The sequence below is a fragment of the Brevibacillus sp. NPDC003359 genome (assembly GCF_042878995.1).
Classification (GTDB): domain Bacteria; phylum Bacillota; class Bacilli; order Brevibacillales; family Brevibacillaceae; genus Brevibacillus.
On sequence record NZ_JBIAOR010000002.1, the window covers coordinates 230,687 to 288,357 of the forward strand.

Here is a 57,671-nt window from a genome sequence, read left to right on the forward strand (position 1 = left end):
CGAGGACGGTGGATTAGGCTTCGGAACCCCACCAGTAAGTACACCTGGATTCAATTCATTGTAAGCTTCGAGCAATCGACGTGAGATTGGACCTGTAGCATCAGAACTGGATGTACCGTCTCTCAAACTGTTCGGCGCAATGACGACGAAAACCAGTTGAGGATTTTCATAAGGCGCAAAGCCGACAACCAGTGCATTTTCCGCAGGCTGCGATGTTTGTGCCGTACCAGACTTGGCTGCAACCGTGAAGGGCAACCCATTGAATCGTTGAACGGTACCACCTGGCTGAGTAACCATCCGCATTCCTTCTCTTACCACCTGTATGTGCTTCGGATCGATATCAACCCGGTTGAGCACTTGTGGTTCAATTACCGAGAGTGTTTGTCCCGGCTTTTTCGGATCGGTGGTTCCCGTGCGAATTTCTTTTACAAGGTGCGGGCGTACCCGGTATCCCCCATTGGCAATGGTCGAAACGTATTGGCCCAGCTGCATCGGCGTGAACAGATCATATTGACCAATCATCACGTCCGCCAAGTTCCCGTAGTAAAGGTTCTGGTTTTCCCAACCAGTATGTTCATTTGGTAAGTCCACACCTGTTTTCACACCAAGACCAAACTGAGCATTGTAGTAATCATAGACAGAAAACTGCTTTTCCCAGCCGTCTTTCCCTTTTCTTGCCAAGCGAACCGCCATTTCGTACATGTACGTATTATTCGACACCTGCAAGGCACGTCGAGCGTTAACAGGTCCATGACCACTTGCCTTCCAGTTACGTTTATACGTATTACCGACATTCAAGCCGCCTCGGTCATAGATGACTTCGTTCGGTGTCGTCAACCCTTCCTGAAGCGCAATCATGACAGACAAAGGCTTATACGTAGAGGCAGGTGGATACGGCGTATAAATGAACCGGTTTGATTCGTTCGGCAAGATCAGAGAGGTGTAATTCTCGTTGAATTTCTTGCGGTCGTAATACAGATTCAAATTGTAATCTGGATAACTCGCCATCGCCAATATTTCACCCGTATTCGGATTCATCACCAATACGTGTGCGTCTTTAAATTCTTTTGGGGTAGTTGGTCGCTTCTTGAAAGATTCTACCTCTTCTTTCAAGATGGCCTCTACCTTGCTTTGATAACGCCAGTCCATCGCCAATACAAGATCGTTTCCTGGCTTAGGGGCTTGGCGCATCTTTTTCTCTACCGTCTCCGAATTTTTGTTCACGTGCACTTCCATAATCCCGTTTTTGCCGCGCAAATAACGTTCATAGGAACTCTCCAAACCCGTTACACCGACACGGTCGATAGCGTTGTAGCCTTGTGCTTGGTACTCTTTCAAGCTCTCAGGACGAATCGCATTGATGTACCCGAGAAAGTGAGTACCAAATGCCGAACCATCTGGGTCTTCGAAAATCTGGCGAACAGGCTCGAGCTCCACACTAATCCCCGGCAGTTCGGTGCGTCGTTCTTCGATTTGGAACATTTCCTGCTCCGTGATGTTGACCTTAACACGTCTAGGAATGTAACTGGCCATCTGCCGTGAACGCATCTCCTGCAATAACGAGAGCTTGTGCCACTGAAATTGGCGTTGCGGCTCTGTCAACGGCAGTTTGATATCCATATCGAACAACGAGGCATAGCGCAGCAAATCCATATCAGACTTATCTGCTAAGCCTTCGGGTTTTGGCAAAACTTTGATCTGATCCTTCACTTTTTTGGCGAGGTCGCTACGATCTTCCTTGTCCAATTTCAGTGTGAGGGTCATATTGGCGTTTATCGCCATCTTTAGCAGCTCGAAATCCGTAGTGTTCGCTTCTGTAATAGCAGGTGTACCCGGCTTGGCAGCATTCAGTTTCTTAATAAGGTCTGCTCTCTCCTTGTCATCAAAGGGAGAACGAACGCGCATCCCGATATACACGGCAGTTTTAACCATCTCAAAGTCTGACATCTGATCGACGGTCTCCACTTTCGGAACGGCTTTCAGCTTCGCCGCAATCTTTGCCTTGAGATCGTTCGTTTCCTGAGCATTAAAAGCAACGGGCAACGTTGATTTCAGTTCGATCGTCTTTTTCAACAGTTCCTTATCCGTACCAATTTTGCCGCCATCGGGCATGAGGATTTTTGCCAGACGATCCGCTACTTTCTCTTCATCAATGTCCTGCCCTTGTTCTTCCACGTATTGAACAGTGTACACAGGCTTATTCGAAACGAGTACCTCGCCATTTTTATCCAAGATACGGCCACGAGGAGCGGAAATCGGCAGTTCGCGAATACTGAACTTTTCCAATTCATGCATGTACTGTTCGCCTTCCACCAGCTGCACAAAGGCTAGCCGCAAAATAATGGCGGCGAAGAACAAAAATACAATCACAAACAATATATTGAGCCGAATAGGTATTTCTGATTTCGGTTCTTTGACTTCTTCCACGAACTCTCCTCTCCTTTGCCCTTACTGCATGTGCATTTCCTTTTTCGCCAGAATCTTGTTGCATACATTCTTGATCGGAAAGTATACCAGTAAGCCAAAAGCGAGATTAAACAGCACACTAGGCAAAATTTGATGTGTCAAAATCCATTGAACATCGAAGGGGGCAGCGGAAAACAAGCGGAACAAGGAATACAAAAGCCACTCATGTCCGAACAAAATCAGGAAGCTGGTAATGAAAACCATCCCGAACCCTCTCTGGAACAAAAGAACGATCATCCCTGCAAAGTAGCTGGCCACCATCATGGACATGGTATAGATTCCAATTAGTTGCCCAAACAGGACATCTTGTAAAAATCCGAAGGCGATCCCGTAATACAAACCTTCGCGCCTACCGAGATACATCGAAATAAAGACACAGCAGACAAGCGCAAACCGGGGTACCGTCATCCAAGACAGACCCCATGTACCAGGCGCAAATACTTGCATCACAGTTCCTTCTAAAACAAACATGATCACAACGCCCAACGTCAATAAAAACCGAGCCATTACTGACCACCCCCGCTAGCAGGTGGAGTCGGAGGCACAGATGTCTGAGTCTGTGTTTGGCCAGCTGGCTGTTGCGGGATCAAATCACCATTGGGAGCAATTGTAAAGTCTCGTTCCACTACCATGACTTCATTCAATTGTGAAAAATCAGCGCTTGGTTGGATGTAAGCGGTTTGAGTCAAGCCATAATCATCTGGTTCTACGCGAACGATATAGCCGATCGGCAAATTGCGAGGTACAACTCCTCCCAAACCTGATGAAATGACTTGCTGATCTTTTTTAATTGCCTGTCCCCAAGGGATTTTGCGCATGACTAGCAATCTCTTTTGCGGGTCGTATTCCTCGATGACACCACTAATTGGACGGAACACTGTCTTTCCTTCGACCACTTGCTCTGTCAATATATCCGCAGAGATGTGGTCACGTCGTTCGTAGCTCGTCAACAATTCAACGGTAGCCGAAAAATTGGCTACACTCTGTACGCGGCCGATCATCCCTTTGGCTGTAATGACCGCCATATCCTTCTTGATGCCATGTTTCAGCCCTTTGTCGATCGTGATGACGTTGTTCCATGTATCAGGGTTTCTCGCCACAACTTCCGCATAGCGGAGGCGGTAAGACTTGAGTGAATCTTTTGCCTGCAGCATGTCTCGAAGGCGATCATTCTCAGCCTTGAGCGTGTGCAGCTCAGCACTTAGACGGGCGTATTGATCCAGCCCTGCCTTGAGTGCCTTGTTTTCTTCATATACGCCGTACGCATCTTCAATTTCCTGAAAAAAGCCAGAAACAGCCTGGGCAGGACGATAGAAAAAGCCCTGCACCACGCTGAAGGTATCTTTGAAGAACATTTCTGGCCAGGTCAGGCTAACCCGTTCACGAGAAGTGAAGCCCACGACGGAGATAAGCAGGACCAAGCCTACAAGTACAATGATAAGCCGCTTATTCCCGAAAAACGACATGCCCTACCCTCCGTTTATTTACCCCGTTTTAGTCGGGAAGAGGTGATGCCTTGCTTGGATTTGAACAGGTGAATGTTCTCCAATGCACGACCTGTTCCAATCGCTACGCAATCCAGTGCGTTTTCCGCGACATGTACGGGCATACCCGTTTCCTTACTTAACAGGCGATCCATGTTACGCAAGAGCGCACCACCGCCTGTGAGTACAATTCCACGATCCATGATGTCCGCTGCGAGCTCAGGCGGGCTTTTTTCGAGTGTTACCTTCACCGATTCCACGATAGCAGAAATGGTTTCTGCCAATGCTTCGGCAATCTCTGTGCTGCTTACCGAGAGCGTTTTTGGCAATCCGGTTACAAGGTCACGACCACGAATGTCAACGTTTTCGACCTCATCAGGAGCAATCGCAGAGCCGATCTCGAGCTTCAAGGTTTCTGATGTCCGTTCCCCGATCATCAAGTTGTAACGGCGCTTGATGTACTGGATGATCGCCTCGTCCATCTCATCTCCGGCTACACGAATGGAACGGGATGTAACAATCCCCCCGAGCGAAATGATTGCAACTTCTGTTGTACCGCCGCCAATGTCAACGACCATACTTCCAGTCGGTTCCCAAACAGGCAGGTCTGCACCGATTGCTGCTGCAAACGGCTCTTCAATCGTATGTGCTTCCTTCGCCCCGGCCTGCTTCGTAGCGTCTTCGACAGCGCGCTTTTCCACCGCAGTAATGCCGGAAGGTACACAAACCATTACGTTAGGACGACGTGTAAACAGGCCTTGATTTTTTTGTGCTTGATTGATGAAATAGCGCATCATCGTCGCAGTCGTATCAAAGTCAGCGATAACCCCGTCTTTCATTGGACGAACCGCTACGATATTACCTGGCGTACGACCAATCATACTTTTCGCTGCATTCCCTACTGCTTCAATGGAATTGTTATTGGTACGAATCGCTACTACAGAAGGCTCACGCACCACAATTCCTTTGCCCTTCACAAAAACAAGTGTATTGGCAGTGCCGAGGTCAATCCCCAAGTCACGTGTAAATCCACCAAACATAAAAAAACTCCTTCCAAATATTAATCCATTTGACAAGCATAAGAAAACCTCTATCGAGGTCTCTCCAAGGTAGAGCGACCGCGTTTTTGTGGAAGGTTTTCATGCGTACAAGAATTCTAGACGTATCGATTATGCATTCTTGTGCGCAAAAACATGTTACAAGTATCCTTGCTCTTTGAGACTAATGTACTTGCCTTCCCCGATAATAACATGATCCAACAATGAAATCCCCACCAGTTCACCGGCGTCACGCAATGTATGCGTAATCGCGATGTCTTCCCTGCTAGGTGTCGGATCGCCGCTCGGATGGTTATGTAGGCATATCACCGATGCGCTGCTACGACGGATCGCTTCTTTAAAGACTTCTCTCGGGTGTACGATGGAAGCGTCCAGACTGCCTACGAAAATCGTCTGCTTGCCAATCACGTGGTTCTTGGTATTCAGAAAGAGACAGACAAAATGTTCCTGTGTCAAATGAGCAAGCTCTGGCGACATCAAATCAGCTACGTCCCGTGGTAAACGGATAGAAGCCCTATATTCTCGAGGCGCTCCCATCAATCTACGCCCAAGCTCAAACGCAGCATGCAATTCAATCGCTTTGACTGGACCAATTCCTTTTAGCTCTGTTAACTCAGCATGAGAGGCTTGGGCTAAACCACGCAGGTCTCCAAACCTGGCTAACAAGCGCTGAGCCAGCTGATGAGCCGTCTCTTGTTCCCTGCCTGTCCGCAGTAAAATGGCAAGAAGTTCAGTATCAGACAGATGGACCGCTCCTTCGCGAAGCAGTCGTTCACGTGGACGGTCATAGTAAGGGACGTTTTTCAACAGCGTTTTGTTACAGGTATTTGTTGCCATTTTATAACCGCCTCCAGCCATATTCACATTATCGAAAACGGCTGACATGAAGATGTTCATGAGGCGTATGGCCGTCGCCGCTTGCTTCAAGCATGACAACTTTACAATATTGGCATCCCAAAACGTGTCAAAAGGGTAGATGTCAGACCTAACGGAAGACCAACAACAGTGAAGTAGTCACCGGTTATCCCTTCCACAATCGTGGCTCCAATACCCTGAATGGCGTATGAGCCCGCTTTGTCCATCGGCTCACCCGTCGCAATGTACGACTTGATTTCTTGCTCCGTTAAAGCTCGAATTCTTACGTGTGTTAGACTATGAGAGACTTCCGTACGGCCTGTCTCCACATCTATCAAGGCGACTCCACTATAAACGGTATGCTCTTGCCCCTGGAGCATGGACAACATGCGATATGCGTCCATTTCGTCAACAGGCTTGCCCAATATTTGGCCATCAAGAACGACTACCGTATCAGATCCTAAAACGACGCCTTCCGTCAAGCGAGAAGCCACTTCCTTGGCCTTGCGCAAAGACAATTCTTCTACTACTTCCTTCGCAGATAAATGCTCTGCTGTCGTCTCATCTACATCACTGGTGATGATGGTAAATGATAAGCCTAACGTTTGCAGAAGCTCCCTTCGACGCGGCGAAGATGAAGCCAGAATGAGAGGAACATTTTTTTTCGTCATTTTTCAACCTACTTTATTCGTCGATGTATCCAAAATGCGAGGGCTAAGCCTCCAATACTGGCTAGATTTAGTTTTACCTGAAAGTTCAGTTCGTACTTCAAAATTTCTAAATCTGCCGCAGGCGACCAAGTAATCTCTTTGCTCTTGGTCAAAAAAGGTAGCCAGGGACTTAAAATCTCCCCGATAATGCTGCCAAACAAAAGTCCACTCACCAACAGAAACACGAGAATAAGCGTTTCTTTCCCCATTTTCCCAACTCCCTTTTTATAAGGGATTCTCTTTTTGCCAAACATAAGTTTAGCAAATGGGGAGAAGCGAAACAATCCCTGATTGCTCTTGGTAGTTACTGTATAGAAAGAAAAGGCCTCCTGCAAGAAAACCTTGCGGAAGACCATATAAACATGCATTTATGTGGATGAATGTGCATTTTGAATCCAGCTCGCGTAGCTCTCGAAAAAGGCAAGGATACCTGCCTGCACTTGCCACGCATAGGATTCAGCGCTTTCCACTTTTTTACCAGCGCTTGCTTCTGCCATTTTGTCCCTGGCTGCCAGCGCCTGATTCACCCCATTTACCATCCCATCTAGCAATGGCTTCCAGGCTTCCTTTGCTTCAATACGGCGGCTTTCCTCCAAAAATTGGCGGTGAATTTCTTTTAATTCTGCCGTTTCTTTTGCCGTTGGAGAAAGTTGACCTGTCGTTATTATCAGCCCTGATTGTGCTGAAAGTGTTTGGACGAGTTTGACTCCGTGGGTGAAAAAGGCACTGACGTTAGGGTCAGCGGATGCGTTGGCGGCTTTTCCGACAGGGACAGACCCTTCAAAAGCAGGAAAGGAAAATTCTTTGACGTATATATCCATGCCTCTGTTTTTCAGACTGGCGGCAAAGCCTAGCACAGCATCTCTTGTTGGAGCAACCGCGGCGAACATGTACTGCTTGCTTGCGTCCTTATAAAGCAGATGAGGAATACCAGCTTTCTCCAATGGCTCCACAGCTGTTTGCGGGGATGCATCCGGCTGGAATACACCTGCTTGTGCGACATACATGTTTACGGCTGGCAGTTGTAACGCTACCTCTTTTTGACCCACTGCGTTACCATTCGCCTGCGCACCTTGTGTTTGTTGACCTTCCTCAGGCAGAGTGGGACCTGCCACGCCATTTTTCACGTTCGCTTGTTCAGTGCCTGCACCGGGCGAAGTTAACGTCTGGACTGTATCACTCAGAACATTTCCGTAAGACTCGGAAAACTCCTTTTGGGAGAAGACCGTCAAAACGAGAAATCCGAACAAGAGGCCAATTGCTATAGCCCCACCTGTTGTTAAAGTCGTGCGCCAAAAGGGCCCCTTTGGCCATAATGCCGCGAGTCGACTACCAGGGCTACTCCGGTATCCCTTCTCTTCGGTATCGTCTAAGGAGCACTCGGACTCAGTGGAGTCGTTATTCGTCTGATCGAATTCAATGTTTGGCTTCGTTTCTCTCGCGGCAGTTCCACGTAGCTGCATCATCCGCTCCCATGCTTCGTTGCCCTTCTCCTTAAACGGGTCAGTAAACGGCAAGGGAGGAGCCTGAAAACGAATGCGTGGCGTGTCATCCTTTGGGGTGCGCTTTTTACTTGCTTCCTTTGAGATGTCCTCCCGCTTTTCATCCCAGGACCTTCCGTTCATTTTGACAGTCACACGATTTTTATTTTGTCCGCTCATACGCTTGCCCTCCTAGTCACAGGCTCTTTGTACTAGCATACGTTTTGGTCGGACGGGTTATGACTTCTATCTAGTGATTCTATCGAATTTGTTTCTACTACGATTCCCCTTGCCATTTCAGTAGGTTTCGTTCATATACAAAATGAGAGCTAACCCAATCGTCACAAAAGGCGCAAACGGCACTTCGCATTTTATACTTACTTTTCGAAGCAGCAATAAAACGAGAGAGACGAGCAAAGCTGCCAAGCTCGCAATCGTAAGAACGACTACAAAATCGCGGACTCCAAGGCCATAGCAGACTAGGGCGAACAGCTTCACATCGCCCATACCAAGTGCAAGCGGCCTGTGCCAGCTGATCCATCCAAATACCAGTAAACAGAGAATCGCAAAGAGTCCAGCTATCAGCCATTCCATCGGCGAAGAGAGAACGAACTCAAGAAGCGAGATTAGTACAAACCCTGCACCTAATGCGCGATTGGGTATGCGTCTATGGCGAAAATCTACCCACGAGAGGTAAATGCAGAGCCCGAATAATATCACAGCGTTTGCCATTTCTTCTTCCCCCAGTCGAAAACTGTCTTTAAGAATACGTTTCTTTCCTGGGACAAAAAAACTGCCCAGAACGGTTCTGGACAGCCTCTCGATTTACGAGCATCTTTTACGGATTCCAAGTAAACAAAAGACCAGCGTGGACGAGACCGCCGCCAAACCCATACAACAGGATCGTATCCCCTGCTTTTACTTTGCCTTCCTTGATCCCCAAGTCGAGCGACAATGGTATGGTAGCCGCTGATGTGTTGCCGTAGTGTGTCAGACTGTACAATGTCTGCTCGAGAGGGAACTGACTCTTCTCGCATATGGATTCAATCATGCGTAAATTGGCACTGTGCGGGATGAACCAGTCGACATCTTCTAGCTTTTTGCCCGCCCGGCTCACTACCTCCTGCATCCCCTTTGGAACAGTTGTGACTGCCCACTTGTACACTTCTCTCCCGTTTTGGACCATGCATCCATTCCCGCTCAATTCTCGTCCGTCCATATGCATTGACAAGCCCGATCGGTATACATGAATCCCTCCGTCTCCCTTTGAACCTACATAGGCGGACAAAAAACCGGGAGCTGTAGAATCCTGCTCAACCAGCACCGCACCCGCCCCATCCCCAAACAGGATACACGTCGTACGATCCGTATAGTCGGTTACTTTTGTTAACGTTTCTGCACCTACCACCAACACTTTGCGATGCAAACCAGAGCTGATGAGAGCATTTGCCGTATGAAGTGCATACGTAAATCCTGCACAGGTAGCGGAGAGGTCCATCGCTCCGGCCTGCTCAACTTGAAAATGCGCCTGGATTTGGCTTGCAACACTTGGAAATGGATAGTCTGGCGTACTGGTCGCGACCAAAATCATATCGACATCGCGGACATCCTTCTCATAAGTTGCGATCATATCGTGGATAGCGGCGATGGCCAGATCACTGGTGAATTCATCTTCCCTTGCCATACGGCGCTCATGAATACCCGTGCGTTGTAAAATCCACTCATTCGATGTCTCCACTAGCTTTTCCATATCTTCATTGGTAAGAACGCGACTCGGCACATACGTACCGATAGCGGTAATCCGCGACTTGAAGGGGCTAGCATTTGTCATGATCCGATCATCACCTTCCGTTTTTATGATCTGATTATAACACTAGATATTAGTATCTAGTACTAATTTTTCGTAATTAAAAACTTAGGAAGGGGCGCTGATTGGAGTCAACATAGTGGAGGAGAAGAAAAAGCACAGTTCTCTTCGACTCTGACACGCCTGCATGGGGATTCACTGGCCGTCTCCACTTCCAAAAGGGGACCGTCGATCCAAAGCCACCCTACGGGCGGAAGTTTCTCAGGGAAGAAGTGTTCGACAACCGTGGTCCCCTTTTGGAAGTTCCGACTGGGTAGGCGCTGTCAAGGTCTACGAGCCCTGTGCTTTTTCTTCTCACCAGCATTGTTGGTTCATCGATACTTTTTAAAACATAGGTAGATCATCCTTAGCGGTATTACATCAAAACTTTCCGATAGTAAAAAAGACTTGAAACCCGTAGGCTTCAAGTCTTCAAATGTCGCTATCCGTTATTTTTCAAGCTTTTCAGCCAGCCAGTAAGCGGATTTCCAAATATCTCCTGCACCCATTGTCAACACGAGATCGCCCTCTTGCAATCCTTGGAAGACATGCTCCTGCATTTGTTCCTTTGTCGGAATGTACTGTGCACGCGGGTGACTGTTCGTGCGGATTTTTTGCACCAACACCTCGGAAGTAACTCCTTCGATTTTTTCTTCTCCCGCTGGAGAGTAGATATCCGTGATGATCACTTCGTCCGCTTCTGCAAAGGCACGGCTGAATTCATCCATGAGGAAATACGTGCGTGTGTAGCGTTGTGGCTGAAACACAGCGATCACGCGTCGGCCTGATGCCCTTGCACCACTTAGTGTAGCGATAATTTCCGTCGGATGATGAGCGTAGTCGTCAACGACGAGAACGCCTCGTGCATCCCCGATAATTTGAAATCTGCGCTTGGCGCCGCTAAACGTAGACAGTGCTTTTGCAATTTTTTCAAAGGAAAGGCCAGTATCCAGGCAAACGATGATCGCAGCCAGTGCATTTGCAATATTATGCTTGCCTGGGACTGCGAGCAACAATTCACCCAAAAGCTCATCCTTGTGATAAATCTGGCACTTACTGCAACGATCCCCACACTCAATCGAAGTGGCAGAAAACTGTGCTTGTGCCACAAAGTTCGGATCGACTGCATACGTCACGACCGTTTTTTCGACGGACGGTATGACTTCCCGCACATGTGGATCATCGATGCACAAGATCGCTTTTCCATCCGGTTTGAGATGGCTCAAGAACTGAACATACGCCTGTTTCAAATTGTTGAAGTCGCCATCGAAATGCTCCAGATGATCTGCTTCGATACTCGTCACAATTTCATACATCGGTCTGTATTCCAAAAAGGAACCGTCGCTCTCGTCTGCCTCGGCAATGACATAGTCACTGGTACCTGCTTTTGCATTGGTACCAGCACTCATCAATTCACCGCCGATGATGAAAGTCGGGTCTACACCGCACTCTTCCAGTACGTGAGAGATCATCGATGTCGTGGTCGTCTTGCCGTGTGCTCCGGCTACTGCTACTCCTGTGCGTTCATTCAATATGCGAGCAAGCATTTGGGAACGGTGCATGACCGGAATTCCTAATGCTTGGCCTGCGATCACCTCAGGATTGTCTTTGGAAATACTGGTGGAGTATACGATGCTGTCTGCTCCCTCCACGTGGGCAGCATTATGGCCAATATGAATGACCGCCCCTCTTGCTTCCAGCTTTTTCGCCAAATCATTCATGGCGACATCGGAGCCGGTTACCTTGTATCCAAGGTCGATCAAGACGCGGGCAATGGCACTCATGCCATAACCGCCGATGCCCACAAAGTGGACGTGTTGGGCCTGATCCACCCTATTCACCTGCCTCTTCTACTATAGTGGGAAAGAATGCGCGTACTTGGGCGATGAAGTAGAGCGATCCGCAGACGACCAACCAGTCATCCGCCTTCGCTGATTGCTTCTCCCGCATCCAAGAAAGGAGAAACGCCCGCCAGTCTGGGACTGCATCGAGAAACTCCTGCTCCCAGCCACCGGCTAAAAACGACTCTTGTAAGTTATTGGCTTCGGCTGCACGCGGGAAATCAAAAGTTGTCACATGCAGCTTTTTGATCTTTGACTTTAATGGTGCGAGCGACTCTGCCATTTTGGCAAGCGGCTTATCTGCCAATCCAGAAAAGAGCAAATGCAACCGTACTCCGTCCGGCAACAACCGATCCAGACTGCTTACAAGCGCCTCCATTCCTTCCTGATTGTGTGCCCCATCCAAGATAACCATTGGTCTTGGAGAGATGACTTCTAGACGACCAGGCCAACGCGTTTGTTGCAAACCGCGAGATATTTCTTCTTCCTCCAACAAGAAAGAAAAGTAATTTCGCAGGACATCGATGGTCATTAAGGCAACTGCCGCATTGGTTGTTTGGTGAATTCCATTCATGGTAAGACGGTAGGAGGCTTCCGCTCGACGGTGAATGCTTTTGTAACGAAGCTGTTGTTCACCCAGTCGCTCCTCTACCTGCTCTGCCTGGAAATGCTCACCTATATGGTATAGCGTACTCTTCGTTTGTCTGGCGCGCTCCTCAAAAACCGCGAGAAGTTCCGGCCTGACCTCACCTGTGACTACAGGAACACCCGGCTTGATAATGCCCGCTTTTTCCCGAGCAATTTCTTCCAAGCTTTCTCCCAACACTTGTGTATGGTCCATGCCGATATTCGTGATGACTGAAACAAGCGGAAGGACGACGTTCGTCGAATCCAATCGCCCGCCTAGTCCTGTTTCCCATACGACTACCGCTGGTCTCGCCACTCTTGAGAAATAAAGAATGGCGATCAGCGTAATCACTTCAAATTCGGTAGGAGAACCGAACTCTGTTTCTTGTTCGCATCGGTGTACCCATACCTTGACTTCATTCACCAACTGCAATAGATCTTCTTCCGCGATCATGCTGCCGTTGTAACGGATGCGTTCACGGAAATCAAGCAAATAAGGAGAGGTAAATGTACCTACACTATATCCTGCTTCCATCAGCATTTGCGTCAGGAATGCGCAGGTTGAACCTTTTCCATTGGTGCCAGCCACATGAATAAATGGGATTCTCCGCTCAGGATGTCCTAGTTGCTCCAAAACCCACTGCATTCTCTCAAGCCCCGGCCGTTGACCGAACCTGAGCAGCCCATGCAGCCAGTCGAGCGCTTGCGGGTATTCTACAAACCCTTCTTCTGCATGCATACCACAATGCTCCATTCTCAAAAATATGCGATGGTATGGCGGATCATTCGCCCTTCAATTCGGCAAGTCGTGCAATCACTTTATCCCGCTTATCCATGTAGTCTGCCATCTTCGCTTTTTCCTCTGCGACTACTTTTTCAGGTGCCTTGGCCATAAATCCGGCGTTGTTGAGCTTTTTCTCAATACGCTCCACTTCTCCGCTGAGTGTCGCCACTTCTTTTTCCAGGCGTTTCAGCTCTTGCTCGATATCGATCAAGCCTGCCAGTGGAAGGAACAATTCTGCTCCCGTGATCACAGCAGACATCGCTTTATCAGGCGTAGCCAGATCCAGGCTGATTTCCAGACGCTCAGGGTTGCAGAAACGAGCGAGGTAGTGTTCACCGCGTATCAGGCGCTCAGCGGACAATGCATCGCTTGGCTTGATCAAGAGCTCAATTTTCTTGGACATCGGTACGTTTACTTCTGCACGGATGTTGCGTACGCTGCGGATGATATCCATCAATTGGTTCATTTCGCTTTCTGCTTCAGCAAACATCCATTGTTCATTAACGGTTGGCCAAGGTGCTACTGTGATGCTCTCGCCTTGGTGCGGCAATGCTTGCCAAATTTCCTCCGTGATGAACGGCATGAACGGATGCAACAGCTTGAGCGTTTGATCCAGAACGGTCACCAGAACGGATTGGGTTGTTTTCTTCGCCGCTTCATCTGTACCGTACAATGGCAGCTTCGCCATTTCGATATACCAGTCACACAGGTCATCCCAAATGAAGTTGTAAAGCACACGGCCTGCTTCACCGAATTCAAATGCGTCAGACAGACGGGTTACATCTGCGATTGTCGCTTGTAGACGGGAGAGAATCCATTTGTCTGGTGTAGACAGCTCACCGCTCAAATCGATTTCTTCGTATTTGAAATCAGCCAGGTTCATCAAGGCAAAACGAGACGCATTCCAAATCTTGTTCGCGAAGTTGCGGTTTGCCTCCACCTTTTCCCAATAGAAGCGCTGGTCATTTCCTGGGGAATTCCCAGTCGCCAGCGTGTATCGCAGCGCATCAGCTCCGTACTTCTCAATCACTTCCATCGGATCGACACCGTTGCCAAGTGATTTGGACATTTTGCGGCCCTCAGAGTCGCGAATAATGCCGTGGATCAAGACGGATTCAAACGGACTTTTCCCGGTAAATTCAAGACCTGAAAACATCATGCGAGCAACCCAGAAGAAGATGATATCGTAGCCTGTTACCAGGACATTCGTTGGATAGAAGTATTTCATATCCTCGGATTCTTCCGGCCAGCCCAGTGTCGAGAACGGCCATAGACCAGAGGAGAACCATGTATCGAGAACGTCGTTGTCCTGCTCCAGCTTGCGACTGTGGCAGCTTGGGCACTCCGTCACATCTGTACGGGATACAATCGTTTCATTACAATCTCCGCAATACCATGCAGGAATTCTGTGACCCCACCATAGCTGACGGGAGATGCACCAGTCGCGGATGTTTTCGATCCAACGCAGGTAATTTGTCTTGAAGCGCTCTGGGACGAATTTCACGCTCTCAGGGCTATTTGCATTCTCCAATGCTTCGTCAGCCAGAGGCTGCATTTTTACGAACCATTGGGTAGAAAGGTATGGTTCAACAACGGCATCGCTGCGCTCACTGTGTCCAACCTGATGAATATGCTCCTCGACCTTGAACATCACGCCTTGCTCAGTCAAATCTTTGATGATTTGCTTGCGACATGCAAAGCGATCCAAGCCCTTGTAAATACCTGCCAGCTCGTTCATCGCGCCAGTCTCATCCATGACAACGATTTGTGGCAACTGATGACGAAGACCCAATTCAAAGTCATTCGGATCATGTGCTGGCGTAATTTTTACAGCGCCAGAACCAAACTCAGGATCAACGTAGTCATCTGCTACGATTGGAATTTCGCGTCCTACGATTGGCAAAATCACGGTTTTGCCGATCATGTCCTTGTAACGCTCATCTTCCGGATGTACCGCTACAGCCGTATCACCGAGCATCGTTTCAGGACGGGTTGTAGCTACCTCGATATAACCGGTGCCATCTGCCAATGGGTAACGCATGTGATGCAGCGCACCTTTTACTTCCTTGTAGATTACTTCAATATCGGACAGAGCCGTGCGGGCAGCAGGGTCCCAGTTAATGATGCGGTTGCCGCGATAGATCAAGCCTTTATCGTACAGGCGAACAAATACTTCGCGTACAGCTTGGGACAAGCCTTCATCCATCGTAAAACGCTCGCGGGAGTAATCCAGGGCAAGACCGAGCTTTTCCCACTGCTCACGAATGTGCGAAGCGTAAATGTGCTTCCACTCCCATATCTTTTCCACGAATTTTTCGCGGCCCAGATCATGACGAGAGATGCCTTCTTCACGCAAAGTAGCTTCCACGCGAGCTTGAGTTGCGATTCCAGCGTGGTCCATACCAGGCAAGAACAAAGTGCTGTAGCCTTGCATACGCTTGGTACGCGTAATGATATCTTGCAAAGTCGTATCCAGCGCATGGCCCAAGTGCAATTTACCAGTTACGTTCGGCGGTGGAATGACAATCGTAAACGGACGTTTATTCGGGTCACGTTCTGCCTTGAAAAATTGTTTTTCGATCCAATACGGATACCATTTGTTCTCTGCTGCCTTTGGATCATAGTTCTTCGGCAGCAATTGGTCGATGTCGGTTGTTGGCTGTGTAGACATATACGACTCCTCCTATTAGCATAACTTGCTTTGCAAAAAATAAAAAAACCCTTCATCGCAAAGGACGAAAGGATTATTTTCGCGGTACCACCTTTGTTAACACACGATAAACGTCATGCTTATGGTGTGTTCACTCTGACAAGATAACGGTTGCGAACCGGTTTCGGCTAGGCACATGCTTTCACCGAAAAAACTCCTGGGCGACCTTCAGCCATACGTTACCCTAGAGAATCTCGCAGCAACTGATTCTCCTCTCTGCTAGGGCGTCCTGGCTTACTCTTCCCACTCATCGTTCATATCCTATGTAGTTGTCGTATTGTTAGCTTTCACTATTATATACAATCACGCTGTTTGGCGTCAAACCCGGGTTTCGCCCACTTTTCCAACCGCAATGCCCAGTGCTTCGGTAAAACCGAGCACGCCCAAAATATCGAGAATCTCTTCTCGGACATTGACGATTTCTACCTGTTTACCCATGGCCAACAGTTCTTTCGTAGTAAAAAACAGGCTTCCAATACCGGAAGAATCTACAAAGGAGACACCTTGAAAATCGACGGTAACGGATTGATTTCGCCCTCCATACTGCTGGAGCAATTCACCTACTCGATCTCCTACAGCCATGTCCAACTCTCCGACGAAAAACAAAGTAGCCTGTCCGTTCGCCTCTGTTGCGCGGTAGTCCATGCTCAAACTCCTCTCAATAGGTATCGGTACACCCAATCTGCTCGTCCTTTTACTATATTACCCATTTTCATTCACGTGCAAACATTTGGCGTTTTGGAAATCGTAGCTTAACGAGGAAGGATGCATTCTAAAATAAGCTTCGTACCTGCCAGCGAGCTGCTCAAATAAACACGATCACAGTATTGCAGGATCACGTGAAAACCAGCCCCCAGCGAGTGGCGCGTAGAAAATCCTTGCTGTAGGGTAGCACGCGGGATATCCTCGAGCAAAATTCCTTGCCCTTCATCATGGATCACAGCCCGGCACATCTGCTTGTCATTCGATAGGTATAGCGTAACCACACCACCATTTCCGTGCTTCAACGTATTGGAAGCAGCTTCGTTGACAGCAACGAGAAACTGCAGCAATCGTTTGTCAGAAATGCCTTGTGGTTCCAAAGCTTGCTTGAACAATTTACGCAGTTCTGCAAGCTGCTCCGGTAAACGGATATCGATTGCCAAGAGCTTATGACCTTCCCGAAGCAAGGAAAATAATTCTTCATCACTAAGCAACAATAACTTACTCTCTGTGACCACACCAAGAATATCTCTATAGATCTCCCATTCCCGTCTTTTGCGTTTGCGTTCTTCTGCAATGACGGCGGTGACATCAATCAAGGCGATTCCACAGGTCCGATCTGGCAGTACAGATGTGTATAGTTCAAACACCTTTGTGCCATCAGCAGTGACAATCTGCTCCCTCACAGGTCCACCCGATCCAGCCGCTTCTTCGACCAGTCGTTGCATTTCTCGCTCTACTTCCGAATTTGCGCGAACGTCACCCAACGGACGTACTTTCCCTTCATCGTAAAGATAGAGGAAAATGGTCTCGATCTGACGCAATATCGACAGCTTCTGAATCTCTTGTTTTATTAATCGCCCCCGCTCGTCGTCTCGATCCCTCCAATGTAACAAGACGTCTGCCGGGTCCAATTCGCCACTCATGTGCCACGTATGAAATTCTTCCAGGAGCAATCGCTCCAAAACATCTTCCCGTCGCAAAACTTTTTCGATATCGATAATGTAGTAAGGATCACCTGCGATACCACGCAATCCGCTACCGATAATTCGGAAATCATAGGCGAGCTCTATTTCTATGCGTCCGTGCAAAACATGATCAGAACTGCTTAACCCAATGGTCGTCCGACTCACTGCTACCAGCTTCGCTTGGAACGATTCCATCGTTGCCAGGTTCGTCACCTTTACAGTGCGGGGCGGAACTACTTTGCTCGCTGCACCGCCAGAACGTAGTGCGACAAGGCAATTATCACAAGTGGGATTGTCCGGACAACGCTCACACAAAATCACAGTTCATCCTCCTATTCACTGGCGCAACTACACGAGGGCTATACTCTCTTCAGGCTCAAATTGAAGAATCAACACAGAAATATCATCCGTTTGTTGTCCCTGCTGTGTTATCCCCATTAAGTAGGCCTCAACTCGATTCATCGACTCCTGCTTACTATCACCAGGCATATTCAATAAGGAGGACAGTTCTTCTAGCCAATGCCTACTGCCTCGAAACACTTCTTTTCTCCCTGTATCCAGCAAACCATCTGTGTAGAGCAATAGCATGCCCTCTTCTTCTAAGGGTACCTCCTCCATTTGATACGTGCTATCGGGCAAAAGCCCTAGGCCGACGCCACCCTTGCTAGCTAAAACGGTTTGATTCGACTTGGACAAATAAAAAGGCTGTGGATGTCCTGCCCTCCCAAATCGAATTTTGTGTTCCACCTCGTCATAGACAGCAACCAGCATCGTAATGTAAGAACGGGTTTTCACCAAATCTGCATAAAGCAACTGATTGAGTCTTTCTAAAATCTCATCCGGCGAATAGCTGGACTGCAAAACCTGTCGTGCGGCAATCCTAATTCCCGTTGCCCAAATACTGGCCAAAAAACCATGCCCGGACACATCCGCAATCATGAAACAGGTGTAGCGATCATTGATTTGTCGATAATCGATGTAATCTCCGCCTACATAATCGACTGGCACGTAAACCGTTCTTGTTCGCAACCTGGTTAACTGCAATTCTTCTGTGGGAATGAGCATCGACTGCATGCGTCTAGCCAGCTTCATCTCCATCTCGATTTCATGCTGCCCTGATGACTGGTCCTGTTGACACCTGAGGATCAACGCCCGAATGTTCACGAGGAGTAGCCCATAAAAAGATTTCTCCAGTTCCTTTAGTTCACGGTCATTGACGTTACTCTGGGCGAACAAGTGGACATAGCGTGGTGTTTGAGCTGTGTCACACTGTTCCGAGACAACAATGCGTTCTTCTATTTCGCGCTTCACTTTTGCGCTCTCTTTACTGCCACGCTCGATCTGAAAATAGACAGCACCTTGAGCCGATTCAAACGTGATCGAAAGGAAGCAAGGCTTGTCCATTTTCACGAACCACGTATCGACCAACTCTTCTATAAATGGCATGAGACTCTCATAATTGACTTGGCGGTTGCTTTGCTCATTGCTGGTCATTACCAGATACTCGTAATTCTGTTTCAATTCCATAAGTTTGACCAATTGATGATTCATCCCCGAGCCACTCCCATACACACTTTAGCATAATTCTTTCTTTCGGGAATTGCGAAAAGGGTTATGGCAATTTTCAAAAACATTATGATCACCTTTATTCGTTCGTCCTAGCCTTCCTGCCCTACACCTTCCCTTTTCAGGCAGGATTCAAACCACTATCTACCTTAATGAAAATGTTTTAGGCATTTGCTCAAGGTTGTAGACACTGTCCAAAGTTGCTGCGCATATGCTGGAATGAGGTGATTGTGATGAATTTTCGTTGGAAGTATAACCCCACGTATTTACGGATCAAATACGGATGCAAACAGGTGCTCTTTCCGTTATTGGTTTTTCAGTTTATCCGAACGATTGTGTTTCCTACCTCTTTTGATGTCATCCTTCTCGGTTTGCTAGCCATGCTCTATGTTGCCATCTCCCTCGAATGGTTATAAAAAAAGAAAAACAACGCCCCACGCGGTGAGACGTTGCTCATTAAAAGGCTTGCTGGACCCAACGATGCAGGCGCATCAGGCGGTCCATATCTTTTTCAAAACGTTGGACAGCGTAAAACTCGCTCCATTCGCGGGGATGATGATAATAAATATCCAAGTCCCTCATGATTCTCTCCGGGTAGGACAGAAACGCAGCCATCAGTTCAATTTCTTCCGGTTGCAGAGGAAATATCTCGGCGTAGCGATGGAATAGCTGAGAAGCCCCAGCCTCATCCCCCGCCATTTGAAAATAGGTACGATAAAATAGCGTCAAATCGCGTACGGGTGTATCGAAGCTCGCACGATCAAAATTAAGGAGCCTTCCTTTACCCGATCGATCTGGCACAATATGCTCAGGATTCGGGTTACCATGGATCAAGGATAAGCGAAAATGCGCGTGCGTCTCATGCCGCTCTCGCCAATCGATCAATAAGTCTGTCGCTGTTTGAGCCATTTCCTCAATAAACTCCTTGTTCGCCAAAAACACCAGATCAAAAGGGGACGGATATTTGCGTTCTTGCGCAAGGCTTGCTGCCTTATTAATCTGGTCTTGCCAATATTGCCAACGATTCAGCAATGAGTCGACAAGTGGCTCTACCTGTCTCGGATCATCATAGCGATAGTTTTGTGTCAAATGATGAAGCTCCGCCAAACGCTCCAAGGCAGGAGTCGCCCAAGACAAGGGTTCCCCGGCCCACTCCTCGCTTCCAGCCTGCCAGGGCGTTACGTAATAAGCGGCGCTACCCTGTTGGACAAAAGGGTCATCGTATTTCGTGTACGTAAAAGGAACTGCTCCATCCCATCCGCGGTGCTGCAATTGACGCAGCATATCGCTGACGAACACAAGACGTTGAGCGGGTATTTGCGCTCGTTTGCAGACAAAGGAGCCGTAGGGAGTCGTCGCCTTAAATACATTTGGCTCCTTTAAAATGTCAATGCTCTGGGCATACATGTCATACTCTTTGAACAAAGGAGCAATGTCATCATACCGACTCATAGACTCCCTCCCTCCTCGAACGCTCGGCCCGCTCTGCAATGTGCCGAAGCAGCAAGTCAACCGATTGTTGGCTCTGCAAGGCCTGCTCAATACCAGCGATCGATACTTCTTGATCCAACGATACTCGCTTCACGTAGGATTCGATACTCCTGTACACTTCACGAGGACGAGCCATAAAGGCGAGGATCAACGAATAGTTCCCATAGGTGAGTGGCTTAATTTCTTCATAGCCGTCAAAAAATGCATCAATCTGCTTAAGATCCTTATGGATTAAAAAGTGATCGCGCAAAAAGGTAGCAACGTCGCGTTGCTGGACAGAAATCACTGGCCGGAAAAAGCCTCTCAAGTACAGCTTCCCATTTACCATTCCCCAGTTGTCACGCAAAAGGTCCCGATGTGATACAGCAACCGCCTCCGCCGTAATTCGCTCATGGGCAAGCATCGCAGCAGAACGGTCCATTCTTTGCAGCATCGGGGTTATGAGTTCCGATACCCAGCGATTCCCCTTAGAATCCCGCCCATATTTGGCTCGGAACGATTCTACCAGAGCTTTGACACGACTTCCTTTTTCTTCTACTTGTTGTTTTTCCTGCTTAAGCAAATCACTTCCGGACAGTAAAGGACTTTCCTGCTGAGACTGATGCATCATCGCGATCACGCGTCCGCATTGCCTCGCAATGTCCTGGCCTGGCTGATATTCTTCGATTTGTCGGTGGTGGTCAGTCATGGTAACACCGCGTTTACCCAAAATCAAAAATGGCTTGGTGTCTCTCGTCCGAATAAACCGCTCCACTTCTCGAAACCCCTGACGAGCCAGTCGTTCGCGCCAAGCAAACGACCAGCGCATCACATCTACACGCGGCCAAACGTGGAGTTCTTTGGGGCCCCGGTTTGTCTCCAGTAAATAGCAATCATCAAGGGGCGTAATTCGGATTACGCGCGCCCGATATTGCTGGCAAACCTCAGAGAGATCAATTTTATCCACGGTCCCCCACTCCCTATTGTGGGATGTACAGAATCTGCCCTGCTACAAGCTGCTCGGAAGCTAATCGGTTTACTTCCACGATTTTGGATACTGGCAAGGAGTATCGTTGTGAAATATGCTCTAACGTCTCATCTCGCTGAATAATGCACATTTTCAGCTGACTGGAGCGATCTTCTTTTTTCCGGACAAACGACGTGAGATTTTGCATAGCCTCCATCGTAGAAGCGTTGACATTCGCTGCAGAGCCATGTCGCGAAAAGCTAGATGAAGATTCCGCCTCCAACGCCTCCTGTTTGGCACGACTCGCTTGTGAGAAGATGGAAGTAATGTTCACGCGACTTCTATCTTCCTGAGAGGGTTTGCCTGAAATCGCCACTCGTACTTCTACATCCTCCGCGGCAGCCTCTGGTTGTGCAACGACTGGTTCTGCTTCTTCCTCGGGTTCCGGTTCGGATACCACACTGGCTTCCACCGCTTCCTGCGACTCTGCTTCGACTGATGCCCCAGTAGATTCATTGGAAACTTGCTGGTATGCGATAGCCTGTTGATCGTGAATAGCCAGTATAGGCTCCTCATGTCCTTGATCTTTTTCCGCTATTTCTCTCATCTGCTCTTGCTCATCTGCCAATGCTTCCTGCTCGGAATAGGAGTCAGATGAATCGTACGAAGCAGATTGTTGGGAATCAAAGTCATACGAAATAGGAGCGGTCTCCCAGCTCTCCGGAGGATTGGACTGTGCCGCTTCCAGCACATCGCCGTATTGCTCGTAGTATTCATCTTCATCGGATTGAGCAATAGCCGGAGTATCGAACATGGAAGGCGATTCGGTTGATTCATAGGATGCCGGCAATGCCTGCCGCTCCAATTCCTCCTCCAGCGCACTTAGCTTTTGATCAATGTCATCGAGGGACGTCGGTTCTGTATATTCTTGCCCCTCATCCCTAGCAGCGAAGGCGTATTCCCATGCCCCTTCGCCTGGGCCTACAGCCTGCGTTTCGATCTGATCCGCTTGTTCAGCTCTATCCCCCAGGACTATCCCCAAAATCTTTAGATCGGCATCGATCAGCATTTGATGTGGTGATTCCAGTTTGTAATCAAAGCTGTCCACAATTGCGTAGATGTCTCCGATCTCCGTAATCCGATCCAACGGAATGGTGATGTTTAACGGAATGCGATGACCGATCTGTTCCTCCCAGCCATAAAAGGCTTGATCCGATGCTTCCTGGCGAAAGGGAGTAAAAGTCATGGCCTCAACCAGCGATTCTCCTTCGCCGCCTGTCGCTTCTGCGGCTTCCCTGATTGGCTCGTACTTCCCTACTAATTGCAAGCAGCCCGTGATTGAGATGTAGGAATCGTTTTCCAATACTTCCACATCTGGAACCAATTCCAGTTCTTGCAATTCACCTATTCCAGCTCTATCGGATGAGAGGAAAATGGTCTCCTTGATGGCAAAAGAGAGTTGCCCATCCTGTAATGCCATTCGTGCTCCTCCTTTCAAGTGCAGGACATTTCCCTATACTATATGGACAGGACGAGCCGTTTAGCACCGAAAAAAAAGGAAAAACCGGGGTTATCTATCTCCCCGGTTTTACAGACGCGATCCATTCTTCTATTGCTTTTTTCCCCTGATCAATACAATCTGGTACACCGACGCCGCTGTACGACGCACCTGCCGCGATAACACCAGGGAGTTTTTCTTTTAATTGATTGTTCACTTCCTGCACCCAAGCCTGATGTCCGACAACATACGGAATGGCATTTTGCAAGCGTGATACGTTATAAAAATCCGGCTCTGCTCGAATCGTCATGATCTTGCGCAGATCGCGGAGGACAACCTCCAGAATCTCCTCGTCTGTTTGCTCCATGAAGGATTGTTCTCCTGCTCTCCCTACAAAGCTACGCAGCAAGGCTTTGTTTTTCGGCGTCGTATGCGGCCATTTGCGATGCGCCCACGTACACGCGGTAATTTTTGCTCCAGAATGCCGCGGTACAATAAATCCTGTCCCTTCCATCCCTAAATCAATCGCTGACTCTGGAAACGCCATAGCGATGGTTGCGACCATATGCGGCTTCGCTTTTGGCAGGGTAGGAACTTGTACATAAGAACGGAACAGCGGCTCTGCGACAGCATGTGGTACGGTGAACAGCACCGTATCTGTCTCGATCGTTTCCCCATTTTTCAATACCAAGGTGTACTTCCCGTCTGGCCGTTTCAGCAGTTCTTTGACACCGGTATTCTTCGAGATGACTTCTTCAGGCAAACTCTTCTCAATTTCCTCTACCAAGGACTGCAAGCCGTTCTTCAACGTCAGGAAGATGCCTTTTGGCTTTCCTTGCATTTTCACTTGCGGGCGAGAATGCTTCATCGCTAAAATCAGGCTGCGATGCTGACTCTCCATTTTGGCGAAGTGAGGAAAACTCGCAAGCAAGCTGAGATTGTCGAGATCCCCGGAGTAGACACCGGACAATAAAGGCGCTATAAGATTATCAATAACTTCATTACCTAGCCTACGCCGAAAAAAGTCACCCACGGAGATATCGCCGTCTCCTTTTGATGCAGGAAGAAAGAGATCCAAAGCTGCCCGAAGCTTACCCGGCCAAGAAATGAGATCGGTCGTGACAAAAGGCATGAGCTTTGTCGGTACACCCATAACCGCGCCTTCTGGTATAGCCTTCAGGCGATCCTGATGCCAAATATAAGCTTGGCCTGTACTGTTGCGAACGAGATCATCTGCTAGCCCCAAGTCGACTGCCAGCTCAGCCGCACTTGTTTTCCGCTCAAGAAACGAATCCGGACCTTGCTCAATTACAAATCCTTCGTGACGCCATGTCTTGATTTTTCCACCAAGTCGTCCCTGCTCTTCAAGCAGTTGAAACCGGATTGGCAAGCCTTTTGCTTCGATTTCCTTTTGTAAGTAATAAGCAGCGGTCAACCCTGTGATGCCACCGCCAACAATCGTAATATGATAGGTATTATCGCTCATATGATCGATCCCCTAATTCGCCAGCTTCTTTCCGACAGCATCAGCCAGACAGGAAATGAACGCAGGTCTGGCGTTAGGCATCGGAGGACGATAGTAATGTACCCCTAGCTCATCTGTAACCACTTTGCATTCCACATCATTATCAAACAGAACTTCCAAATGCTCCGCGATAAAACCGACAGGACAGTAAACAAATGCTTGGTAGCCTTTTGCTTCGTACAGCTCTCTGGTCAAATCCTGTACATCCGGTCCCAACCACGGATCAGGTGTATTTCCGGCGCTTTGCCATCCGATTGCATAAGAAGTGATCCCTGCCTGCTCGGCAATGAGCTTTGCAGTCTCTTCCAGTTGCATGGGGTACGGATCACCTGACTTCAAGATTTTTTCCGGCAGGCTGTGAGCCGAGAAGATCACAACTGCTTGTCCACGCTCTTCATCCGTCATCCCGGCAAACGTCGCTTGAATGGCATCTGCCCAATATCCGATGAAGCCTGGTTCCAGGTACCAGCTCTCAATGCTATGGATGACAGGTCCCCCGATTGCCGCGGAATGCTCCTGTACTCGACCATTGTATTCTTTGACGCTGTAACTGGAATAATGAGGCGCCAGAACAAGGCTGATCGCTTCCGTAATCCCATCGCGTTTCATTTGCTCTACTGCGTCCTCGACAAACGGAGCGATATGCTTCAAACCAAGGTACCCTACAAATTCTCGGTTCGGGTAGCGTTTGTTCATTTCCTGCTCGAGAGCGCGCACCTGCTCATCCGTAATGTCTGCAAATCGATTCAATCCATCTACAGCCTCGTAACGCGCCATCAAATCATCGAGCAGTTCTTGTGGTGGCTTACGACCACGGCGAATGTGCGTATAGTATGGTTCAATCTGTTCAGGACTGCGTGGCGTTCCATACGCCATTAACAAGAGTCCAATCTTCTGCTTTGACATGTAAGCGCTCCTCCTGATTAGACGTCCCTTTTGTAACTATGGATGAACTTCGTCAGTTGTTGCAGCGTTTCTACTTTGGCATCTGGGAATACACCATGTCCCAAATTGAAGATGAAGCCTGGTTGCTTTGTGCCTTCATCCAAAATTTCCTTTGCCTTCGCTTCGAGCTTCTCCCATGGAGCCAATAGCAGTGTTGGGTCCAAATTGCCTTGCAGGTTCCTCGTCACACCCATTTCACGAGCAGTCGTAATCGAAGTACGCCAGTCCAGACCAACCACATCAACAGGCAAGCGGTTCCAATCCATCAAAAGATGACCAGCCCCGATACCAAAATAGATCAATGGCACGCCAGTATCTTTTAGCGCGTTGAAGATACGCGTCATAACTGGTGTAATGTACTCGCGGTAATCTTCGTCATTCAATGCACCGACCCACGAGTCAAATACTTGTACAGCTTGTGCACCTGCTTTAACTTGCGCTTTGAGGTAAGTGATTGTCATATCACCCAGTTTTTCCATTAGCGCCTGCCAAGCAGCTGGCTCGGTATACATGAATGCTTTTGTCTTATGATAGTGCTTGGAAGGGCCGCCTTCGATCATATAGCTAGCCAGTGTAAATGGTGCACCTGCGAAACCGATCAATGGAACAGATAATTGCTGACGCAAAATTTTAATGGACTCAAGAATGTACGGCACATGCGTTTCTGGATCGAGCTCAAGCAGACGCTCCACATCTTTCAAGGATTCGATTGGGTTCGCGATCACAGGACCAATGCCAGATTCGATGTTCACATCCACGCCAATCGGTTTTAGTGGCGTCATGATGTCTGCAAACAAGATTGCAGCGTCAACGCCCAGTTGCTCAACGGGCAGACGTGTCACTTCCGCGCAAACTTCCGGTATGTAGTTCATTTCAAAAAAGCTATGCTTCGCGCGGATGGCGCGGTATTCTGGCTGATAACGCCCTGCCTGACGCATGTACCAGACCGGGACATGCTCTGTCGCTTCACCGCGACATGCTTTCAAAAACGTATCGTTAAAAGTTTTTGCGGTCATGAATAAACCTCGCTTTACACAATTATGTTTCCTTCAATATGATACCATTCGTCATTCGACAAGTAATGTCTCTTTTGTGTCAAAATCTTTTCGTTTCTTCCGTTTCCAATCCTATCCATCAGTGTTTCCAAACTTCTCCTATTGAATGCGAACGTCCCCGGTAGAACTTCGCACAGTCATTTTGGGTCCACCTGATCCAATCGATGCCTTCACTTTGTATTCCTCGTCCTTTTCATATATAAGGTTAGACCAGGTGGTTTCGATGCCTCCTGTATCTGTCGTTACTTCTAGCTGTGCTGCAGCAGGCTCCTTGGCTACTGTCACTCGAATATCCCCCGTATCCGTTCGAATAGAAACGTCATGGGTCAACTCTGGCATTGTCACTTTATCAATCTCGCCTGTAGAGCTTTCAATTGTAACGGCCGAGCGAACATTCGCCAGATTGATATCTCCTGTAGCTGTCTGGACGTTAAGCGTTTCTCCTTCATAGCCCAACACGTCCACATCTCCATTGCTGCTGGATATTTTCGTGTTCTTTGCACGCAGCATTCCGCTCTTGATATCCCCTGTCATTGTTTCAAGCTGGACCTGCTCATACACTTTTTCTGGCAGGAAGAGCTCCAGCTTTACCTTCCCGTTGCGAGGATAAAACATATTGACGTGAGGACGTTCACGCAGTTCTACGAGCAGCGTACCATCTGGTGAGACTACACTCCGAAACTCCAGTCGCTCCTCCTGTTGTTCGGATACTTCCCCGACCATCCGTACGCTCGCTTTTGGTTGCTTGCTTGCCATGATTTCCACATTAGCCGCTTCCGTCAGCAACTCAATCGACTTTACCTCTTGTTCGATCATGCGCTCTTCATTGACTTGTTTTAACGAAAATGAGAAATTTTCTTGCTTCGTAAAGAGCCAGATGATTCCACATACACCGATGATGAACAAAAGAAGACTGATTCCAAAGAGTCTTTTCCCCAAATTTCGCATCTTATTTCCCCCTGATCATCTTTACGTTGAACTGGAGATAACGCAAGAACTGGCGATACAGCCATTTCGTCAATTTCAGCAAGCCGATAGCAAACATTCCGCCCAATCCTACGGAAACCATGCTGGAGAACAGGAGGAAAAGCCGCTCTTGAGAAGGGGCAGGAATCCCGTAATCCAAGAATATTCCGACTGGCGCGACCAAAAGAGCCGCAGTCATCGCATACAACCCCAGCAGTAGGCCAATCAGGCCTAGAAATGGCCCCAAAACGAAGACGAGATTGAAAAATCCCAAGCTGATGGTCGCGACAATTGCCCTCGTCATATTCCCTACCGATGCGTTGGACTGTGCCTGATCAATTCGGTAGCCAGCCAAAAGCTCGCGTGCCACTAGCTTCGGACTTCCCAATCCTTCCGCAATCTCATGCTCAGTCTTCCCTTGTTTCATTCCCAAGAGAAAATGCTCTGTATAGTCGGCAAGGATGTCTAAGCGTTCTTTATCAGGCAAAGCGCTAAGCAAAGCATTTAACTCATCCATAAACTCACGCCTTGTCATATCCGAGTCCCTCCTCTATGATTTCATTTACCCCGCGGTTAAATATTCGCCACTCCAAGACGAGGTCGTTCATGTATTGACGTCCGCGATTTGTCAGCTGGTAATATTTCCGTGGAGGTCCCTCTTGTGATTCCGCCAAATAGGTCGTAAAAAATCCTTCCTGGGTCAAACGGCGGAGCAAGGGGTACACCGTGCCTTCAGAGATATGGAATTTTTCTGAGATGCTCGCAACCAGTTCGTAGCCGTATCTGTCCTGCTTAGCTGTCAAGACGAGAACACACAGCTCCAGAACTCCTTTTTTAAACTGTACGTTCATCAACATCACCCATGACAAAGCTTACCAAATAGGTACTGTATATTGCAAGGTACTTCATAATAAAAGACGGACAGGGAGGCTTTTCTCCATCCCTGTCCGGTCAATCCTTATTTTACTTCAACAATACGGTCTTCTACTTTTGGATTGACAGTTTTACGCTTGATCAAGCCTTCTTCCACAATGCTGTACATGGACAGACCTGTGTTGAAGAATGGCTTTTTCAACGATTCGTAACCATCTCCACCTGCTGCCAGGAAGTCGATAGTCGCCAATTTATACGTTTTGGTCAGGTCAAGCGGCTTGTCCCCAACTTTTACTTCTACTACGCGCTCGCCAGCTGGTTTGGATGGGTTGTACGTGAAGCTCATGCCGCTCACTTGCGGGAAGCGTCCTGCTCCCTCTTCTACCTTGCTCACGCCGTTTTCGAGGGCTTTCTTCAGCTCTTCGCCTGTTACTTCTACGACTGCCAGTGTATTGTTCTCGAATGGCAGGAGCGTGTACAGACCTTTTTTCGTGATATCGCCTGCTGGCAGCTGTGTACGGATTCCACCGCCGTTAGCAAGTGCTACATCTGCCTCATATCCTTTGATGGACTTCGTGCGCTCCAGCATGATATCTGTGATCAGGTTACCTACGTTTGTTTCTTTCGTACGTACCAGTGCACGGTCACCATCGAGTGGCACTTCGGATTTCGCAATGACAACATTCATTACCGTATCAATCTTGCCCACGATTTCTTTTACCATCTTGTCTACGTCTGGATCAGCCACAACTGCTTCATCGTACTCTTTCAAACCGCCGCTGAATCCTACCAATTCTTTGCCCAGGTAGTAGAGGTCAGCGCGTCCGAGAGACTTGCCGTACTCCCAGTCTTGTACGATGTACGTGCCGTTTACGAGTTCAGGTTCTTTCAGCGGCGTATGGGAGTGACCACCAACAATCAGGTCAATGCCAGGAACGTTTTTCGCGATTTCACGGTCTACGTTCACTCCGATATGAGAAACAACAATCACGTGATCTACTTCTTTTTTCAGCTCAGGTACAAGTACTTTCGCCACTTCTACCGGGTTTTTGAATGTCAGCCCTTTTACGTTGTCAGGGTGAGTCAATACAGGTGTGTCTTCCGCTACGAAACCAACAAAGGCGAATTTTTTACCGCCAATCTCTGCTTTGAAAACAGGTGGCAGCAATTCTTTTCCATCTCCCTTGAACACGTTAGCAGAGATGACTGGATGCTCGAGCATGTCACGCAGCTTGAGCAGTTGCTCATAACCGAAGTCAAACTCGTGGTTACCTGCTGCCATTACGTTGTAGTCGAGGCTGTTGAGAATCGGAACAACAGATTCGCCTTTGAATTGGTTCACGAAAACGGTACCTTGGAAGGTATCACCAGCGTCCAAGAGCAAGAAATTTTCGTTCTCTGCACGCCAGTCCTTGAGCAAGGTTGCGATTTTGGCAAAGCCGAATTCTTTTTGGTTCTTGTCTTCTTGAATATGACCATGTGTATCGTTAGTGTGTGCGATCGTTACATGCGTGGTAGCCGCATCACCCAATGCTTGAAAAAATTCGCCGCGCGTTACAGTCGCTTTGTTGTCGAGCTTCATTTTGTAGCCCAGTTTGTCAGCCATTTGAGTCAGCTTTGCAGACGTTACGACTTGCGCAGGGTTTTTATAGTCGTCTTGTGTGAGAGCACCTAGGCCCTTTGCCCAATCGAAGTAAGGAGTGGACCAATGAGCACCTTTAGCGGCTGCTCCAACTTTTGCCTCTTTCAATTTGGAGAAAACCACAGTAGCTTCAGCGAGAGTTACGGCACGATCCAAAGCAAGATCGCCATTTTGACCCGCTGATACAATTGCCTTTTTAACCATCCAGTCAACGTGCTGTACGGGATGCAACGGTGCTGCAAATGCTGAGGAAGACATCAGCGATGCAAAAACGATAGACGCAAACGCCGTCATTGTAATCCGACGTGCCTTTTTCATGATAATTTCCCCTCTCGTCTATGTATAAATAAATAGGATAACGTTTTCATTATAGCAAAATTTGCTAGGACTATGGTGTGATTTTGTTACTTTTTGTTGAGAAAGCTCCCCAATGCTTCAGCCATTTTCTCTGGCGCTTCTACCATGCCCATATGCCCAACCTCAGGCAGCAGCACTTGCTTGCTGTTAATTTTATCTACTGTAAAAGTTTTTTCAGCAGGAATGATCTGGTCCTCTGTTCCTGCGACTAATAGCACAGGTAAAGTCGTTTCTTGCAGCACATGATTACGATCCACTCGATCACGCATGGCGATTAATGTTTGGATGGCTCCAATTGGGCTCGTCGCGAAGCCAATCTCTTTTGCCAACTGGACTTCTTCTCTCCTTGTGTCGATATGCGAGGGTGCGAACAGCTTCGGGACCAGGGCTTTGATAAACGGTTCCATTCCATTTTGCCGAATGTTGTCTGCTCCTTTATCCCGATTCGCTTTGGCAGCGTCGTCATCCGGATATGGGGTCGAATGGATCAACCCAAAGCTCGCCAGCTTGTCCGTGTATTGATTGGCAAACGCCAAAGTCACATAGCCACCGAGCGAATGTCCAAAAAGATGAATCTTCGATAAACCCAGCTCTTCCACAAACAAAGCCAAATCATCCGCAAAACGCTCCATCGAATACGGTTCGTCAGGGGCCGAGCTATCTCCATGCCCACGCAAATCGATCGCAATGACGCGATGCGTTTCGGACATGAGCGGTACAAGCTTATGCCAGTATGCTGAGCTTCCGCAAAAGCCGTGGATCAAAACAAGTGGCTCCCCTGTCCCTTCATCTACATAGGCCATTTTGATCCCGTTACTCAGTTGGACTTCCTTTTTCATAAAATCATGCTCCTTTATCGTTTTATTTCTTGTCACCCAGTACTTCTGCGCTTACGATTGGTATATATTCCCTGTTCAATGAACGTGAAAAGAGGTGCACATGTAAATGGTATACCCAAAAATAGGTTCCGTGATCGTAAGGAACGACAGTGAAATATCGTACACACTCATTCAGCCAAATCAAGCTCCGTCTCGCTCCATCTGTTTTTTCTTTCCTGGAGCAAGCTACTCGTTTGACAGACCTTATCTGTATTATTCTACCATGCTTTTTTTAAGCAAACAGATTGATCTCGTTCATGTGCATGCTGCTTATGGACAAGAAAATACGGATTTTTGGAACGAATCATTCACAAAACGAAGTGCATGGATCAGCGACGATATGCAGACGGTTGTCTCTCATGTGCTAGACAAGCAAGAATATGAGCGTGTTTTCTTTCTTGGGAAGTCGCTCGGCACAGTGCCAATTATAGGCGGCTTGCTCAAGGAAGCTCGTTTTGCCCGTTCGTCTTCGATCTTGTTGACGCCATTGCTGACTGAGGATGTGGTCAACACGAATTTGCTGACTCTTACCCAACCGATCTTTCTCGTCTCGGGAACTGCCGATCATTACTACAATCAGGGTGTGGTAGATCAGCTCGCCGCTACCAAGCCAAACATTCAGCTCTATCTGCCGCAAAATGCCAAGCACTCCCTCGATGTTGAGTTCTATGTCGATGATTCCCTTCAAGTTCTACAATCTGTCATGGGTGAACTAGCGCGTTTCTTGGACAAGGAAATGAATTGACATCAAAAACAACACCTCTTGCTCGTACAATGAGAGGTGTTGTAGTGCTTTTGTGGTACGTGAACAATTGTCCCTTCCATATCTCCACCTCATTTATCTGCATTTTTCCTCGTACTTTTGACAATGGGTAGAAAAATCCTGCAAGAAGTCAAAAAAAGCACTTCCTGTATAAAGCAGGAAGTGCTTTCTTCTTTTCATTCCTTTTATTCAAACGCTTTTTTCATCGCGTGGTAGCTTGCTTCAATCGTCCGCTCGATATCTTCATCAGTATGAGCCAAAGAGACGAACATACCCTCAAACTGGGACGGCGGAATCATAATACCTTCCTCCAGCAGATGGCTAAAGTACGCCGAGAAACGCTCCAGATCGGAAGTTTTCGCTGTTTCGTAGTTGATAACCGGCGTCTCTGTAAAGAACAGGCAAACCATGGAACCAACGCGATTGAGCGTGTGCGGAATGCCCAGCTTCTTCGCGTTGTCAGCTAAGCCTTCAGCCAAACGCGCTGACATCTTTTCCAAGCGTTCGTAAGCGCCTGGTTTGCTGAGCTCTTGCAAGGTAGTCAAGCCAGCTGCCATTGCCAAAGGATTCCCTGACAGCGTACCTGCCTGATAAATTGGTCCTGCAGGGGCAACTTGCTGCATGATCTCCCGTTTGCCGCCATATGCACCTACTGGCAAGCCACCGCCGATGACTTTCCCCATCGTTGTCAAATCCGGGGTAATGCCGTACAGCTCTTGTGCACCGCCCAATGCTACACGGAAGCCAGTCATGACTTCATCGAAAATCAGCAATGTCCCATGTTTCTCCGTAATTTCACGCAGTCCTTCGAGGAAGCCTGGCTGTGGAGGAACGACCCCCATGTTGCCGCCGATTGGCTCTACAATGATTGCTGCCAAATCATCGCCAAACGCTTCGAATGCAAGCTTGACGCTTTCCAGATCATTGTAAGGAACCGTAATCGTGTTGTGTGCTGTTCCTTCAGGTACGCCTGGGCTGTCTGGTAAGCCTAGTGTAGCCACACCGGAACCAGCTTTGATCAAAAGGCTGTCGGCATGACCATGGTAGCAGCCTTCGAACTTCATGATTTTATTGCGGCGGGTATAGCCACGCGCAAGACGCAGTGCGCTCATCGTCGCCTCTGTACCGGAGTTCACCATGCGCACGACTTCTACAGAGGGTACGATCTCACAGACGAGCTTCGCCATATCTGTTTCCCGCTCAGTCGGTGCACCGAAGCTGGTTCCAAGCGCGGCTACTTCAGTAATTGCTGCAAGAACACGCGGATGTGCATGACCCAATATCAATGGACCCCACGAGCCGATGTAGTCAATATAGCTGTTTCCATCCACATCAAAAATGTGGGAGCCTTCTCCTTTTGTAATATAAACAGGATTGCCTCCAACGCTCTTAAATGCACGAACCGGACTGTTTACTCCACCTGGTATGTAATGCTGTGCTTCTGCAAATAACTGAGTAGATTTTTCTCTCATCATCTCATGCTCACCTCGCCAGCCATTTTGCAACATCTTTTGCATGGTACGTAATGATCATATCTGCACCTGCACGTTTGAAGCCAACCAATGTTTCCATGACGATACGTTCTTCATCGATCCAGCCATTCAAAGCTGCCGCTTTTACCATAGAATACTCGGCACTCACATTATAAGCCACGATCGGCAGGTTGAAGTTTTCACGCAGGCGAAGAACCATGTCCATAAAGGCAAGGCCTGGCTTCACGATCAAAAAGTCCGCGCCTTCTTTTACATCAGAAGCTGCCTCGCGCAAGCCTTCACGTGCATTGGCCGCGTCCATTTGGTAGCTTTTGCGATCGCCGAATTGTGGAGTCGAGCCAGCCGCATCGCGGAATGGACCGTAGAAGGCAGAAGCGTATTTCACCGCATAGGACATGATTGGAATGTGCTCAAAACCAGCCTCGTCCAAAGCTTCACGGATTGCAATCACGAAACCGTCCATCATGTTGGAAGGTGCAATAATATCTGCTCCCGCCTTTGCTTGGGAAACGGCGGTCTGACCCAAAAGCTTCAATGTTTCGTCATTGACCACTTCGCCTTCGTGAATGACACCACAGTGTCCATGATCGGTGTATTCACACAGGCAGGTATCTGCAATCACGATCATTTCTGGATGGGCTTCCTTGATTAGACGCATCGCCTGCTGGGTAATCGCATCATCATTGTACGCCTCTGTTCCACATGCGTCTTTATGCGTTGGTACCCCAAACATCAAAACAGCTTGAATTCCAAGAGCTGCGATTTCCTTCATCTCTTCGGCTAGTGAGTCCAAGGAGAGCTGATACACGCCTGGCATGGACGGAATCTCATTTTTAATACCAGTTCCTTCCACTACAAACAACGGATAAATCAAGTCTTCCACCCGTACGTGGTTCTCCCGCACCAGATTGCGCATAGCCGCGCTCTTGCGAAGTCGGCGATGACGGTCAAATGTTTGTGCCATGTCGATTCCCTCCCAGATTATCTAGTATAGCTCCTAGCAAGCCTTCCACGGTGTACTCACTCGCTACCACATGAACAGACAACCCGTGTTGTTTTGCTGTATCTGCCGTTATTGGTCCGATGCAGGCTATCTGAACATGCTTGAGCCAGTCAGATGATGCATACGGCTCCATCGCTGCCATAAAATGCGTCACCGTTGAAGAGCTGGTAAACAAGATGATATCGATTAGACCTTGCTGTAGCTTTTCCGCTGCGTCTGGAGCCTGCTCTGCATCAATGACAGTGTGATACACGTCTACCTCTGTCACAGCAAGCCCCAAGCGAGCGAGCTCCTTTGGCAGTGCCTTGCGGGCAATATCTGCGCGAGGCAGCAGAACACGCTGACTAGGCAACAGCTGATCATACAAGCTCGACAGCAAGCCCTCTGCCACGTAATCAGACGGGATAACAGCTACTTCGAGCCCGTGATGCTCAAGGGCCTTAGCAGTCTTCGGACCAACCGCAGCAATTCTGCCAGTGATCGCTTCGAGTCCAACCCCGACCTCACGCATCCGCTCCAGGAAGAAGCGCACGCCATTCACACTCGTGAACACCACCCAGTCGTATGTTGGCAACTGAGTGATGGCTTCGTCGAGTTTGGCGGTGTCCGTCGGCGGCATCATTTTTAACAGGGGAAATGCGTACGCTTCTCCACCTAACCTCTCAATATGTTCAACGAGCTCGCGAACTTGACTTCTTGCCCGCGTGACCATGATGCACTTGCCAGTCAGCGGCTTGTGCGATCCGTGGACAATCATTGCTCATTCTCCCGCAATACTTCCGCAAGTACATCTCCCGCTCCCTGCGCCAGAAGGGCTTCCGCCACTTGAATGCCCAGTGCTAACGGATCTTGGCCAGTCGCCGTGTTTTTGAACATTTGCTTCCCATCAGGGGAACCAACCATTCCCGTCAAAGTAATTTCATTGTTCTCTCCAACTGTCGCATATGCGCCAATCGGCACCTGACAGCCGCCTTGCAGCTTGTGCAGGAAGCTACGCTCTGCCGTTACCGCCAAACGCGTCGGTGCATCATCCAACTTCTTCAAGAGAGCAAGTGTCTCCTCATCGTCTGCACGGCATTCGATGGCAAGTGCTCCTTGACCAACTGCTGGCAGGCTAATTTCAACAGGCAGGAACTGCGAGATGTTCCCTTCAAAATTCACGCGCTCAAGTCCTGCCGCAGCGAGGATGATCGCGTCAAAATTGCCTTCCTCGAGCTTGCGCATGCGCGTATCAATATTTCCACGCAGAGATTCGATCTGAATGTCAGGGCGATGTGCGAGAATTTGTGCGGAACGGCGCAAGCTACTAGTCCCTACCAACGCTCCTTGCGGCAGTTCATCCAACGTCTTGCCGTCCTTGGATAGCAGAACATCCCGCGGATCTACACGCTTCGGGATCGCCCCGATTACCAAGCCCTCTGGCAATTCAGCCGGCATATCCTTCAAGCTGTGTACCGCAAAATCGGTTTCCTTATCGAACAAGGATTGCTCGATTTCTTTGACAAACAACCCTTTTCCGCCTACTTTGGACAAGGTCACATCGAGGATTCGATCGCCTTTTGTCACGATTTCATGCAATTCAAAATCAGCTTCAGGTGCGAACCCCTTCAGTTTTTCTACGACCCATTTCGTTTGGGTGAGCGCCAATTTGCTGCGACGCGTTCCCACTTTCCATTTTCCCATGACAGCCTCCTTGATGAACAGCCCCTACCACCAGTCGTGAAATGTAGAAGTAGTGAAGCCTAAAAAATTGATAAGCAGTAACAAAAACGCCAGGACGTTCCACTGCGCGAGTCTGCGCATCTGCACCGTATCCCGATAGCGTTGGTACAGCCACAGCGAATAAATCGCAAGAACTAGCACGGAGAGCACTACTTTTGAGTCAAACAAAAATTTCTCCGGCAAAACCATTTTACCCCAAATGATCCCTAATACAATCGAGAGCAGGAGCATCGGTACACCCAACATGTTCATTCGGTACGCGTAGCCTTCCAATTGATCGAGGCTAGGCAAACGCCTGAGCAACGGCGACCAGCGTCTTTCCTTGAGCATTTTGTGCTGAAGCAAGTACATAGCCGAGAAGATCATGGAGAGCGAGAACGCCCCGTAGCTGAACATGGCCAGTGTCACATGCGTCAACAATAGCTCAGAGGTCAAGATGCTCGATACTGCCTCAATCGGCGTTTCCGGCAAAAACATCGACATGACGAGCACGACGAACCCAATAATATTAGTAAAAAAAACCAGTAAATCAATCCGAAAAAAATAGTGAATGGCAAGCGACAAGCCTACCAGCACCCATGAATAAAAAAAGAGCGTCTCAAACAGCGTAATAACAGGAAAATACCCCTTCATGACTGCCTGTGAGACAAAAAATGCGGTTTGCAAGGCCCAAACGACAACAAGCAACCCGAAAGCCAGACGATTGACTTTCCGGTTGCTTTGCAAGAAGTCGTTAAAATAGAAGAGAACACTTGCAGCGTAGAGAAAGATCGTCAAGTCGTAGATCCATCTCACCTCGGCCATGCACTCTCTCCCCCACTTTCCCAATCGGTTTCTAACAGTAGCAGATAGATTGTCAGGTCAGCTTAGTCAGGGAACCGGGAAGCGAATACCTGCTCCCGAGAAGAAGATGTCTGTTTATTTTTATCGTCCGCCCAGATTGCTTCCTGCTCTTTTCGTTCCAGGATTTCTTCCAACGCAAACATTTTCTCGAAAATATCCAGTACTTCTTCCCCATCTTTGGTAGCTGCCATTTCTTTCAAACGCACGACCGGATCGTGTAACAGTTGATTGACAATGCCCTTGGTTGTCTTGCGGATGATGTGCATCTCCCGCTCGGTCAAGTTCGGCAGCTTGTTTTCGATTTTTCGCATCGCTTCGCTTTGGATCGTGTGTGCCTTGTCACGCAGTGCAGCGATGAGTGGCGCCACGCCAAGAGTCTGGTACCAAGTCGAGAATGCCACGATCTCTTCTTGAATCATGACATCCAGACGTTCCGCTTCACGAGAACGTTCCGCAACGTTACTCGCAACGATTCCTTCGAGATCGTCAATATCATATAAGAATACGTTATCAAGATCATGCAAGTCAGGATTCAGGTCGCGAGGAACCGCGATATCCACCATGAACAATGGACGATGCTTCCGTTGTTTCATGATCGGAGCCAGTTCTTTTTTGCCGAGAACATAACCTGTCGCTCCGGTCGAGCTGATGACGATGTCTGCTGTGAGCAGTGCCTCAGGCAGCTGCTCCATCGTACAGGAGTCACCCTTGAACTTTTCTGCCAAAAGCTGCGCTCGCTCCCATGTACGATTCGCTACCATGACGCGTTCCGATCCGTTTGCGTGCAGGTGCTTCGCGGTCAGCTCGCTCATTTTGCCCGCTCCGACGATCAAGACAGACTTCCCTGCGAAGGACCCGAAGATCTTTTTGCCCAATTCGACAGCAGCGTAGCTGACAGAAACCGCATTTTGTCCAATCGCTGTCTCTGTATGAGCACGCTTGGCAAACGTAATCGCTTGCTTGAACAAGGTGTTGAAGACGGTCCCTGTCGTTTGTCGCTCCTGCGCCAACAGGAACGCATCCCGGACTTGTCCGAGGATTTGTGTTTCTCCCATTACCATCGAATCAAGACCGGAAGAGACGCGGAACAAGTGATCGATTGCCTGTTCGTTCTCTTTTATATAGAGATGATCCTTAAATTGTTCTTTCTCCACACCGAACCATTCAGCCAAAAAACGGCGCGTATAGTCTCGGCCAATATTCGCCTGGTCGCAAACGACGTAAATTTCCGTCCGGTTGCACGTCCCCAGGATGATACATTCTGCGATACTCTTCGTCTGGGAGAGAAGATGAAGAGCGCGTGCTGTCCCATCGTCGCTGAATGTAAACTTTTCGCGAATTTCGACAGGAGCTGTTTTGTAGTTTAAACCCAGCAAAAGAATATCCATAATGTCCTCCCAGAATAACAAACCTGCTAGCGGCATATGTAAAATGCACTATCATTATATCATTATGTCCCGAATCGGATAGGAGTAATTGTGAAAAGTTTATTAACGGAGTGTACTTTGGATATATCCTGTATAATCCGCTTGCGTTCTTTCCGGGAATACCTTATTATGTCGCCTATACATGAAAACAGAAGAAAAATTGCGAAAATGTCAGGAAGGAGAGGAAAGAAGCTTTGAGAAAACCATGGATGGCAGACACAACGCTGTTCCTCGTCGCTTTAGTCTGGGGAACCACGTTTTTGATCGTACAGCAGGCAATCGCATCGCTGCCTCCCAATACGTTTAACGCCCTACGCTTTACCATTGCATCGTTATTTTTACTCATCATCTATTTCATCCGCAATCGTCAACGTCATCAGACCTCTGAATGGCGAGGTCCACTACTACTATCAGGCGTTATCCTCGGTTTTTGGCTGTGTCTCGGATACGCCTTGCAAACCGTAGGACTCTTGTATACAACGCCGTCCAAAGCTGGCTTTATCACTGGATTAGCCGTCGTGTTGGTGCCGCTTTTCTCGTTTTTGCTCTTGCGTGATCGGGTGAAGCCTTTTGCCATTGTCGGCGTGATTCTAGCAGCTTTCGGCTTGTATTTGTTGACGCAGAACCAGTCGTTCTCCTTTAATCTCGGAGATGCATTGGTCTTCGGCGGTGCGTTCTGCTTCGCCATGCAAATCGTCTTGACGGGCAAATACGCACCTCGTTTTGCAACACTGCCCCTTGCCATTACGCAATTAGGCACGGTAGGTGTTATAAGCTGGCTGTACGCCTTTTTCTTTGAGGATTGGAGTCGTGCCTTTGATCCGGCGATCTTGTTCAAGCCCGAGGTGGCCTTTGGTTTGATCGTCACTTCCATTTTCGCTACGGCACTTGCCTTTCTCGCTCAGACGGCCTTACAAAAACAAACCAGCTCGACGCGGGTCGCTCTCATTTTCGCTTTGGAGCCCGTGTTTGCTGCCCTCACCTCCTACGTCTATATTCATGAAGTACTGAGCGGAAGACAGTTGACCGGATGTCTCCTGATTTTCACCGGAATGATTTTGGCTGAACTTCCGATTCAAGAATGGTTGCGGAATTTCCGACAGAGAAAACCAAATGACGGTCGTGAATCCGCCTGATATGAATAGCAAAAAAGTTCCTTCTCCCCTGCGGGAAAGGAACTTTTTTTATGAGCTCTTCTTGACCTCTTGCATGACGGCATCCACAAAAAGCTGCATGACCGGTCCGCACACCTCTTGCGGGTAACGCTCCGTTCGTTTGAGCCATTGTTTGAGCCGGAGCAAGTGGTAGGTTGCTTGTGGAAGTCGCCCTCTTGTCCCATGATCGATGAGAGCGACTGCCGACAGACCAACCTTGGTCCACAGATGGAACTTCTCCACCCACGGCCTCGTTTCTTCCGCAAGCTTCTGATTCGTCATCCCTGCCAACAGCTTGTCAGCCGCCGACTCCATCTTCTGAAAAAGAGTCGTCAAGTCAGCAATGGCTTTTTGCCGATCCCCTTCCAAGAAATGAAAGCGAAAGGTCAGGATAGCTTCTAGCAATCGCGGCGACTCCACCTCGCATAAAAACGAGCTCTGCACGTTATCCGCAAAGGTGAAGAAAGCATCTGCATCCTTTTGTCCCGCCACTTCCTCTACGGCTTGTTTCCACACCGTATCAGGATCGTAGCCGATCGGATCTCGCAAATAGGCTGCCGTCGTAATCAAAGGAATCTTCGAGCATTCTGGTCTAGACATCGCATTCGCCACATAGCCTGCTGCGTATTGCCACAGGTCAGGGTCACGGTGACGCAATGGACCGATATGTAGTTCGTTCGCCATGGCCAAATCATTCACCGGGTAGTTGTCCCAATAAAATGGCTGATGTCCCGTGTACTCCTGAAAGCGAATCGCATCGCCGTCCGTCAGGTAGGGCGAGCAGACGAATCGTCCCGTCCAGAACAACTCGATTTCTGGCGGCAAATGCTGGCCAAGGTACATGATGTACGCTTCTTTTCCAATCCCGTTGTATTGAGTAGGACAGACAACCAGCTTGACTGGATCGCCCCAGCTTCGTATCAAATCCCACACGTAGTGCGTCGTATGAGCATGTGCCTCAGCCAAATGGGCAAACTCAGCTATATCCTGGTCATGCAACAGGTGTATGGGGATATCATCGAACAATAGCGCAAAGTAACGCACACCGCGATCATACAAATCCCGATACTTCCTACCCAACAGCTCCAAGTGCTGACGATTCGTATATTCCATGCTGAGTCCAGGACCCAAGCAATAAATAAACTGCATATTTCGAGTCTGTGCCCGCTGGATCAGCTCGTCTAGCTGTTGATTGGCTTTCGCGGGAAGCGGCTCCATCCAGCGTTCCCTCAGAAACACGTCATTTTTGGGGGCGTAGAAATACGCATTGTAATCATGTCGGTGCAAAAAGTCGATCATATCCAGCCGCTCTTCATGTGTCCAAGGCGTTCCATAGAAGCCTTCGATCACACCACGTACAGCAAAGCAAGCACTCCCGCTCACTCAGATGCTCCCTTCCCCACGACGAATTGGGTCTAAGAATTACTCATTAGCTGGAGCAGTCTCCTCAACCTTAGCAGCGGTCTCCTTGGCCATTTCCTCTCCAGCACGGATACGACGCATGATTTCTGCCCACAGCTCATCCTTGCCTTGCCCTGTCTCCGAGGAAAATACGATGATCGTATCACCCCCGCGCAAATTCAGGCTTTGACGGATGATTTTCGTATGCTGCAGCCAACGCCCGCGAGCGATTTTATCACCTTTCGTCGCTACGACTACGGTTGGGATCCCGATTTGCTTACACCAATCGTACATCGCAACATCGTCTTTACTCGGAGCATGGCGAATATCGACCAGTTGAATAATGAAGCGAAGCTCTTCCCGGTTTTTCAAATAACCCTCGATCATTTTTCCCCATTGTTCCTTGATCGTCTTCGCTACCTTTGCATACCCATAACCCGGGAAGTCAACGAAGTAGAGCATTTGATTGACACGGAAATAGTTCAATGTCTGGGTTTTCCCCGGACGAGAACTGATCCGGGCAAGCCCCTTACGGTTCATCATTTTATTGAGCAGTGATGATTTCCCTACGTTAGAACGTCCTACCAGCGCGATCTCATGGAGACCATCTGTAGGATACTGCTTCGGTCCAACCGCGCTGATAATAAACTCTGATGATGTTACTTTCATGCTTTGTCACCTACTGGCTGTTTAGTTAGCGCGTGACGCAGCACTTCATCTAAATGATCAACTGGATAGAATGTCAGTTCACCGCGTACGCTTTCTGGGATATCCTCGATATCCTTCTCGTTGTCTTTTGGCAAAATAATCGTGGTTAAACCTGCACGGTGAGCTGACATGCATTTTTCTTTCAGCCCACCAATTGGCAGTACCCGACCTCGCAACGTAATCTCCCCGGTCATCCCCACTTCTTTTTTCACAGGGATTTTCGTGAGGGCGGATACGAGTGCGGTTGCCATGGTAATCCCAGCAGACGGACCGTCTTTTGGAATTGCCCCTTCTGGAAAGTGGATGTGGATATCGTTCTTCTCGTGGAAGGACGGATCAATTCCCCACTGATTTGCACGGGAGCGAATATAGCTGAACGCAGCCTGCGCAGATTCCTTCATGACGTCACCCAGTTTCCCTGTCAGGGTGAGCTTTCCTTTTCCAGGCAAAACGCTGACTTCTACATTCAGCGTATCTCCGCCTGCTTGTGTCCAAGCGAGACCCGTAACGGAGCCCACTTGATCTATTTTCTCCGCCAATCCATAACGGTAGCGCGGTTTGCCGAGCAGCGTCTCCAACGTCTTGACCGTAACCACGACGCGCTTCTTCTCACCGCTCACGATCAGCTTGGCAGCTTTGCGGCATACGTTGGCTGCTTCGCGATTGAGGTTGCGAACACCCGCTTCTCGCGTGTACAGACGAACGAGTTTCAACATCGCATCGTCGTTCATTTTCAGCTTATCTTTGCCCAGACCATGATCCTGCATTTGCTTCGGCAAGAGGTAATCGCGCAAAATGTTCAGCTTTTCCAGTTCTGTATAGCTGGAAATCGAGATGACCTCCATCCGGTCTAAAAGCGGACGCGGAATCGTATCAAGACTGTTTGCAGTCGTAATAAACATGACGTTCGTCAAATCATAGCTCTCTTCGATATAATGGTCACTGAATTTATCATTTTGGTTTGGATCGAGCACTTCGAGCAGAGCAGACGCAGGGTCTCCGCGGAAATCGGACGCGAGCTTGTCGATCTCATCCAGCAAAAAGACAGGATTAACCTTGCCTGCTTGCTTCATTCCTTGCATGATTCGTCCTGGGAGAGCACCTACATAAGTACGGCGGTGTCCGCGAATTTCTGCTTCATCGCGCACTCCACCCAAGGAAATGCGAACGAAATTACGCCCAATTGCACGCGCTACGGAACGGGCCAGAGAAGTTTTCCCGACACCCGGAGGACCTACCAGACAAAGGATCGGTCCACGCATGGAGTTTACCAACTTTTGTACAGCCAAATACTCCAAGACGCGCTCTTTTGGTTTATCCAAGCCGTAATGATCTTCATCGAGAACTTGCTGGGCATGGTGAATATCCAGATTGTCTTCTGTCGTCTTCGCCCAAGGCAGTGCAAACAAGGTATCGATATACGTGCGAATGACCGAGCCTTCCGCAGATGTCGCCGGCATCTTTTCCAGACGCTCGAGCTCCTTCTCGATCTTCGCTTTGATCCGCTCAGGAGCGTCTGATTTTTCGAGCCCGGCACGCAGCTCATCTACTTCACCTTGGCGTCCGTCCTTGTCGCCCAGCTCTTTTTGGATAGCTTTCATTTGCTCACGCAGGTAATATTCCTTTTGCGTGCGCTCCATTTGTTTCTTCACGCGGTTCCCGATCTTGCGCTCCAGCTCGAGTACCTCGCGCTCGTTATTCAAAATGGTCAAAAGAATCTCGAGACGTTCCTTGATGTTGGTCGTCTCCAAAATTTCTTGTTTGTCCTTCATCTTGAGCGGCAAATGCGAAGCAAGCACATCCGCCAAACGTCCTGGTTCCTCAATGTCCTGCACAGAGGTTAACGTTTCTGGGGAAACCTTTTTGGACAGCTTGATGTACTGCTCAAAGTGGCCCAGCAAGGAACGCATTAAAGCTTCCACTTCGTTTTTTTCTGTTTTTTCATCTTGCAAATATGTAATCGACACGACGAAATAATCTTCTTTTTGAAGATACTCCTCGATCTTCGCGCGTTGCAAGCCTTCTACCAATACACGGATTGTCCCATTCGGCAGCTTCAGCATTTGTTTGACACGCGCAACGGTACCAATACTGTAGATTTGCTCAGCGTCTGGCTCTTCTATATGGACCTCTTCCTGTGTCGCAAGCAAAATCTTGTTATCGTCTACCATGGCTTGCTCCAATGCGCGGATGGACTTTTCCCGTCCAACGTCTAAATGGAGTACCATTGTCGGATAAACAAGCAATCCTCGCAACGGGAGAAGCGGTAATTCTCGTTTACCGGAACGTTCGCCCAAGCGGATGCACCTCTCCTTGTTGATCTACCCTCTTACGAAGAGCCTTATAACAGACAAAAACGGCCCTCAAAGCCGTTTTTAAACGCCCGCCCGGCCCAAAAAACGAGACAAAAAAGATCATACGCAATCATTTTTGTGGAGCTCGTTTCAGGCCGGGCAAGGCCTCAGGCTCTTTGCAAGCAGAAGCTTTTTTCCATTGTAGCGCAAACACAATCCGATGTCTAATCCGCGAGCATACCCGACTGTTACAGTGATACCGGAGAGGAAGCGAGATCCTCTGCTGGGATTTGCAAAGTAAATCCCGTTGCCTCTTCTTCTTGCATGGTAGCTTGCGGTACAGCTAGCTCGATTACTTCAGAGACCGTGGACACTGGAATGATCTCAATCCCTTTCATGTCAGTAAAAATGCTCTGCCAGTTTTCCTGTGGAATGAGGACTCTGGTCGCTCCGGCTTGTTTGGCTGCCTCCACCTTCGCAACTACACCCCCAACCGGCTTTACCTTCCCATGAATACTCACTTCGCCAGTCATAGCCAGTAAATTATCGACAGGCTGATTCAAAATCGCAGAGTAGATCGCTGTTGCAATGGTAATTCCCGCAGAAGGCCCATCCACAGGGCTGCCTCCCGGAAAATTGATATGCAGATCATAATCATACGGACGGACGCCCATTCTGTTCAGGACAGTCAAAACGTTTTCGATCGATCCTTTTGCCATCGACTTTCGGCGAATCGTCCGGCTGCGGCTGCCCATTTCCTCTTCCTCAGCCATTCCTGTCATCGCCAATCGACCTTGACCTAGAACAGCGGCTGGAGAAGCGGTCACTTCCAGCTCCATCACACTGCCCATGTTCGGACCGTACACAGCAAGACCATTGACCAATCCGACCTGCGGCGTATCATGCACCTGCTTTTCGGGACGCGGCGATTTTTGACTGCTGTGCATCACCCATTCCACATCTGCAGCCTGGATGTCTTTGCGCTCTTCAGTTAAGGCTATTCCCGCAGCGATTTGCAGTGTATTGATCGCTTCACGTCCATTGGTCGCATAACGCTCGATCACGGAAACAGCGCCGTCTTCTATATCCATATTCATTTTAGGCACAGCCGTACGCACGATACTCCCAATTTCTCCAGCCTTCAATGGGCGAAAAAAGATTTCCAGGCAACGGGAACGAAGAGCAGGAGGCAGTTCTTCAGGCAACCTCGTCGTCGCTCCAACCAGACGGAAGTCGGCGGGCAAACCGTATTTGAAAACGTCATGAATATGCGAAGGAATTTGGTTATTTTCCTCGCTGTAGTAAGCACTTTCCAGCATGACTTTGCGATCTTCGAGAACTTTTAGTAATTTATTCATCTGAACAGGATGAAGTTCCCCTATTTCATCAAGAAAAAGCATGCCACCGTGCGCTTTTGTCACAGCTCCTGGTTTTGGCTGTGGAATACCAGCCTGTCCAAGTGAGCCTGCTCCTTGATAGATGGGATCATGTACGGAGCCGATTAGCGGGTCAGCAATCCCGCGCTCATCAAAACGAGCAATCGTCGCATCGATTTCAATAAACTTGGCATCCGAAGAAAACGGGGATAGCTGATTTTTCTTCGCTTCTTCCAGCACGACCCTAGCCGCTGCGGTCTTGCCTACACCAGGCGGTCCATAAATAATGACATGCTGTGGGTTGGGACCACACAAAGCGGCACGCAACGCGCGAAGCCCATCTTCTTGTCCTACAATTTCTGCCAAAGTAGCTGGTCTTGTTCTCTCTGACAGTGGTTCTGTCAACGCAACCATTCTCATTTTACGAATAGAATCAAGATCCTTGCGCGATTCCTTTTCGGTTGAGGTTTTCGTGTTTCTCTGCGCTCGCAGCAAGTTCCAAAAGTAGGTGCCGATCACGATACCAACAACCACTTCAATGACAGCAATGACCAATGTCGTATAGTCCATATGCAGTCCCTCCCATGCGTCTTCGCTTACGGTCAACTTTCATCCCCCGAAAAGAGGGGATCACGTTCATAACCGCTTTGTGCATATGTAAAATCTTCTCTTGAACGATATCAAGTAGTATTGCCCCGCAAGCGTGGACGTAAACCAACAACAAAAAAACCACCTCGCTTATAACGAGATGGTTTTTGTATACGATGCTTATGCTGTTTCTTCGTGCAATTCCTGGCCTTCCTTGGTCAACAGTTGCGGCTTCACTTTGTCGCGTACCGTTTCTTCGGTAATCACGCACTTGTTGACGTCTTCTCTGGAAGGAAGTTCATACATCATATCGAGCATGATTTGTTCGATAATCGCACGCAGTCCGCGCGCACCAGTGTTGCGCTTAATCGCTTCTTTAGCGATTTGCATGAGCGCTCCGTTATCGAACTCTAGCTCAACACCGTCGAGACTCAGCAGTTTTTGGTACTGTTTCACCAAAGAGTTTTTCGGCTCTGTCAGGATACGCACGAGCGTCTCCTCATCCAGCGGCTCCAAGGTAGCCAGAACTGGCAAACGACCGACGAACTCCGGAATCAGACCAAATTTCAGCAGGTCTTCCGGCAAAATGTATTTCAGGTATTCTCCGGCTTTCAGATCGCCTTTTACGCCATCGCCGAAGTCTGCACCGAAACCGATGACTTTTTTACCCAAACGACGCTTGATAATTTGCTCGACGCCATCAAATGCACCGCCGCAAATGAACAAAATGTTCGAGGTGTCGATTTGGATGAACTCTTGATGAGGATGCTTGCGTCCGCCTTGTGGTGGAACACTCGCAACGGTACCCTCCAAAATTTTCAAGAGCGCTTGTTGAACGCCTTCGCCAGATACATCACGTGTGATGGATGGGTTTTCCGATTTGCGGGCTACCTTATCAATCTCGTCGATGTAAATGATGCCTTTTTCAGCCTTCTCGACATCATAGTCAGCAGCCTGGATGAGCTTGAGCAAAATGTTTTCAACGTCTTCACCCACATAGCCTGCTTCTGTCAAAGAAGTTGCATCCGCAATCGCGAAAGGTACATTCAGAATGCGCGCCAATGTTTGCGCGAGCAACGTTTTTCCGCTACCAGTCGGACCGATCAGCATGATGTTGGATTTTTGCAGCTCCACATCCTCGATCTTCGCCCCAGAATTAATCCGTTTGTAGTGGTTGTACACCGCTACAGACAAGGACTTCTTCGCCATATCTTGACCGATAACATAGTCGTCCAAGATTTTGCGAATTTCCACTGGCTTTGGAATTTCTTTCATATCGATTTCTTCTTCAGTGCCCAGCTCTTCCTGTACAATTTCATTGCACAGTTCGATACATTCGTCACAAATGTAAACACCAGGACCAGCTACCAGCTTGCGCACCTGTTCCTGGGACTTGCCGCAGAAGGAACACTTCAGTTGGCCTTTGTCGTCGTTAAACTTAAACATGCGCTTCACCTCACAACGGGTCAGTTTTTGCGTTCAATAATAGAGTCAATCAATCCGTAGGCCTTTGCTTCTTCTGCGCTCATGAAATTGTCGCGGTCTGTATCTTGCTCTACACGTTCGTAAGGCTGACCTGTCCGCTCAGACAAAATCTCATTCAGCTGGCGCTTCGTTTTCATAATCCATTCCGCATGAATGCGGATGTCTTCTGCTTGCCCGCGCACACCACCGAGTGGCTGGTGAATCATCACTTCGGCATTTGGCAGAGCGAAGCGCTTGCCTTTGGCACCAGCAGCCAACAAGAAAGCACCCATGCTGGCAGCCATGCCCACACAAATCGTGGATACATCCGGTTTGATGTACTGCATGGTGTCATAGATGGCCATTCCTGCTGTAACAGAACCACCTGGAGAGTTTATGTATAGCGATATGTCTTTGTCCGGATCTTCTGCCTGCAAGAAAAGCAGCTGGGCGACAACCAGATTGGCGATTTCATCATCAATCTCGGTGCCCAAGAGAATAATCCGGTCTTTCAAGAGGCGCGAGTAAATATCGTAGGAGCGCTCGCCCCTGCTTGTTTGCTCGATGACCATAGGGATCAACATTATGTATTTTCCTCCTTTGCCGAAAAAAGTCAATGGTGGAAAAACAAGGCACGATACACTCGTGCCTTGTGGTCTTGACAGTCAGCGTTCAGGGTTAGCCTGCCCACTGACCAATCATGCGTTCTTCTAAGCTTATGCTGTTACTTTGCTTTCTGCAACCAGCAAATCTACTGTTTTGCGAGTTTGCACATCGCGGTACAGAGCAACCATGCCATCTTGTGCGGAGAAGATTTTGCGCAGTTCATCTGCTGGGCGGCCGTATACGCCAGCCAGTTTATCGAGTTCTGCGTTTACGTCTTCTTCTGTTGCTTCGATGTTTTCTGCTTTACCGATTGCTTCCAAAGTCAAGGAAGTGCGAACGCGGGATGTTGCGTCTGCACGCAATTGATCACGCAGTTGGCTCTCATCCATGCCGGAGAACTGGTAGTACAGCTCCAGAGTCATTCCTTGGTATTGCAGGCGTTGGCCAAATTCATTTACCATTTGATCCAATTCATGCTCAACCATTACTGCTGGCAGATCGATCTCAGCGCTTTCAGCTGCTTTCAGAACGAGCTGTTCACGAACATATTGATCTTTTTCTTGCGCAGTTTTTTCTTCGAGTTTTTTCTTGGTGTCTGCTTTCAGCTCTTCCAGCGTGTCGAACTCGCTCACGTCTTTGGCAAACTCATCATCCAAAGCAGGCATGTTTTTGCGCTTCAGGCTGTTCAGCTTCACTTGGAATACCGCTTCTTTACCAGCGAGGTTAGGAGAGTGGTACTCTTCAGGGAAAGTTACGGTAATTTCTTTTTCTTCGCCGATGTTCAGGCCAGCCAATTGCTCTTCGAACCCTGCGATGAAAGTACCGGAACCCAGTTCCAGAGAGTAATCTTCCGCTTTACCGCCTTCAAAAGCTACTCCGTCTTGGAAGCCTTCGAAATCGATGATAGCGATATCGCCTGTTTGTGCGGCACCCTCTTCTACTGCTACGAGCTCAGCATGACGCTCTTGCATACGCTTCAGTTCAGCGTCAACGCTCTCTTCTGTTACAGAGAAGTCTTTTTCTTCGATGGACAGACCTTTGTAGTCGCCCAGCTTCACTTCAGGCTTCACAGTTACAGTCGCTTTGAAGATCAGGTTTTTCCCTTGTTCCATTTGCGTTACGTCTACTTCTGGACGATCAACTGGCTCGATACCAGCTTCACGAACAGCTTGTCCGTATGCAGTTGGAAGCAGAATGTCAAGAGCGTCTTGGTACAGAGATTCTACACCAAAACGGGATTCGAACATCTTGCGTGGTACTTTTCCTTTACGGAATCCTGGAACTTGAACTTTTTGAACCACTTTTTTAAACGCTTGATCCAATGCTTCGTCAACTTGCGTAGCATCTACTTCAATCGTCAGGACTCCCTGGTTATTCTCTACCTTTTCCCAATTTGCTGCCACGTAAACTTCCCCTCCTAAATCGAATCAACAGAACATCGCCAGCCGCGCCATGGTATCTTCGCAGGCTCGGATGATAATATTCTAGCCATTATAACCATTCTAGTATAGCACAAATCTTTTAGTTTTCAAGAAGACCTCACTCGGCGACGAATAGAATAGTTCCCTCCCAATTGCGGAACCGGGTTGCCTAGATGGTCATAAAAGTCGACGGATATGTAAACCTCAGTCGGACTCGTGCCTGTCTCTTCTAAAAGAGCATATGTCGGTACGTGAAATCCACGCGGCATTTGCAGGCTACCCGGATTCAGAAACAAGATATCTCTCTCAACGCCACAGGCTGGTACATGAGAGTGACCGAATACGACTACATTTGCCCCGACCTCTTCTGCACGGTAATGAAGGCGCAGAAGAGAGCCTTTCACTCCGAAAAGATGCCCGTGCGTTTGCAGGATGTGAAGGTCGCGCCATTCGGTCTCTTGCTCAGTCGGCACATCTTGTGTCGAATCGCAATTGCCTCTGACAAGCGTCATGTTGGAAAACGGCTCGCGCTTATGGTCGACACAAAAATCGCCACAATGCAAAATTTTTTCGACATGATGTCGGTTGACGACCTGGCTTACTTCCCGAACCAAGCCGTGACTATCGCTCATGATGAGAATTCCCATCACGCCTCACTCTCCTGTTTTCTCTCTTGTCTACTTGATGATGTCAAGCAGTTGCTGCATGGCACGAGCGCGGTGGCTGATCTGGTTCTTTTCTTCTGGCATGAGTTCGGCCATCATTTTGTCCATCGATGGGATGTAGAATACCGGATCGTACCCGAAGCCGTTTGTCCCTTTTGGCTCACGGGCGATCACACCCTCACAAGAACCAGTGGCAATGATTGGCTCTTCGCCTGGAATCACCAGCGCCAGTGTACAACGGAAGCGAGCTGTGCGTTCCTCTGTCGTCACCTCTTCCAGCTCTTTCAACAATTTACGCCAATTCTGCTCGTCTGTTGCATCTTCCCCGGCGAAGCGTGCGGAGTAAACACCTGGACGTCCTTCCAGCGCATCTACTTCCAGACCAGAATCGTCACCGAGGGCTGGCATGTTCAAGTATGTAGAGATTTCGATTGCTTTTTTCAGCGCGTTTCCTTCGAAAGTGTCTTTGTCTTCTACTACCTCAGGCACACCGTCAAATTCAGCGAGGCTAATTCCTTCCCAGCCTGCCTCTGCGAACAGCCTGTTGAATTCTTTCACTTTTCCCTGGTTACGTGTTGCGAGAACGACTTTTTTTCGATTAAGCATGACTTTCCTCCACTACCGATTGTGCAAAAGAGTGCGTAACATCTGCGAGCGCCTCTTTTTGACTGTTAATCAAGTTGTCAATGCCGATTTTCGCAAGGGCGATCATTTCTTGTAGCTGTTCAGGAGAAAATGGAGCATCCTCGCCTGTTCCTTGCAGTTCGACAAACTTTCCTTTTCCCGTCATGACGACATTCATGTCGACAATCGCTGTAGAATCTTCTTTGTAGTTGAGATCAAGCACTGCTTCCTCGCCGACCACCCCTACTGAGGTCGCTGCCAGGAAGTCGTTGAGCGGCAGCTGTTTCCAGGTCCCACTGTCTACCAGCTTTTGCATCGCGTCTACCAATGCCACGTAGGCTCCGGTAATTGAAGCTGTCCGTGTACCCCCGTCTGCCTGGATGACATCGCAATCCAGCCAAATGGTGCGTTCCCCCATAGCTTCAAGGTTCACAACGGAGCGCAGAGCACGCCCGATCAGACGCTGAATCTCCATTGTTCGTCCACCGACTTTTCCTTTGGACGACTCACGCGCGTTGCGGGTCGCTGTTGCTCGGGGAAGCATGGAATACTCGGCTGTGATCCAGCCCTTCCCGCCACCACGCATAAAAGGTGGTACCCGGTCCTCCAAAGTCGCCGTACAAATCACCTTTGTGTCTCCGACTTCAATCAGACACGATCCTTCTGCGTGTTTAATGTAATTGCGCGTAATAGTTACAGGGCGCAATTGATCATGGGCACGGCCATCCACTCTCATTCCAAGTTCCTCCTAAATCGCTTTGTTACACTCCGCTCATTATACCAGAGGCAGGAAACGATCTGCCACTGCACAAACGCCTCTTCCCTATTTACGTTAATTGCAAATATTCTTGTCACTTCCTTTTTTTCAAATCAGAAAAATCAGATTTGTGGATTCGTCGAACAAAAACCACGCTCGTTAATACGGGCGTGGCTCGTTCATTACAGCTGTATGGGATTGAGTTGAACCGGGCGACTCACTGGCTTGGTGAACTCGCCACTAGCTAGCGGTTTTCCTTCCACCAGCAGTTGCACTTGCTTGGCTCCTGTCGTCTCTGTCAATGACAAGACGAGCGATTGCAGGGCCTCTGGGCTCGCTTCCTTGCCATCGTCATACTTAAGGATGTCACTGCTCAAATCGACCGTCACCAAATCTTTTTCCTGCTTCACATTCAGAACACGTGTCGTGCGGAGCAAGGAGCTAAAGAGCTGCGATCCTTGTTTCGGTCCTTTGATCAACTCTTCAACGGTTGCCTTGGCGATGTCAGCCGTTTCAGGAACCAGACGAGTGACTGGGACATAATACGTACGTGTATCATCCAACTGCCCTTGGAAATAAACCGTCACAGTGGAGGTATCTCCTGGTACGGCCCCATCGCCCAGTTCGAGATTGACTCCTTGATTCCGGTCTAATAGCGTGATCGGTGTTTTGGCTGCTGGCATTTCCGTCAACGGCGTTCCATTTACCCAAATTTGCACAGTTTTGACGTTGCTGAATTCTGTCAACGCCCGGGTGACTGCATCGACGATTTTCTTCTCGTCTTTCTCCTCGTACGTTTTGAAGTCTTTGGAAAAATCGACGGTGGCTACACCGTTTTTGATGACAAGCCCTTTGACTTCTGTCCCTTTCGGCAAGACAGCGGAAAAACCACTCTGGAGCATGCTCTCGACCGGACCACCTTTTACCATGTAGCCCAATACTTGTTTGGCAGGACCTTCTGATTTCGGAAGAGTCATCGAGACAGGAACGATATATCCGTTAGCATCCTGCAAGTAAACCATTCTCTCTCCAGTCTCCTGAACGACCGGTTGTGCACCGTCTTTTGCAGCATCCGGGGACGGCGTGCCGTTTGGCAAATCAACTGATACCTCTAACTGTGGCGGTGCATCAATACTAATCGTTTCCTTTTCAGGGCCAAAGAGACCGCAGCCCGACAAAAGCACTGCGCTAACCCCCAGCACGGCCGTCATTTTCCCGATGTGCCTTATCTTCATTTCCCCAGCCTCCTCCAGACACTTTGTACTACCATGTATACGAGCTAGGCTTGGGTTTATGCGTTGAAAGTTTGTCTCGCCAGACAAGGTCTTCTATCAGGGCTGGACGGATATTTCCAATGAGTGGTGCTGGACGTTCACTTTGCAATCCAGCCATTCTTCTGCAATGATCCGGAATTTGTGGGCGTCCCCGCTCGTTACAAACAGATGTTCCGGGCGTTCTTGCTGCTTGCTTTCGGCGTCCGTCGCGATTTGCAGGGACAATTCTCGCGCTGTTTCCTCAGCAGAGTTGATCAGACGAACCCGATCCCCCATCACTTCCGAAATGACAGGCGCTAGCAACGGATAGTGGGTACAGCCCAAAATTAACGTGTCCAAATCTTCGTGCAGGAACGGGGCGAGCGTTTCTTTTACGACTCTTCTTGCTTCCTCCGAGGTCGCCATATGGTTCTCCACCAGTGGCACAAATGCGGGGCAAGCCATGCCTGCGACGTACAGATCAGGTTGAATCCGTAAAAGCGCACGTTCATACGCTTTGGTACGAATGGTCGTTTCCGTCCCGATGACACCGACCCTTCCGTTTTTCGTCACTTGAACAGCCGCACGTGCCCCTGGGTCGATCACCCCAATGACGGGCAGCGGCAAATCCTCCATCGCTTCCTCCAGCACAACGGCAGTCGCCGTATTACAAGCGATCACCAATGCTTTTAACGGTGTACGCATCACATAATCAATCATTTGAAAGCTGTAGGTACGAATCTCTTCCGGCGATTTGGAGCCATACGGACAACGGGCATTATCGCCTACATAAACAATCCGTTCTTCGGGTAGCTGACGCATGACTTCCTTCGCAACAGTTAATCCTCCCACTCCTGAATCAATTACGGCAATCGCTCGTTCTCTACTCATGCTAATGTGTCTCCCCTGTTGAAATGAATATAGTACAGCATACCACTCAAACATTTGTGCTACTACCATATGCGGAGATGAAATTTCTTGTACTCCGCAAATGTCGCACCTTCTCTAGGCGCCATTCATAATGTGGGGAGAGATGATGTGCCCACGAGGAGGAGAATCTATTGGTAGAAGAAGCCAAGAATTTGCTGGACTGGAGCCAATGGGGCCGACAATGGATCGAGCATTTGCGTAGACATAAAACACTCAATCGAGAACTCGAACGGCATCTGCACAAATTCGAAGAAACATTTACGCTGATTGGAAGGCAAGCATCAAAGCTTGATTCGACAAAAGAATTCGACGAACTCCCTGCTCTCATCACTCGCGCAGAACAGGTGCAGGAGCAATTCCATCATTTTTTGCGATTGGCTCAGTTGAGTGAAGAAGAGCATGTGGAAGGAGACGTGAGGGAACCTGTTCAGGAAGCAATGAATGCACAGCCCGTGGTGGCGGAAGAAGAGCAAGTACCTGTAGTGCCAGCCCCCGCTTCCTATCCCAGTGCACGTGAGCCAGTCCGTGCGGCTCGCCCTGTGGCTATCGGCCGTCATACACTCCCCCCACTCCCTTATGCCTACAACGCTTTGGAGCCGTACATCGATGAAGCTACGATGCAAATCCATCACAACAAACTGCACCAAAAGTATGTAGACGATCTCAATACAGCAGAGCGGAAGCTAGCAGAGGCTCGAGAAAGTGGCAACTTCGATCTCATACGCCATTGGGAACGCGAGCTAGCCTTTAATGGGGCTGGTCATTACTTGCATACGATCTTTTGGCCATCTATGAGTCCAAATGGCGGTAGCACTCCATCTGGTGATCTCGCAGCGGCAATCAATCGGTATTTCGGTTCGTATGACGGATTTAGGAAACAATTTAGTCAGGCGGCTGAAAAGGTAGAAGGTCCTGGGTGGGCAATCCTCGTTTGGTCCCCGCGCGCACATCATCTGGAGATTCTTACAGCCGAAAAGCATCAGAACCTGTCACAGTGGGATGTGATTCCGCTACTGGTTCTGGATGTATGGGAGCATGCCTATTTCCTGGCGTATCAAAACCAACGAGACAAGTATGTAGAAAACTGGTGGAATATCGTCAACTGGCCATATGTGGAAGAGCGATTCGAGAAAGCACGAAAACTGCGCTGGGAGCCGTATTAACTTGTATCTCCCCATCATTTACAAACCCCCTCGTCATCCCAAATGCAAGGAATGAGAGGGGGTTTTTGCTTGCGAATCTTATTCGTTATACGGGACAAATTCGATCTTTTTCACCTTGATCGGATTTTGGATGGGCTTGGCATTCTCATCTGTTTTCTGGGCAGCGATCTTATCTACGACTTCCATCCCGGCAAACACATGACCAAAAACAGTGTGGCGATTGTCGAGGTACGCTCGTCCGCCCAATTCTTTATACTTCGCTTCTGCGTTCAATGGCAGTGCCGACAAATCGAGATACTCCTGATCTACCTTCGGGCTTTGTACAATGTAGAAATGCGTGCTGTTCGTATTAGGTCCAGCGTTCCCCATACTGAGCGCGCCTCTGAAGTTGAACAGATCCCGGCTAAACTCGTCCTCAAACGACTTTCCGTAAATACTCGGCAACTCCTTGCCATCCGGCCCTTTCAAATCTCCCGCCTGAATCATGAAATCGTTGATCACACGGTGAAAAATCATATTGTTGTATTGCCCTTTTTTCGCAAGGGTTTTAAAGTTTTCAACAGCTTTTGGAGCTTTGCTCGGAAACAGTCTCAGCTTGATCACACCGGCATCAGTCGTAATCACGCATATTTCTTCGCCTTTGCGTGGCTTCTCCAGCTGAATCAGCTTTACATCTGACACATCGATGCCTGAGTCCTGCCAAATGACTCCCCACGCCTTCCAGTTCACCGGGTCAGTCCCGAGCCTGGCCAAGCCGATATAATCCGTTTTTTCAATGGCCTTGTTATCTGCGGTATACCCGACGTATTTGAATTTCACAATCGCGCGGTAGTTATTGTAAGCGTCCTCCTTCGTGACGGTGTACAGCTTTTCTACTTTTGCTTCGATTACCTGAATGTTTTTGTATCGCGCCAACCCTTCCACGTAGGTTTTCATCGTAAAAATTGTTAAGGAGTCATCTGCTACCAGCTTTGCTACCTCAGCAGGATTTGATCGCTGCTTCACCAAGGACGCTATGAAATCATTCACTTCCTGTTTATCTCCCCCATGTGGGCGGAACTGGTTGACCTGAACTTCGTTACGATAATCTTGAATAGCGCTTGCAGCAGCTTGTTGGACAAAAGCCGGATTCAGTAACGGGATCGCAATACTTGCAACGACTGCTAGAGAAACGAGTTTTTTCATTTTTTCCGCCCCCACTAAATTAGAAGATTTTTACACAAGAATAGTATAGCGTAATCTGATTTCAGTTGACGATTAGTATTTTTAATATTCAGTTATCTATTTTGTACGAATGTAGCTTGTCATCTATCCCTTTCAGATCCATTGGTTCCTTCATAGATTGTAATCATCATGCGAAAAAGAGGAGCTATGCTATGGCGAATGAACTGAACGATCCAGAAAAAGGTGCAGACAAAGACAAGCTATATGCAGATGAAATCAAAATCGAAGCTGAGAAAGTGGAGATGAAGGTCGAAAAATTCACTGGGCCATCTGAATCAGGTAGCACAAACTGCTTTCGAGATTTACGGAAGAAACTGAAGAAACTACAAGGACAATTTATTTCCCTTACGCTTTCAGGTTGCTGTGACACCATACAAGGAAGTGTTTTCCGAGTCGATAAAGGTAGTGTGATTCTTACTGGGGATTTTGGCACACGTATTATCCCGATTTGTGGGATCAGTTCCATCGATGCTTGTCGAGTGTACGCTTATGTGACGAATACCGGCTCGCTTCAAGACCTCGGCAATACCGTTTCTGTCATCAATACCGCTACGGATACTATCATTGATACCGTCATCGTTGGAAATGCCCCTGTCGGAGTAGCCATATCTCCAGATGGAAGAAGGGTCTATGTAACCAATCAATTTGATGACACTGTATCGGTCATCGAGACCGCAGCCAATCAAGTTATCGCTACGATCCAAGTGGGCAATCGACCTCTTTTAGTAGCGATTACTCCAGACGGATCACTCGCTTATGTCACGAATGTTGCAGATAATAACGTCTCCGTCATCCATACAGCAACAAACTTGGTGACGGCTATTATTCAGGTTGGGTCTGCCCCCTTTGGCGTAACAATTGGCAATACGCCAGCCGGAACAAGGGCGTATGTGGCAAATTCAGACGATAATAATGTTTCTGTCATTGATGTGAATCCGAATTCTCCCACATTTAATACGGTCATCGCTACCATTCCTGTTGGAGCTGCCCCTATTGATGTGGCGATTACACCAGATGGAATCAGCGTCTATGTGACGAATGCCTTGGATGATACGGTCTCTGTCATCGATACGGCGACCAATACAGTTGTGACCATACAAGTTGGCAGTATACCTGCTGGTGTAGGAATTGGCCGGACTCTCGGTGGAATAAGGGTATACGTGCTGAATTCAGGCGATAATACGATCTCCGTCATCGATGCTGATCCGAATTCTCCCACATTTAATACGGTCATTTTTACTATTACAAAAGGGGTCGGGAATTCCCCCAGTGATGCAGCGCTCACTCCAGATGGAAGTAAGGTCTATGTACCGAATAACTTAAGCAACAACGTATCTGTGATTGACACATTCACCACTACCATCATCACTTCTATACCAGTGGGGAATATACCGAATGGCGTCGCTGTTGGACGTGTTTGCAGCCTGATATAATCCCCATCTTTTCGGAACAAACAGAACGACCGTCGATTTTGGTGATATAACCGAGTCGGCGGCTTTTCATTTTTTTCCAAAAAAC

General features: G+C 48.6%; 51 protein-coding genes and 1 other annotated feature (1 of these 52 cut by a window edge). Of the genes, 5 read left to right on the forward strand and 46 right to left on the reverse strand.

Annotation, left to right across the window (positions count from 1 at the left end; all coding sequences use genetic code 11):
• The 16 genes from ACFYU8_RS10730 to ACFYU8_RS10805 form a co-directional block, all read right to left on the reverse strand.
• Positions 1 to 2,427 carry the 5' portion of a peptidoglycan D,D-transpeptidase FtsI family protein gene (locus ACFYU8_RS10730; RefSeq protein ID WP_390298024.1) on the reverse strand. Its footprint begins 6 nt before the window's first position, so only the first 2,427 of its 2,433 coding nucleotides appear in the window; its start codon is at positions 2,425 to 2,427; its stop codon lies off the left edge, out of view.
• A gap of 21 nt (positions 2,428 to 2,448) precedes the next feature.
• Positions 2,449 to 2,973, reverse strand: coding sequence for a rod shape-determining protein MreD (gene mreD / locus ACFYU8_RS10735; protein ID WP_390298027.1), 525 nt, complete (start codon positions 2,971 to 2,973; stop codon positions 2,449 to 2,451).
• Positions 2,973 to 3,932, reverse strand: a complete 960-nt coding sequence (mreC, locus tag ACFYU8_RS10740) for a rod shape-determining protein MreC (protein WP_390298030.1) — start codon at positions 3,930 to 3,932, stop codon at positions 2,973 to 2,975. Before mreC ends, mreD begins: the two co-directional genes overlap by 1 nt.
• Before the next feature lie 14 nt (positions 3,933 to 3,946).
• Positions 3,947 to 4,990: a rod shape-determining protein gene (locus tag ACFYU8_RS10745; protein ID WP_390298033.1), complete on the reverse strand. Its 1,044-nt coding sequence runs from the start codon at positions 4,988 to 4,990 to the stop codon at positions 3,947 to 3,949.
• A gap of 156 nt (positions 4,991 to 5,146) precedes the next feature.
• Entirely contained in the window at positions 5,147 to 5,845 is a 699-nt protein-coding gene (radC, locus tag ACFYU8_RS10750; protein ID WP_390298036.1) for a RadC family protein, read from the reverse strand.
• Between the two features lie 101 nt (positions 5,846 to 5,946).
• Entirely contained in the window at positions 5,947 to 6,534 is a 588-nt protein-coding gene (locus tag ACFYU8_RS10755) for a Maf family protein (protein ID WP_390298039.1), read from the reverse strand.
• A gap of 8 nt (positions 6,535 to 6,542) precedes the next feature.
• Entirely contained in the window at positions 6,543 to 6,782 is a 240-nt protein-coding gene (locus ACFYU8_RS10760) for a DUF4321 domain-containing protein (protein WP_390298041.1), read from the reverse strand.
• 159 nt (positions 6,783 to 6,941) lie between these two features.
• Positions 6,942 to 8,234: a hypothetical protein gene (locus tag ACFYU8_RS10765; protein WP_390298044.1), complete on the reverse strand. Its 1,293-nt coding sequence runs from the start codon at positions 8,232 to 8,234 to the stop codon at positions 6,942 to 6,944.
• Between the two features lie 117 nt (positions 8,235 to 8,351).
• Positions 8,352 to 8,786 (reverse strand): prepilin peptidase, encoded by a 435-nt coding sequence (locus ACFYU8_RS10770; RefSeq protein WP_390298047.1) that lies wholly within the window; start codon positions 8,784 to 8,786, stop codon positions 8,352 to 8,354.
• A gap of 106 nt (positions 8,787 to 8,892) precedes the next feature.
• Complete coding sequence (locus ACFYU8_RS10775; protein ID WP_390298613.1) at positions 8,893 to 9,888, reverse strand: ketoacyl-ACP synthase III; 996 nt, start codon at positions 9,886 to 9,888, stop codon at positions 8,893 to 8,895.
• Between the two features lie 461 nt (positions 9,889 to 10,349).
• Positions 10,350 to 11,732 (reverse strand): UDP-N-acetylmuramate--L-alanine ligase, encoded by a 1,383-nt coding sequence (gene murC, locus ACFYU8_RS10780; protein WP_390298050.1) that lies wholly within the window; start codon positions 11,730 to 11,732, stop codon positions 10,350 to 10,352.
• Position 11,733: 1 nt separating this feature from the next.
• Positions 11,734 to 13,107, reverse strand: a complete 1,374-nt coding sequence (locus ACFYU8_RS10785; protein ID WP_390298053.1) for a bifunctional folylpolyglutamate synthase/dihydrofolate synthase — start codon at positions 13,105 to 13,107, stop codon at positions 11,734 to 11,736.
• 43 nt (positions 13,108 to 13,150) lie between these two features.
• Positions 13,151 to 15,823, reverse strand: coding sequence for a valine--tRNA ligase (locus tag ACFYU8_RS10790; protein ID WP_390298056.1), 2,673 nt, complete (start codon positions 15,821 to 15,823; stop codon positions 13,151 to 13,153).
• A gap of 57 nt (positions 15,824 to 15,880) precedes the next feature.
• Positions 15,881 to 16,122, reverse strand: a binding site (T-box leader).
• A 58-nt stretch (positions 16,123 to 16,180) separates the two neighbouring features.
• Positions 16,181 to 16,507 (reverse strand): STAS domain-containing protein, encoded by a 327-nt coding sequence (locus tag ACFYU8_RS10795; protein WP_007726674.1) that lies wholly within the window; start codon positions 16,505 to 16,507, stop codon positions 16,181 to 16,183.
• 107 nt (positions 16,508 to 16,614) lie between these two features.
• On the reverse strand, positions 16,615 to 17,853 hold the full coding sequence (locus ACFYU8_RS10800) for an ATP-binding protein (RefSeq protein WP_390298059.1): 1,239 nt from the start codon (positions 17,851 to 17,853) through the stop codon (positions 16,615 to 16,617).
• Positions 17,854 to 17,880: 27 nt separating this feature from the next.
• Positions 17,881 to 19,083, reverse strand: a complete 1,203-nt coding sequence (locus ACFYU8_RS10805) for a PP2C family protein-serine/threonine phosphatase (protein WP_390298062.1) — start codon at positions 19,081 to 19,083, stop codon at positions 17,881 to 17,883.
• A gap of 248 nt (positions 19,084 to 19,331) precedes the next feature.
• On the opposite strand from ACFYU8_RS10805, the gene ACFYU8_RS10810 reads away from it, so the two are divergent.
• Positions 19,332 to 19,514 carry a hypothetical protein gene (locus ACFYU8_RS10810; protein ID WP_390298065.1) on the forward strand — a complete coding sequence of 61 codons (183 nt, stop codon included), beginning with the start codon at positions 19,332 to 19,334 and terminating at the stop codon, positions 19,512 to 19,514.
• A gap of 40 nt (positions 19,515 to 19,554) precedes the next feature.
• Here ACFYU8_RS10810 and ACFYU8_RS10815 read toward each other — a convergent pair whose 3' ends face one another.
• The 11 genes from ACFYU8_RS10815 to ACFYU8_RS10865 form a co-directional block, all read right to left on the reverse strand.
• Positions 19,555 to 20,550 carry a hypothetical protein gene (locus ACFYU8_RS10815; protein WP_390298068.1) on the reverse strand — a complete coding sequence of 332 codons (996 nt, stop codon included), beginning with the start codon at positions 20,548 to 20,550 and terminating at the stop codon, positions 19,555 to 19,557.
• A complete protein-coding gene (locus ACFYU8_RS10820) occupies positions 20,537 to 21,535 on the reverse strand; it encodes a phosphotransferase (protein ID WP_390298071.1) in 999 nt (332 codons plus the stop codon). The genes ACFYU8_RS10815 and ACFYU8_RS10820 overlap by 14 nt, the downstream gene beginning before the upstream one ends.
• A gap of 13 nt (positions 21,536 to 21,548) precedes the next feature.
• Positions 21,549 to 23,015, reverse strand: a complete 1,467-nt coding sequence (locus tag ACFYU8_RS10825; RefSeq protein WP_390298074.1) for a LysM peptidoglycan-binding domain-containing protein — start codon at positions 23,013 to 23,015, stop codon at positions 21,549 to 21,551.
• A gap of 94 nt (positions 23,016 to 23,109) precedes the next feature.
• Positions 23,110 to 24,519 (reverse strand): protoporphyrinogen oxidase, encoded by a 1,410-nt coding sequence (gene hemY, locus ACFYU8_RS10830; RefSeq protein ID WP_390298077.1) that lies wholly within the window; start codon positions 24,517 to 24,519, stop codon positions 23,110 to 23,112.
• Positions 24,520 to 24,531: 12 nt separating this feature from the next.
• Complete coding sequence (gene hemH, locus ACFYU8_RS10835; RefSeq protein ID WP_390298080.1) at positions 24,532 to 25,464, reverse strand: ferrochelatase; 933 nt, start codon at positions 25,462 to 25,464, stop codon at positions 24,532 to 24,534.
• 17 nt (positions 25,465 to 25,481) lie between these two features.
• The gene (gene hemE / locus ACFYU8_RS10840) at positions 25,482 to 26,519 is read right to left on the reverse strand and encodes a uroporphyrinogen decarboxylase (protein WP_390298083.1); all 1,038 of its coding nucleotides are present in this window, start codon (positions 26,517 to 26,519) and stop codon (positions 25,482 to 25,484) included.
• A gap of 138 nt (positions 26,520 to 26,657) precedes the next feature.
• On the reverse strand, positions 26,658 to 27,506 hold the full coding sequence (locus tag ACFYU8_RS10845; RefSeq protein WP_390298086.1) for a DUF4097 family beta strand repeat-containing protein: 849 nt from the start codon (positions 27,504 to 27,506) through the stop codon (positions 26,658 to 26,660).
• Between the two features lies 1 nt (position 27,507).
• Positions 27,508 to 28,059, reverse strand: a complete 552-nt coding sequence (locus ACFYU8_RS10850) for an HAAS signaling domain-containing protein (protein WP_390298089.1) — start codon at positions 28,057 to 28,059, stop codon at positions 27,508 to 27,510.
• Positions 28,046 to 28,375, reverse strand: coding sequence for a PadR family transcriptional regulator (locus tag ACFYU8_RS10855; protein ID WP_017247513.1), 330 nt, complete (start codon positions 28,373 to 28,375; stop codon positions 28,046 to 28,048). Before ACFYU8_RS10855 ends, ACFYU8_RS10850 begins: the two co-directional genes overlap by 14 nt.
• A 107-nt stretch (positions 28,376 to 28,482) precedes the next feature.
• Positions 28,483 to 30,357: a bifunctional metallophosphatase/5'-nucleotidase gene (locus ACFYU8_RS10860; RefSeq protein WP_390298092.1), complete on the reverse strand. Its 1,875-nt coding sequence runs from the start codon at positions 30,355 to 30,357 to the stop codon at positions 28,483 to 28,485.
• An 86-nt stretch (positions 30,358 to 30,443) separates the two neighbouring features.
• Positions 30,444 to 31,235 carry an alpha/beta fold hydrolase gene (locus ACFYU8_RS10865; RefSeq protein ID WP_390298095.1) on the reverse strand — a complete coding sequence of 264 codons (792 nt, stop codon included), beginning with the start codon at positions 31,233 to 31,235 and terminating at the stop codon, positions 30,444 to 30,446.
• A 106-nt stretch (positions 31,236 to 31,341) separates the two neighbouring features.
• Here ACFYU8_RS10865 and ACFYU8_RS10870 point away from each other — a divergent pair, with 106 nt between their 5' ends.
• Positions 31,342 to 32,019 carry an alpha/beta fold hydrolase gene (locus ACFYU8_RS10870; RefSeq protein WP_390298098.1) on the forward strand — a complete coding sequence of 226 codons (678 nt, stop codon included), beginning with the start codon at positions 31,342 to 31,344 and terminating at the stop codon, positions 32,017 to 32,019.
• Between the two features lie 203 nt (positions 32,020 to 32,222).
• Here ACFYU8_RS10870 and hemL read toward each other — a convergent pair whose 3' ends face one another.
• From hemL to hemA, 6 genes are all read right to left on the reverse strand, one after another.
• Positions 32,223 to 33,512, reverse strand: coding sequence for a glutamate-1-semialdehyde 2,1-aminomutase (gene hemL / locus ACFYU8_RS10875; protein ID WP_390298101.1), 1,290 nt, complete (start codon positions 33,510 to 33,512; stop codon positions 32,223 to 32,225).
• 7 nt (positions 33,513 to 33,519) lie between these two features.
• Complete coding sequence (hemB, locus tag ACFYU8_RS10880) at positions 33,520 to 34,494, reverse strand: porphobilinogen synthase (RefSeq protein ID WP_390298104.1); 975 nt, start codon at positions 34,492 to 34,494, stop codon at positions 33,520 to 33,522.
• Positions 34,478 to 35,290, reverse strand: coding sequence for a uroporphyrinogen-III synthase (locus ACFYU8_RS10885; protein WP_390298108.1), 813 nt, complete (start codon positions 35,288 to 35,290; stop codon positions 34,478 to 34,480). Before ACFYU8_RS10885 ends, hemB begins: the two co-directional genes overlap by 17 nt.
• The gene (hemC, locus tag ACFYU8_RS10890; protein ID WP_390298111.1) at positions 35,287 to 36,216 is read right to left on the reverse strand and encodes a hydroxymethylbilane synthase; all 930 of its coding nucleotides are present in this window, start codon (positions 36,214 to 36,216) and stop codon (positions 35,287 to 35,289) included. The genes ACFYU8_RS10885 and hemC overlap by 4 nt, the downstream gene beginning before the upstream one ends.
• 24 nt (positions 36,217 to 36,240) lie before the next feature.
• The gene (locus ACFYU8_RS10895) at positions 36,241 to 37,059 is read right to left on the reverse strand and encodes a cytochrome C assembly family protein (protein WP_017247503.1); all 819 of its coding nucleotides are present in this window, start codon (positions 37,057 to 37,059) and stop codon (positions 36,241 to 36,243) included.
• A gap of 62 nt (positions 37,060 to 37,121) precedes the next feature.
• Positions 37,122 to 38,486, reverse strand: coding sequence for a glutamyl-tRNA reductase (gene hemA / locus ACFYU8_RS10900; RefSeq protein ID WP_390298115.1), 1,365 nt, complete (start codon positions 38,484 to 38,486; stop codon positions 37,122 to 37,124).
• 233 nt (positions 38,487 to 38,719) lie between these two features.
• Between hemA and ACFYU8_RS10905 the strand changes: the two genes are divergently transcribed.
• Positions 38,720 to 39,661 (forward strand): DMT family transporter, encoded by a 942-nt coding sequence (locus ACFYU8_RS10905; protein ID WP_390298118.1) that lies wholly within the window; start codon positions 38,720 to 38,722, stop codon positions 39,659 to 39,661.
• Positions 39,662 to 39,709: 48 nt separating this feature from the next.
• Here ACFYU8_RS10905 and ACFYU8_RS10910 read toward each other — a convergent pair whose 3' ends face one another.
• The 12 genes from ACFYU8_RS10910 to racE form a co-directional block, all read right to left on the reverse strand.
• Positions 39,710 to 41,062 (reverse strand): protein O-GlcNAcase, encoded by a 1,353-nt coding sequence (locus ACFYU8_RS10910; RefSeq protein ID WP_390298121.1) that lies wholly within the window; start codon positions 41,060 to 41,062, stop codon positions 39,710 to 39,712.
• A 39-nt stretch (positions 41,063 to 41,101) separates the two neighbouring features.
• Complete coding sequence (gene yihA, locus ACFYU8_RS10915) at positions 41,102 to 41,749, reverse strand: ribosome biogenesis GTP-binding protein YihA/YsxC (RefSeq protein WP_390298124.1); 648 nt, start codon at positions 41,747 to 41,749, stop codon at positions 41,102 to 41,104.
• Positions 41,746 to 44,085 (reverse strand): endopeptidase La, encoded by a 2,340-nt coding sequence (lon, locus tag ACFYU8_RS10920; RefSeq protein WP_390298127.1) that lies wholly within the window; start codon positions 44,083 to 44,085, stop codon positions 41,746 to 41,748. Before lon ends, yihA begins: the two co-directional genes overlap by 4 nt.
• 245 nt (positions 44,086 to 44,330) lie before the next feature.
• A complete protein-coding gene (gene lonB, locus ACFYU8_RS10925) occupies positions 44,331 to 46,028 on the reverse strand; it encodes an ATP-dependent protease LonB (RefSeq protein ID WP_390298130.1) in 1,698 nt (565 codons plus the stop codon).
• A 198-nt stretch (positions 46,029 to 46,226) separates the two neighbouring features.
• Positions 46,227 to 47,492: an ATP-dependent protease ATP-binding subunit ClpX gene (gene clpX / locus ACFYU8_RS10930; RefSeq protein ID WP_007722243.1), complete on the reverse strand. Its 1,266-nt coding sequence runs from the start codon at positions 47,490 to 47,492 to the stop codon at positions 46,227 to 46,229.
• 20 nt (positions 47,493 to 47,512) lie between these two features.
• Positions 47,513 to 48,094, reverse strand: a complete 582-nt coding sequence (clpP, locus tag ACFYU8_RS10935; protein ID WP_007722241.1) for an ATP-dependent Clp endopeptidase proteolytic subunit ClpP — start codon at positions 48,092 to 48,094, stop codon at positions 47,513 to 47,515.
• 132 nt (positions 48,095 to 48,226) lie between these two features.
• A complete protein-coding gene (tig, locus tag ACFYU8_RS10940; protein ID WP_390298133.1) occupies positions 48,227 to 49,519 on the reverse strand; it encodes a trigger factor in 1,293 nt (430 codons plus the stop codon).
• Between the two features lie 125 nt (positions 49,520 to 49,644).
• The gene (locus tag ACFYU8_RS10945) at positions 49,645 to 50,184 is read right to left on the reverse strand and encodes a metallophosphoesterase family protein (protein ID WP_390298615.1); all 540 of its coding nucleotides are present in this window, start codon (positions 50,182 to 50,184) and stop codon (positions 49,645 to 49,647) included.
• A gap of 30 nt (positions 50,185 to 50,214) precedes the next feature.
• Positions 50,215 to 50,808 carry an XTP/dITP diphosphatase gene (locus ACFYU8_RS10950; RefSeq protein ID WP_390298136.1) on the reverse strand — a complete coding sequence of 198 codons (594 nt, stop codon included), beginning with the start codon at positions 50,806 to 50,808 and terminating at the stop codon, positions 50,215 to 50,217.
• A complete protein-coding gene (gene rph / locus ACFYU8_RS10955; RefSeq protein WP_390298139.1) occupies positions 50,801 to 51,562 on the reverse strand; it encodes a ribonuclease PH in 762 nt (253 codons plus the stop codon). The genes ACFYU8_RS10950 and rph overlap by 8 nt, the downstream gene beginning before the upstream one ends.
• A gap of 203 nt (positions 51,563 to 51,765) precedes the next feature.
• The gene (locus ACFYU8_RS10960) at positions 51,766 to 52,818 is read right to left on the reverse strand and encodes a GerMN domain-containing protein (RefSeq protein WP_390298142.1); all 1,053 of its coding nucleotides are present in this window, start codon (positions 52,816 to 52,818) and stop codon (positions 51,766 to 51,768) included.
• 96 nt (positions 52,819 to 52,914) lie between these two features.
• Positions 52,915 to 53,727 (reverse strand): glutamate racemase, encoded by an 813-nt coding sequence (racE, locus tag ACFYU8_RS10965; protein ID WP_390298145.1) that lies wholly within the window; start codon positions 53,725 to 53,727, stop codon positions 52,915 to 52,917.
• 170 nt (positions 53,728 to 53,897) lie between these two features.
• On the opposite strand from racE, the gene ACFYU8_RS10970 reads away from it, so the two are divergent.
• Positions 53,898 to 54,929, forward strand: a complete 1,032-nt coding sequence (locus ACFYU8_RS10970; protein ID WP_390298148.1) for a superoxide dismutase — start codon at positions 53,898 to 53,900, stop codon at positions 54,927 to 54,929.
• A gap of 78 nt (positions 54,930 to 55,007) precedes the next feature.
• On the opposite strand, the gene ACFYU8_RS10975 is transcribed toward ACFYU8_RS10970, so the two are convergent.
• On the reverse strand, positions 55,008 to 56,114 hold the full coding sequence (locus ACFYU8_RS10975) for a peptidylprolyl isomerase (protein ID WP_390298151.1): 1,107 nt from the start codon (positions 56,112 to 56,114) through the stop codon (positions 55,008 to 55,010).
• A 191-nt stretch (positions 56,115 to 56,305) separates the two neighbouring features.
• Between ACFYU8_RS10975 and ACFYU8_RS10980 the strand changes: the two genes are divergently transcribed.
• The gene (locus ACFYU8_RS10980; RefSeq protein ID WP_390298154.1) at positions 56,306 to 57,586 is read left to right on the forward strand and encodes a beta-propeller fold lactonase family protein; all 1,281 of its coding nucleotides are present in this window, start codon (positions 56,306 to 56,308) and stop codon (positions 57,584 to 57,586) included.
• Positions 57,587 to 57,671 lie beyond the last annotated feature (85 nt).

What these genes read in the sequence shown, in the direction of transcription:
- mreD (WP_390298027.1), bottom strand. Translation starts at nt 2,973, where the DNA reads ATGGCTCGGTTTTTATTGACGTTGGGCGTTGTGATCATGTTTGTTTTA.
- ACFYU8_RS10805 (WP_390298062.1), bottom strand. Translation starts at nt 19,083, where the DNA reads ATGAATCATCAATTGGTCAAACTTATGGAATTGAAACAGAATTACGAG.
- ACFYU8_RS10765 (WP_390298044.1), bottom strand. Translation starts at nt 8,234, where the DNA reads ATGAGCGGACAAAATAAAAATCGTGTGACTGTCAAAATGAACGGAAGG.
- ACFYU8_RS10865 (WP_390298095.1), bottom strand. Translation starts at nt 31,235, where the DNA reads ATGAAAAAGGAAGTCCAACTGAGTAACGGGATCAAAATGGCCTATGTA.
- ACFYU8_RS10975 (WP_390298151.1), bottom strand. Translation starts at nt 56,114, where the DNA reads ATGAAAAAACTCGTTTCTCTAGCAGTCGTTGCAAGTATTGCGATCCCG.
- ACFYU8_RS10895 (WP_017247503.1), bottom strand. Translation starts at nt 37,059, where the DNA reads ATGGCCGAGGTGAGATGGATCTACGACTTGACGATCTTTCTCTACGCT.
- lonB (WP_390298130.1), bottom strand. Translation starts at nt 46,028, where the DNA reads ATGGACTATACGACATTGGTCATTGCTGTCATTGAAGTGGTTGTTGGT.
- clpX (WP_007722243.1), bottom strand. Translation starts at nt 47,492, where the DNA reads ATGTTTAAGTTTAACGACGACAAAGGCCAACTGAAGTGTTCCTTCTGC.
- ACFYU8_RS10885 (WP_390298108.1), bottom strand. Translation starts at nt 35,290, where the DNA reads ATGATTGTCCACGGATCGCACAAGCCGCTGACTGGCAAGTGCATCATG.
- ACFYU8_RS10855 (WP_017247513.1), bottom strand. Translation starts at nt 28,375, where the DNA reads ATGAACGTACAGTTTAAAAAAGGAGTTCTGGAGCTGTGTGTTCTCGTC.
- ACFYU8_RS10795 (WP_007726674.1), bottom strand. Translation starts at nt 16,507, where the DNA reads ATGGACTACCGCGCAACAGAGGCGAACGGACAGGCTACTTTGTTTTTC.
- ACFYU8_RS10860 (WP_390298092.1), bottom strand. Translation starts at nt 30,357, where the DNA reads ATGAAAAAGGCACGTCGGATTACAATGACGGCGTTTGCGTCTATCGTT.
- ACFYU8_RS10815 (WP_390298068.1), bottom strand. Translation starts at nt 20,550, where the DNA reads ATGAGTCGGTATGATGACATTGCTCCTTTGTTCAAAGAGTATGACATG.
- mreC (WP_390298030.1), bottom strand. Translation starts at nt 3,932, where the DNA reads ATGTCGTTTTTCGGGAATAAGCGGCTTATCATTGTACTTGTAGGCTTG.
- clpP (WP_007722241.1), bottom strand. Translation starts at nt 48,094, where the DNA reads ATGTTGATCCCTATGGTCATCGAGCAAACAAGCAGGGGCGAGCGCTCC.
- hemH (WP_390298080.1), bottom strand. Translation starts at nt 25,464, where the DNA reads ATGTCAAAGCAGAAGATTGGACTCTTGTTAATGGCGTATGGAACGCCA.
- ACFYU8_RS10770 (WP_390298047.1), bottom strand. Translation starts at nt 8,786, where the DNA reads ATGGCAAACGCTGTGATATTATTCGGGCTCTGCATTTACCTCTCGTGG.
- ACFYU8_RS10980 (WP_390298154.1), top strand. Translation starts at nt 56,306, where the DNA reads ATGGCGAATGAACTGAACGATCCAGAAAAAGGTGCAGACAAAGACAAG.
- rph (WP_390298139.1), bottom strand. Translation starts at nt 51,562, where the DNA reads ATGAGAGTGGATGGCCGTGCCCATGATCAATTGCGCCCTGTAACTATT.
- hemB (WP_390298104.1), bottom strand. Translation starts at nt 34,494, where the DNA reads ATGGCACAAACATTTGACCGTCATCGCCGACTTCGCAAGAGCGCGGCT.
- hemA (WP_390298115.1), bottom strand. Translation starts at nt 38,486, where the DNA reads ATGGATATTCTTTTGCTGGGTTTAAACTACAAAACAGCTCCTGTCGAA.
- ACFYU8_RS10785 (WP_390298053.1), bottom strand. Translation starts at nt 13,107, where the DNA reads ATGCATGCAGAAGAAGGGTTTGTAGAATACCCGCAAGCGCTCGACTGG.
- ACFYU8_RS10945 (WP_390298615.1), bottom strand. Translation starts at nt 50,184, where the DNA reads ATGGGAATTCTCATCATGAGCGATAGTCACGGCTTGGTTCGGGAAGTA.
- ACFYU8_RS10790 (WP_390298056.1), bottom strand. Translation starts at nt 15,823, where the DNA reads ATGTCTACACAGCCAACAACCGACATCGACCAATTGCTGCCGAAGAAC.
- yihA (WP_390298124.1), bottom strand. Translation starts at nt 41,749, where the DNA reads ATGAAAGTAACATCATCAGAGTTTATTATCAGCGCGGTTGGACCGAAG.
- ACFYU8_RS10745 (WP_390298033.1), bottom strand. Translation starts at nt 4,990, where the DNA reads ATGTTTGGTGGATTTACACGTGACTTGGGGATTGACCTCGGCACTGCC.
- hemC (WP_390298111.1), bottom strand. Translation starts at nt 36,216, where the DNA reads ATGGGAAAATGGAAAGTGGGAACGCGTCGCAGCAAATTGGCGCTCACC.
- ACFYU8_RS10960 (WP_390298142.1), bottom strand. Translation starts at nt 52,818, where the DNA reads ATGAAGATAAGGCACATCGGGAAAATGACGGCCGTGCTGGGGGTTAGC.
- ACFYU8_RS10950 (WP_390298136.1), bottom strand. Translation starts at nt 50,808, where the DNA reads ATGCTTAATCGAAAAAAAGTCGTTCTCGCAACACGTAACCAGGGAAAA.
- ACFYU8_RS10850 (WP_390298089.1), bottom strand. Translation starts at nt 28,059, where the DNA reads ATGACAAGGCGTGAGTTTATGGATGAGTTAAATGCTTTGCTTAGCGCT.
- ACFYU8_RS10845 (WP_390298086.1), bottom strand. Translation starts at nt 27,506, where the DNA reads ATGCGAAATTTGGGGAAAAGACTCTTTGGAATCAGTCTTCTTTTGTTC.
- ACFYU8_RS10760 (WP_390298041.1), bottom strand. Translation starts at nt 6,782, where the DNA reads ATGGGGAAAGAAACGCTTATTCTCGTGTTTCTGTTGGTGAGTGGACTT.
- hemE (WP_390298083.1), bottom strand. Translation starts at nt 26,519, where the DNA reads ATGACCGCAAAAACTTTTAACGATACGTTTTTGAAAGCATGTCGCGGT.
- racE (WP_390298145.1), bottom strand. Translation starts at nt 53,727, where the DNA reads ATGAGTAGAGAACGAGCGATTGCCGTAATTGATTCAGGAGTGGGAGGA.
- radC (WP_390298036.1), bottom strand. Translation starts at nt 5,845, where the DNA reads ATGGCAACAAATACCTGTAACAAAACGCTGTTGAAAAACGTCCCTTAC.
- ACFYU8_RS10870 (WP_390298098.1), top strand. Translation starts at nt 31,342, where the DNA reads ATGGTATACCCAAAAATAGGTTCCGTGATCGTAAGGAACGACAGTGAA.
- ACFYU8_RS10755 (WP_390298039.1), bottom strand. Translation starts at nt 6,534, where the DNA reads ATGACGAAAAAAAATGTTCCTCTCATTCTGGCTTCATCTTCGCCGCGT.
- ACFYU8_RS10810 (WP_390298065.1), top strand. Translation starts at nt 19,332, where the DNA reads ATGAATTTTCGTTGGAAGTATAACCCCACGTATTTACGGATCAAATAC.
- ACFYU8_RS10825 (WP_390298074.1), bottom strand. Translation starts at nt 23,015, where the DNA reads ATGGCATTACAGGATGGGCAACTCTCTTTTGCCATCAAGGAGACCATT.
- hemY (WP_390298077.1), bottom strand. Translation starts at nt 24,519, where the DNA reads ATGAGCGATAATACCTATCATATTACGATTGTTGGCGGTGGCATCACA.
- hemL (WP_390298101.1), bottom strand. Translation starts at nt 33,512, where the DNA reads ATGATGAGAGAAAAATCTACTCAGTTATTTGCAGAAGCACAGCATTAC.